This is a genomic window from Oceanisphaera ostreae (assembly GCF_042676125.1).
Classification (GTDB): domain Bacteria; phylum Pseudomonadota; class Gammaproteobacteria; order Enterobacterales; family Aeromonadaceae; genus Oceanimonas; species Oceanimonas ostreae.
The window spans coordinates 57672-114826 of sequence record NZ_JBHTJS010000063.1; the positions used below are offsets into that span (position 1 = coordinate 57672).

Genomic DNA, 57155 nt, shown 5'->3' on the forward strand with positions numbered 1-57155 from the left:
AATGCCGCCATCGGAATTTGTGACACCCACGGGCCTAAGAACACCACCATCATAAGCAGTACGACACCAGCAACCAAGGTTGACAGACGACCACGGCCACCGGATTTTACGTTAATCACCGACTGGCCAATCATGGCGCAACCGGCCATGCCGCCTAGCGCTCCTGTGGCTAAGTTAGCTAAACCTTGGCCTTTACATTCGCGGTTTTTATCACTTTTAGTGTCGGTTAAATCGTCAACGATGGTGGCGGTCATCATTGATTCAAGCAAGCCCACTATGGCCAACGACAACGAGTAGGGGAAAATAATCGCTAAGGTTTCAAAGTTAAGCGGCACATCAGGCCACAAGAATATCGGCAAGCTATCGGGTAACTCGCCCATATCACCGACGGTGCGAATATCAATACCGAAGAAGACGGCTAGCAGTGTGAGGCTGACAATGCACACCAAGGGGGAGGGCAACAGCTTACCAATGCGCGGAACCAGCGGCAGTAGGTAAATAATACCTAAGCCTGCAATCGTCATGGCGTACACATGCCAAGTAACATTAATCAGCTCGGGAAGTTGGGCCATAAAAATCAAGATAGCCAGCGCATTCACAAACCCGGTCACTACAGAGCGCGACACAAAGCGCATTAACTCGCCCAAGCGTAAGTACCCGGCAATAAGCTGTAATAGACCACATAATAAAGTGGCTGCCAGTAAATATTGTAGGCCATGATCTTTAACCAGCGTCACCATTAACAGTGCCATTGCACCGGTAGCGGCCGACACCATGCCCGGACGACCGCCAGCAAAAGCAATCACGACGGCCATGCTGAATGAGGCATATAAGCCAATCTTAGGGTCAACACCGGCAATAATAGAAAAGGCGATGGCTTCGGGGATCAAAGCGAGCGCAACGACCAAGCCTGCCAGCACGTCTCCTCGGATATTAAAAAACCAAGTCTGCTTGATATTCGATAGCATTGTGAATGTTCCAGGATTATAGAGTGGGTGTGGTGAGAGCGGACAAAAGCCGTCTACTCACATACAAGGTCACTGGGTGCGCCAAAGGCCATAAGGCTTGGCGTACCAGAGCGGTGATCGGTATGGCTTAAGGAGGCGTCTTGGTTTTATCCAATTATTCAAACATGTCATCAATAATATGAGCCAAATCGCGGCTATTATAAAGGGCGGCCATCAGTGTAACAAGGGTACATAGAGTGAAGACGCAAGCGGGCATGAGCCCCGTAAAAATGAGGCGCTATGCACCTCATTCATTACTTCTTATGCTTCACTTCTTATTTTACCTCTGAGTCTTTACTTCTGGAGCCTCAAGATTCGCTCCCCACCCAGATTCAATGACGTGATGGGCAAAACCGCTACCCGCTTCTTCATAGATATTGAAGATATCATCGGCTCCCATCGCACGCAGTTGGGCACCTTCATCGGGATAACAGATAATAGCGGCCACTCGACCTTTAAAATGGTTATAGCGAATTTGCTCTAAGGCATACAAGTTACCCGCATGATTAGGCATGGCTAAAAAGATGTATTCTAGCTGTTCACTAATGCTGGTTTTATCCCAAAAATCTGAGTCAGAGGCATCGCCTTCAATGGCGTTGATGTTTAGCTCTTTCAGTAATTCTATTTTTTTAACGTCACTGTCGATACCCAATAACTGGCCCGGATAACGGCTTTCTAGCTCCATATATGCCCCCTGACCAATGCGGCCCATGCCGATAATCAATACCTTAGCGTCGCCGAGCTTAATAGGCTGGTCTGCTGGGTGTAGATAGGTATTTTCTTTGGGCTGAAACCGCATCATTAAGCGTCGATAGAGGCTTTCGTTATTGCTATTGAGTGGCGCTGAAATCACAAAGGAGACCGCCAAAGCAATGGATACCACAATGGCCCAGTCGTTACTTAATAAGCCTTGCTTGGCGGCAAGTGCGGCAACAATAAGGCCAAACTCAGAATAGTTAGACAAACTAAACGTGGCGAGCAACGCGGTACGAATACGCAGTTTAGAACGACTGTATAACCAATAATAAATCAGACTCTTAAGTGGTAGCACCAACAGCAAAATGCCGGCTATCCACAACGCCTCGAGGGTCGGCATGCCGTTTAAGCCAATGCTTAAAAAAAACGCCACTAGAAACAGCTCTTTCATATTAAAGAAAGATTTAGCCAGTGCTGAGGCACTGTAATGAGAGGCCAACATCATGCCGATAAGTAGTGCGCCCAAATCGCCTTTTAACCCTACTAGCTCAAACCCGCCGTGGCCAATCACTAAGGCTAAAAAGATGGCAAACAAGGTTTGCAGTTCGCCGTGACCAATGCGCGACATTATTTTAAAGGCAAGCCAACGAATAAGTGGCAATAACACCAGTAAACTTAACGCCCACAGGCTGGGCACTTGCCCTTTAGAAATGGTTAAGAACGCCACCGCGAAGAGGTCTTGCATGACCAGCACCCCAATGGCAATACGGCCATAAAAGGTACTCATGTCGCTGCGCTCTTCTAATACTTTTACCGCAAACACGGTACTAGAAAAACTAAGTGCAAAGCCCATTAACACGGCTTGGCGCCACTCCAGTTCCATCGCGAGGCTAAAGCCGATAGTTTTTATGCCTAACAACACCAGAGTAAACAGCAAGGTAGAGAGCACGATGTGGCCAGAGGCAGTGCCCCAGACCTCTTTTTGTAGCAGTGTTTTAATGTCGAGCTTCAGACCAATGCTAAACAGCAACAGAGTGACCCCTAAACTGGCCAGCGTATCTAGGGCGGTATTGCTTTCATAACCCATGGCGTTAAGCACAAAGCCTGCCGCCAAAAAGCCAATTAACGGCGGCAGGTTAATCAAGTAAACAAGCAAGCCACAGCCAAAGGCGATAGCGATAAAAGAAGAATCCATTAAATCAACTTATTAGTTAGGGTGTTAGAGCAAAACAAAATTTAAACGCGAAAGGCCAACAGACTCTATGCATAGGGTCAAAATAAATCGATGTCGGCTGCCGAGGCGTAAACATGCTGAGGACGAAAGGGCATCTTATCAATATCCTTGATTTGACTGACGCCGGTCAGCACCAATATGGTTTCAAGGCCTGCTTGAAAACCCGCTAAAATATCGGTGTTCAAGTTATCACCCACAATGAGGGTGTTTTCAGAGTGCGCATCCATGTGATTAAGCGCCGCACGCACAATCCACGCGCTAGGCTTGCCCACGTAAAACGGTTTTTTGCCGGTCATGCGCTCAATTGGTGCGCATAACGCTCCACAGGCGGGGTGCATGTGCGGGCCGTGGGTGTCCGGATTGGTAGCAATAAATCGCGCCCCTTCGGCAACAAAACGCGCTGCCATTTGCATCATGCTCCAATTGTAGTTGCGGGTTTCACCTACCACCACAAAATCGGGATCAATATCGGTAATGGTAAAACCGGCTTTATACAGTTCGTGAATTAATGCCCCTTCGCCAATCACATAGGCTTTTTCGCCGCTTTGACGTTTTAAAAATTCGGCGGTGGCCATGGCTGAGGTATAAAAAAGCGACTCGGACACGTCAATGCCTGCCGAGGAAAAGCGGTTTTGTAAATCCCGAGGGGTTTGCGCCGGATTATTGGTTAAAAACAATAAGTTTATATCTTGCTCTAGAACGCGGCGCACAAAGGCATCTGCCCCAGGAATTAAGTCATTGTTATGCAATATGACGCCATCAATATCACAGATCAGATTTCTTTTACTCATTACAACTCCTTGAACCCGTCTCGAATAGTCCAGTCTTAATTATATATCCAGCGTTATGGCGCTCTGCCTAATGTGGTAATGATAAATGACAAGCCGATGACAAGGCCATTAACTTATCAGTTAGCCACGCATTTAAGCAGCGGGCCCAATTGCTGAGTACGGCGCGTAATGGTACGGGCTCGTCCTTGCACATAGGCCGAAGGATTACCTGCGTGGTACTGTCTAGGATTGGGTAATACCGCGGCGAGTAGGGCGGCTTGATGACGAGTTAAATTGGCCGCCGAGGTATTAAAATAAGCCTGTGCCGCGGCTTCGGCGCCATAGATGCCAGGGCCAAATTCGGCAATGTTTAAATACAGCGTCATAATGCGTTGCTTAGGCAAAATAAGCTCGAGCATAGGCGTATAAACCGCCTCTAATCCTTTGCGAACAAAACTGCGACTGGGCCACAAATAGAGGTTTTTGGCGGTTTGCATGGTAATTGTGCTACCACCTCTTAGTTTACCTTCGTCTTTAAACTCTCCCAACACGTCGGCGAAGGCGGCCCAGTCAAAGCCATTGTGTTGGCAAAATTTATTATCTTCTGCGGCAATCACCGCCGCTTTTAGGTGGGAAGAAAGGCGTGCCGAGGGCTGCCAATCTTTAGCCCAGCCTTCTCCCTCAAACAGACGGATCACCATCAGTGGTGTGGCGGGTACGGGCACATAGCGGTACAGCACGCTAAGCAGCAGTGGCACCACTATGATGAGAGCCAGCAGCCAAATAAAGCAGCGTTTTAAAAAAGAGAACATGTCACAGTCCTTGTTATGAATTAGCGGCAAAGCGTCGTGTCGGACGCTAAGCTGATGGCGCTGATTGTTAAGTACTTATTGTTAAATGCTTGTTGTTAGGTACTTACTATCTTATCTTTTAGGCGTATTCACTACGCTTTAGCCTGTAATGGCTATGGTGAGTGTTCAAGACACCTTTTGGAGAAATGCCATGTCCCCCTTTATTAGCGAGCTGCCTAAAGTCGAGTTGCACCTTCATATTGAAGGCACGCTAGAGCCGGAAATGGTGTTTGCTTTAGCCAAGCGCAATGGTATCACTCTCGATTATGCGGATGAAAGCGCCCTGCAGGCAGCTTATCAGTTTAGCGACCTGCAATCGTTTTTAAATGTCTACTATCAGGGCATGCAGGTATTACAAACCGAACAGGACTTTTTTGATCTCACGTGGGCATATTTAATGCGATCGCAGGCTGAGAACGTACGCCACGTAGAAATATTTTTTGACCCCCAAGCCCATACCGACCGTGGAGTAGCTTTTGCCGATGTTATTGGTGGCATCGGGCGGGCGCTAGCACAAGCAAGACAGCAGTGGGGACTAACCAGCCATTTAATAATGTCTTTCTTACGCCATTTATCCCAAGAGTCTGCTTTTGAAACCTTGCGCCAAGCCGAGCCCTTTCGACAACAGCTAGCGGGTATTGGCCTAGACTCGGCAGAAAAAGACAATCCGCCCACTAAGTTTCGTGAGGTGTATGCAGCCGCGGCGGCACAGGGTTATCGACTCGTCGCCCATGCAGGAGAAGAAGGTCCTGCCAGTTATATTCGTGATGCGCTAGATGTGCTTCAGGTCGAGCGTATCGACCATGGTGTTGCCGCCATTCATGACGCTCCCCTAATGGCTCGACTGGCCCAAGAGCGAATACCGCTTACGGTGTGCCCATTGTCTAATCTTAAACTAAGAGTGATTAATGACATGAGCGAGCACCCCATGCTGGCGCTATTGCATGCGGGCTTGTGTGTCACGGTTAACTCTGACGATCCGGCCTATTTTGGTGGCTATATGAATGCCAATTACGCCGCGCTGCAACAAGGGCTGGGCGCCAGCAACGACGAAATCTTGCAGCTGGCACTCAATAGCGTAGAAGCTTGCTGGTTGTCGGCGGCAGAAAAGGCCGTGCTCACGCACAGCATTAAAGCTCACGGAGCAAAGTATTAAGATCTGTGATAAATATAGCGCCCAGCACCAAGCGCCCAGCACCAAGCGCCTAGCGCGCAGCTAAAATAAGACACCGCTCTTATTGCTTTCGGCGCACTTGTGCGGCAAAAATATATTAAAGGTATCGCGCTCGGCGCCGATAACAAGTGTGTCGATTATTAGGAGAGCCGCCGTGCGTATTATTACTCTAATAGCAGGGCTGACCCTGTGTGCAGGTGCTTGGGCACAGCCCCGAGCCTACCTTGCCAATATGGATCAGTCACTGTGGCGGTTGACTTCAGACTCGGCCATAGAATGTCGGCTAGAGCATCCTATTCCTCGTTTTGGCACCGGTGCCTTTGTGAGTCGCGCTGCTAAAAATATCAATTTAGTGTTTGCGCTCAGCCCCTTGCGCGCCCAGCCGCGCACCCAATCGGCGGCGTTAGTCAGTGAGCCACCTCTGTGGCAACCGGGGCGAGCGGCCCATAAACTGTCGAAGGTCACCTTTTATCAACAGTTTGATGCCATGGTTGAGCAGCAATCGGCGTGGGTCATGCTAGAAGAGCTTAACGAAGGCCGTTGGCCCACTTTTTACTTTGACGACTGGTATCGCAATGGCCAGCTTACGAGTGTGGGGCTATCGTCGGTTAATTTTCGTGCCCGCTACGACGCATTTTTAGACTGCCAAGCCAATCTGTTGCCTTATAGTTTTGAAGACATTGCCTTTAGCGTGCTTAATTATGTCAATAACCAAGATGTGTTAACGGACCATTCCAGTCAGCGCTTGGCAATGATCAGCGAATACGTGAAAGCCGATCCTAATATAGATGAAGTGGTGATCAATACCTATACCGACAGCTTTGGTACCGCCTATCATAATAAGCAACTGTCAGAAGGGCGTGCGAAGGCGATTAAAGCCTATTTTATCGAGTTAGGTTTACCAGCAGGCAGTGTGAGTCTAGAAGGCCATGGTGAACGTCGACCTATAGCCGATAATCGCCACCCAGAAGGGCGTAATACCAACCGTCGCGTAGTCATTAGCCTGGGGGCTAAAACACACATCTAGGGTTGGATATAGCGCCCAGCATCTCTGCCGTGAAGGGTGAAGCGTAAAGAGTGAAGGGAACGACATGAAACAAAGACCACACCCAAGCCAGTGTGCATATACAGTCTCTGTTTCGCCAGTCACTGTGGCTGAGAGTTAGTCTCCGCCAATACCATTAACATTTTTCAGACCTAATTACTGTTCTTCCGTGGCAAAAGTAGGTTTTGGTTTTAAGATTCTGTCATCCTCTTCACTCTTCACCGGTTTATTTAGCGCTATTTTTATCCTTCTGTATTACAGGCATAATAGAAGTCTGTAACGCTTACGTATAAATATTCATTTTAGGGAACGAGATTAATGACCTGGTTAATGTATTTGGCGCTGGGAGCCTTTGCGGGCACCTTGGCGGGTTTATTTGGGGTAGGCGGCGGTTTAATTATTGTACCCGTACTTATTATCAGCTTTAAACTGCAGGGCATAGGTGGCGATCTCGTGACCCACATGGCGGTGGGCACCTCATTGGCCACCATTATGTTTACCTCGCTAAGCGCCATTCACACGCACCACGGTCGTAAAGCGATTGATTGGCGACTAGCGGGCATGATCTCGGTGGGCATAGTGGTTGGCGCTTGGCTAGGCGGATATACCGCCGATAAACTGTCCGGTCCCTTACTGCAACGCTTAATTGGCTTGTTCGCTTGGTTAATGGCGGCCCAAATGCTGTTTAGTTTAGCGCCGCAAGGGGCGGCTAAGTTACCAGGTAAGCCGGTGCAAGCTGCGGTGGGTGGCATTATTGGTTGGGCATCGGGTATTTTTGGCATAGGCGGCGGTTCGCTCACGGTGCCATTTTTAACGTGGTGTTCGGTGCCTATGCAAAGGGCCGTTGCGGTATCGGCCGTGTGCGGTTTTCCTATCGCGTTAGTGGGCGCACTAAGCTATGTCGTACACGGCATGGCCCATGAAGGATTACCCGCCCAAGCGTGGGGGTATGTCTATTTGCCTGCACTGTTAGGCATAAGCTTGGCCAGCATGCCTTTTGCCCGCTTTGGCGCCATTTTGGCACACAAGCTATCGGCACCGGCCCTCAAACGCGCCTTTGCAACCTTTCTCATCATCATTGGTGCCAAGTTCTTGTTCTTTCCCGGTTAAAGAGCGGCTTTTCAGCACGTAAGCCGCGAGCTTATAGATATAAAAAAACACCAAGCCAAAAGCTCGGTGTTTTTTTGTTTATCTTAATGCTTATAGACTTATAGCTTACCGCTGATAGCTTCCCGAAGGGGACCTATTTAATACGCATGCCTGGCTGAGCACCGACCTGGGGCTCTAAAATCCACAAGTCTTTACCACCGGGTCCGGCGGCTAATACCATACCCTCACTCAAACCAAAGCGCATTTTGCGCGGCGCCAAGTTGGCGACCATCACCGTGAGCTTACCTTCTAAGTCTTCGGGAGCGTAAGCCGACTTAATGCCAGCAAACACTTGGCGAGTTTCACCGCCTAAGTCGAGCTCAAGGCGCAGCAGTTTATCGGCCTTGGGCACGGCTTCGGCTTTGGTAATTAACGCCACGCGCAAATCGATTTTAGCAAAATCATCAAAGCTGATGGTCTCGCTAATGGGGTCATCTGCCAATGGTCCGGTAACGGGAGCAGTAACCAGCGCTTGTTCAACGGCTAAGTCTTCTTTAGAGGCTTCCACCATGGCGGCCACCTTATCAACATCCATGCGGCTAAATAGAGAACTAAAGGTGTTCACCGTATGATCCACCAACGGCTCATGAACGGAATCCCAGCTCAACGTTGTATTCAAGAATGCTTCGGCGCGTTCAGTTAGCTTCGGCATTACCGGCTTGAGATAGGTCATTAAGATGCGGAACAGGTTAATACCCACCGAGCAAATAGCCTGTAGCTCATCGTCTTGGCCGTCTTGCTTGGCCACTACCCATGGGGCTTTGTCATCCACATAACGGTTGGCTTTGTCGGCTAAGGCCATGATCTCGCGAATGGCACGACCAAATTCACGTTGCTCATAATACTGACCAATGCGCTCGCCCGCATCGGCAAACTCGGCACACAGCTCAGGCTCTGCACAGCTGGCGGACAACTGCCCGTTAAAGCGCTTGGCAATAAAGCCGGCGTTACGTGAAGCCAAGTTAACCAGTTTATTCACCACATCGCTGTTCACGCGGGCGACAAAGTCTTTTAGGTTTAAGTCTAAATCGTCAATGCGGCTAGACAGCTTGGCCGCGTAGTAATAGCGCAAGCACTCGGGATCCAAGTGGTTGAGATAGGTATCGGCCTTAATGAAGGTGCCCTTAGACTTGGACATCTTAGAACCATCAACAGTCACATAACCGTGCACGAAAATATTGGTGGGTTTGCGAAAGTTACTGCCCTCGAGCATAGCTGGCCAAAACAGGCTGTGGAAATAGACGATGTCTTTACCAATAAAGTGATAAAGCTCGGTGGTGCTGTCTTTATTCCAGTATTCGTCAAAACTAATGTCACCGCGTTTGTCGCAGTAGTTTTTAAACGAACCCATATAGCCAATAGGCGCATCCAGCCACACGTAAAAATATTTACCCGGTGCGTCAGGAATTTCAAAGCCAAAGTAGGGCGCATCACGGGTAATGTCCCACTGCTGCAAGCCAACCTCAAACCATTCTTCCAGTTTATTGGCCATTTCTTCTTGCAGTGCACCAGAGCGAGTCCAGGCTTTTAACATGCCACTAAATTGCGGCAGGTCGAAAAAGAAATGCTCACTGTCTTTCATAATCGGCGTGGCACCAGACACTGCCGAGCGCGGGTTAATTAGCTCGGCTGGGCTGTAAGTCGCCGAGCATACTTCGCAGTTATCACCGTACTGATCTTCAGCCTTGCAGCTGGGGCAGGTGCCTTTGACAAAGCGGTCGGGCAAAAACATATTTTGCTCGGGGTCATATAGCTGAGAGATAGTGCGGTTTTCAATAAAGCCGTTGTTTTTCAGACGACCATAAATCAGTTCGGCAAACTCACGATTTTCGCTGCTGTGCGTGGTGTGATAGTTGTCAAAACCGATATTAAAGCGCTCAAAGTCGGCCTCGTGCTCTTTTTGCACGGCGGCAATCATCTGCTCGGGATCGATACCCAGCTGTTTCGCTTTCAGCATGATGGGCGTGCCATGGGCATCGTCGGCGCAGATGAAGTGAACGGTATGGCCACGCATTCGTTGATAGCGAACCCAGATATCGGCCTGAATATGCTCCAACATATGACCAAGGTGGATAGAACCATTGGCATAGGGTAGGGCACAGGTGACAAGTATCTTACGCGGTTCGATAGCCATAATTTCCATTCTGTTAAGTTAATTTGATGGGACCCGACATGTTACCCGAGTTTTTTTCGGTTATACACACTTTGGCGGCTTTTTCACGGGCAAAGCCAATAAGCGGCGCTTTTGAGTGGTCGTGCATAAGATAATTATGTGAAATGAGGGGTGAAACACTTAATTAGTCGGCTTCATGGCTTAGCCCTAGTGTGTTATGCCTTACGCCATCGCAGGCTTTTTGGTAGAGTGTTGAATAGATCAATTCTGGGGTAAAAAAGCATGAGTAATGAACAGATTATGACGGCGTTAGGTCAGTTTGTGCCTGCGCATTGGGCTCGAGATCCAGTAAGCGCTGGATTTGTACGTGGCATTACACTCACCGATTCTGCTTTAGTGATTAAACTGGTGTTGCCGTTTGTTGATTATCAGCTTGAGGCGAGCTTGCGCCAACTGGACGAGCAGCTGTGTAAAGTAAGCGGTGCTCAAACAGTGCAATGGCAATTAAGCCACGATGTAGCGACCTTAGCACATGCTGGTGAATCCCAAAATGTGGGTGGCGTGCGCAACATTATTGCGGTGTCGTCTGGCAAGGGCGGCGTGGGCAAGTCGACCACGGCGGTTAACATCGCACTGGCCTTGCACCAACTTGGGGCGCGGGTGGGCATTTTAGATGCCGATGTATATGGGCCCTCCATTCCCATGATGTTAGGTGTTGCGCAGTCTAAGCCCGCCAGCGACGACGGCAAAACCATGGCGCCAGTGAGTGCCCATGGCATTGTTGCTAACAGCATCGGTTTTTTAGTGAAAGCCGGTGATGCAACCGTGTGGCGTGGCCCGATGGCCAGCAAGGCATTATCGCAAATATTGCGCGAAACCCGTTGGGGTGAACTGGACTATTTAATCGTCGACTTGCCACCAGGCACAGGTGATATTCAACTCACCATGGCTCAAGACGTGCCCACCACGGCGGCGATAGTAGTCACCACCCCACAAAACGTGGCGCTGGCCGATGCGGTTAAAGGCATTAGCATGTTCCGCAAGGTGAATATTCCCGTGATTGGCGTAATAGAGAACATGAGTTATCACCAGTGCGGACAGTGTGGTCATCAAGAGGCGTTATTTGGTGAAGGCGGTGGCTTGCGAGCATCGCAGGAGCATCAAGTACCGTTAATAGGGCAACTACCATTGGATGCCAGCATTGGTCGTCAAATGGATAACGGTACGCCTACCCTGGTTGCCGAGCCGGACGGGAACTTGTCTCAATTGTATTTAACCATGGCGGCACGTATTGCCAGTGGCTTGTATTTTAGTGGTAACTCCATTCCTACTCGCCTGTATACTCGAGCGGTTTAACCACAGTGCTGCAACGGCGTGTTGGTACTTGTTGTTCTTTAAACGGCAAGCACCGTCGCTGTTGCAGCAGATTTCATATTGAATGAGGAAGTTGTAATGCGTCTTTGTGACCGCGATATTAAGCGTTATTTGGCCGACGGTATTATTCAAATTAGCCCAGAGCCAGATCCCGAGCGGATAAGTGGTGTGACTGTAGATGTATTACTAGGCAACGAGTTTCGTGTATTTCAGGCTCATACTGCCCCTTATATCGACTTAAGTGGCCCTAAAGCGGAAGTGTCAGACGCCATTGAGCGGGTGATGAGTGACGAAATTTTTATTGCCGATGGTGAGGCTTTCTTTTTACATCCCGGCGAACTGGCACTGGCGGTAACGCTTGAATCTATTACCTTGCCCGATAATATTGTGGGTTGGCTGGATGGCCGATCTTCGTTGGCGCGATTAGGGCTCATGGTACACGCTACCGCACACCGTATTGATCCGGGTTGGTCGGGACGCATCGTACTGGAATTTTATAACGGCGGTAAACTGCCGCTGGCGCTACGTCCGCACATGGTCATTGGTGCGCTAAACTTTGAAACAATGTCCGGTTCGGCAGAGCGTCCTTATATGAGTCGTGCTAACGCCAAATATAAAGCACAGCAAGGTGCAGATGCGAGTCGTATTAATCAAGACTGATGCACTGTGCGCAACACGGGATAATAAACAATGAAAAAGCTACTTTACGGCATCGGTGCTTTGGTTGTGCTAATAGTATTAGCGCTAGTCATTTTAACTCAAGTAGTTGATACCGAACGCGTTAAGCGAGTATTAATAGAGCAAACCCGAGAAAAAACCGGCCGAGTATTGGTGATCAGTGGTGACTTAAGCTGGCGCTTTTTTCCGTCTATCGGTTTGACGGTGAAAGAGGCAGCATTGCTTAATCCGCCAGGATTTGCCAAAGGTAACACCTTATCAGTCGGTGAAATCAGCCTAGATGTGGCGTTAAAACCCTTGTTTGATAATCGGTTAGAAATTGGCGAGGCGATATTGGGTAATGCACGACTGCATTTAATTACCCGTGCCGATGGCGTGACCAATATTGATGATTTGCGCGAGCTGTCGGCAGCGGCCGCGACAGAAGAGCCCGCAACTGAAGAAGAAAATAGCACGCAGCCTGAACTGTCAACCGAAAATGACCCCCCGATGATCGTGAGTTTAGCTGGGGTGCGGGTCGTCGATGCAGAAGTGGTTATTCAAAACGACATTAACGGCAAGCTAACGCGCTTGAATCGTGTTAATTTTACCTTAGATGATTTTGCGCTGGATAACACAGTGCCGTTAAGCTTGTCGGGTAATCTGTTTACCGATGATATTCAGGCCAATATTAAAGCTACAGGGCAATTTTGGCTGGCGCCAGAACTTGACCGACTACAGCTGAATGAACTGGATCTGCTTATCGGTGCCACCGGTCGTGCTATTCCTGGTAATAAGCAGCTAAAACTGCAGGGTAACTTGGCTTATAACTTGGATAAAAAGCGGGCCGACTTTAGCGACATGACACTTGATGTGGGTGAGCTGGCAGTGACTGGTGAGTTATCGGTGGGCCACCAAACGATACCTAAGCTGACGTTTAACTTGCACACCGAGTTACTCGATATTGATGCTTTGCAGGCCGATTGGCGTGCGACCCCAGCCAAGTCGAACAGTGCAGAGGCAAAGCCTGCCGCTAATGGTGCGGTACCTGAAACCTTATCTGCAGCAGTGCCTTCTGCTGAACCTAATCTGTCAATGTTGCAGAATGTAAAAGTTGATGGCCAGTTGGCTGTCGATAAAGTTTTGGCCAGTGGCATTGAACTAGAACAACTTGATATTCATATTTTGGTTGATCAGGGTAAGGTGAAACTGGACTCGGTGCAGGCGCAATTATATGAAGGCAGCATGAAAGGCCAAGGGGAGCTTGATGTGACTCAGCATCCGGCTCTCTTTCGGGTACAACACACCCTGACGGGAGTAAACATCCGTGAATTGCTGAATGCCGCCGCCGAACTGGATTACCTAGAAGGTCGTGCCGACTTAGCGCTGAATCTCGCGGGCACTGGCCTTACTGCGAACACTATCAAACAAAGCGTGAAGGGCACGGCGGGAATAAAAGTTGCCGACGGTGCCTTGCACGGCGTGAATATTGCCGCACTTATTCGTCGTGCGCATGCCAAGGTAAAAGGCTTGCCGGTACCGGCTGAAGATGAGGTAGAAAAAACCGACTTTAGCGCGATGACCGGCGACTTCAATATTGCCAAAGGTAAGGTGAGCACCAATAACCTGCATATGGCATCGCCTTTATTACGTATAAACGGTGAAGGCGAAACCAATCTTCTCGATCAGTCGCTAGATGTATTGCTGAATACCGCAATTGTGGGCAGCTTAAAGGGCCAAGATGGTGAAGAGCTGAGTGAGCTGAAGAATATTATCTTACCGGTGCGTATTAGCGGTACCTATCAAGATCCTAAATACAACTTAGATTTACAGCAGCTGTTCGATGTCTATTTAAGTGAAAAAGCCGATAAAGAAATTGAGCGTGCAAAGCGCAAGCTGAATGAAAAACTCGGTGACAAGCTGGGCGATAAGCTCGGTGATAAGTTACCCGGTTTATTTGATAAGTTAGGGCTGTAGTTAATATAGCGCCAAGCAAAAAATAGACAGTTTTCTTTATAATATTATGCCGGACTTGCTCCGGTATATTTTTGGCTTGATCAGGCGGCTCCGAGTTCTAGGAAGAGGTAAGTAATACCGCATAGCATGTGTGGCTTGTCGACATTCCCGCGGACCCTTTCTTGTCATTCCCGCGAAGGCGGGAATCCAGAGCATGTAACGCAGAACTGTCAGCCTGCGGGGCCTGCAAAGAGACTGGAACCCCGCCTTCGCGAGGGTGACGATAAAGGTAAGCTAGCCACATCATCCATATAAGTTACGCAGGATTACTTAAGTAATGCCGCATAACCGGCGTGGTTCTGTCGTCATTCCCGAAGGAACGTCATCCTCGCGTAGGCGGGGACGGGAATCCAGGGTTTGTGGCGCAGAGCTGTCAGCCAGAGAGCTGACTGCAAAGGCACTGGACCCCCGCCTTCGCGAGGGTGACGATAAAGGTAATCCTGCTGTCTCTTTATTGCAGACGAGTAACTAACAGGGTGAGTGTCATTAGTCCGAAGCGTGTCGGTGGAGTAAACTCTTTGTTCGGCTTCTACGATGCAACATTGTACTTGAGTGATCATTCAATATAAATTGAGTGATTTACCAAAATGTATTATTGTGTCCTATTACAGCCTAAAGGAATTGGAGTTGTCCATGGCTCGTGCAACGAATCACACTCGACAAGTTTCTCTGGAACGCGCGTTACAGCTGTTCTGGAAAAAAGGTTTTCACAATACCTCGCTAAAAGATCTGGAAAAAGCGCTCGATATGCGACCAGGTAGTATCTATGCCACCTTCGGCAGTAAGGGCGCTCTGTTTGAGGAGGCCCTTGAATACTATGGCCACTTAGGGTTGGTCGCACTAGAGCAAACGTTACACGCACATGCCTCACCGCTAGCAGGATTAGCCGCCTATATGCGTAGGTTGGGTAGCATCAGCGATCAGGACTTACCTAGTCGTGCCTGCATGCTAGTTAAGAGTGTGCTGGAGCTGAGTGAGCGAGAGCAATCCGGTTGGCGTAAAGCGGAGGAATTGCTGGCGGGCATGGAAGAGTATTTTATTGCGCGTTTCATCGCGGCCCAAGAGGCTGGAGAGATCGAAAGCGGGCGTGACCCGATTCGACTTGGTCGACGGTTGCAAGCTGAGATCATGGGACTGCGCGCATTTGCCCAGCGCGACGTTAACAGTGCCGCCGTTCATGATCTGGCTGAAGATATGGCTCTGTCTTTGGAAGCACTGCGTATCACTCATTAGAAAGAGGAATAATAACCAGTATTAGAGTTTGGTTATTATTCCTCTTAGATATGCTTATCAATACTATCTATAATCTAATGCGTTACAGTAAATTTAATATCTTGATCACGTAATATATAAAGGGTGAAGCAGGCAGCTAACATAGGCCAAGCGGTAAAGAATAGTAAGTTATTAAAACCATCAAGATACTGATTGTACGACGACAGTGTAGATATACTGTGTAATACAAGAATTATTCCGTATGTGATGCGTTTTTTAATGCCTGCGAGAAAAGAAATTACTAGTATTGTCTGTATCGTACCTAATGTATATGTCAATATTTCACTTGAGTTATTGACACCATAAAACTTTTAAAAAATAAGTGCGCTGTGCTCTGGGTTAATGAATTTATCGAGAGTCCACATTATCATGACTATAAATACGCCCAGCCGTAAAAATAAAAGAGACCATTGTAGTCGTTGCTGTACATCGTTACTAATAGCGTTGTTCATGAGCTTCCTTTGTGGATGAAGTGAAAATACTTTAAAAAATGTCAAAGGTGTATCTTTGAGTTGAATTAGGTTTAACTAAGTGAGATAAGGTAAATGGATGTTCATGATTTAATGGTAGTGTTAGGTTGTAATTAAATATTTATTGTATGACTTTCAAGTCTCTCTCCTTAATTTTATTTGTAAGTGATCAATGAGCAATATGAAGTGCTGTTTTATTTATAATAAACCACACCATATTTTTATATGACAGTGTCGGCAGATGATTTAAAATTTATTATTCACCGTCTCTTAAATGGCATCGTCAGTAAATGCCATAGCGACGCATTCTGTTGCGCTTGTGGATACTCCATTAGGCCTATGTCTAATTCACTATCCGTTTTTATAGCCTTGGCTTTATAACTACCAAAAATTTTATCCCACCAAATAACACTAAATCCATAATTTGAATTGGTTTCACTGACTGTTTGGCTGTGGTGTATGCGATGTAATATTTGCGTCATTAATATCAGGCGCAATGGTTTTTCAATGGCATTCGGTAAGCGAATATTGGCATGATTGAATAACGCTAAACCATTGAGTGTAATTTCAAATATAAGTACTGCTATTGCAGGTACGCCGAGCATACTAACGGCCGCCAGTTTTATGAGGATGCTTAACATGATTTCAACAGGATGAAAGCGCAGTCCGGTACTGGTGTCAACGTGAGCATCTGCATGATGTACTTTGTGCAAGCGCCACAACATAGGGATCTTATGGAATAGTCTGTGTTGCCAATATATTAAAATATCGAGTAACAACAAACTAAGCATAATAATAATAACGCTTGGCAACGCTATGTGATTGAATAAGCCAATGCCGTGCTGCTGATTATAAAGTGCTACCGTCGTTAAACCTATGGGTATCGTTAAGCGTGCAATCACAGAAGAGGCAAACACCAACCCAAAGTTAGCAAACCAACGTGTGCTCGCTTTTATAGGAGATTTACGTGCGGGCTGTTGCCATTCAAGCAGCATCATTATCGCTAATATGCTAATAAAACAGCCAAGTCGCCATCCAATTTCGTTTGTCATCTTGCACCTCGAGAGTCTATATCAGTGGCTTGATAAGTATAGGCTGTGTGTTGCTTAAGCGTACGATACCCTCCCTGTATACGGGTAAAAATAGTAATAGCACACGCCATGGAAAATAAAGTAGCCAATAAAGCAAACTGCTGCGGCCAGATACACAGCACGATAAACAGCAGTATGGTCTCGGTGCCTTCGGTTAAACCATTTAAGAAGTAAAAGCTTTTATATTTAAATTGAGGTTTTTCTAGATGAAATTTTTCAGCTGCAATCGCGAAGGCTAAAAAGCTGGATCCTGTGCCAATAAAGGCGGCGAGTAGCAGTGCCCCCGCAATGGCATTTTGTTCTGGATCTGCAATAATAAATCCGAGCGGAATAGCCGCATAGAATAGAAAATCTAGGGTAATGTCTAAATATCCACCAGCGCTAGACTCGGTATTAGAGAAGCGTGCTAGTTGGCCGTCGAGTCCATCTAAAATACGATTAAAGACAATGGCGGCCAACGCACAGAGCCAAAGCTCGAATATTAACAACGGCACGGCCAATAAGCCGATTAAAAAGCCAAATACAGTGAGCTGATCGGCAGTAATACCATGGCGGTGCAGTAACCGAACCACAGGGGCTAACAAAGGTTTTATAATGGGAGTAATATATTTATCTAGCATATAAATCCCCAGGTGTACTTAGCGTGATAACTTTGCCATTCGCGGCCTGGGCATCGCTATGATCGTGTGTAACCATAATGGCAGGCAGTTGGTGGTGGCGAATTTGCTCAAACACTAATTTGCGAATATCAACGCGTAGCTGGGTGTCGAGTTTGCTGAACGGCTCGTCGAGTAAAATCGCTTTAGGCTCACTTAATAGCAATCGCAATAACGCCACTCGCGCTTGTTGCCCGCCAGAAAGATGGTCGGGGTGGCGATGAGTTAGGCCTACTAAACCAACTTGTTCAAGGGCATGCTCTATTTTATCAAGACGCTGCTGCTTGTTACCTTGAGGCATTGCAAAGGCAATGTTTCCGGCAACGGTTAAGTGTGAAAACAGCAGGGCATCTTGGTACAGTACGCCAATATGGCGTAAATGAGTGGGTAAGTGGCTCACATTTTTATCATTAAGCCACACTTCACCCTGCACATTAAAGCGACTGGCTAACGTGCCGGTGAGCCAATTTAGTAAGCTCGACTTACCACTACCCGAAGGCCCCATAATAGTAAGAATTTCACCACCGTTCACTTTTTCGTTTAAGTTGAGCAGCTGCTCACTGTCGCGAAACAGTTGTAAGTTTTTTATGCATAAAGAAGCTGACATTAAAAAGCCTTTCGCTCTGTAAATGTTAATAAAGTGCGTCTTAAAAACGTGCACCTTTAAAAAAGAACTTAGGTAACAGCCAAGCCAACATAAAGCCTGCCAACGGTAACGCCATTTGCATCATGGCATACACGGCACTGGTGCGACGACTGGCACCATTAGCAAGCGTCACCGCTTCTGTAGTAATGGTGGATATTCGTCCGCCACCCATTAGCAAAGTGGGTAGATATTGGCCAAAGCTAATAGCCAGGCCCAGTGCGGTGGCAATTAAGATAGGTGCAAATAACTGCGGTAATTTCACGCGTAAAAACACCTGATATGGCGTGGAGCCTAAACTTGCGGCTACATGAGCAAAGCGCACATCTAGCCGCCGGTAACTGCTGGCCAACGATAAAAATACATAGGGCAACACGAATAATAAATGCGCAAGTACCACATTAAAAAATACAGCTTGGTGATTTACTAATTGCTGCAGCCAGACTAAGCCAAATAAAAAAGCAACGCTGGGGACTAATAACGGCAAATAAATAACTGAACTCATAAAATAAGACAGTGGTTTTGCATTTAATTGCTCAGACTCTAAACACAATAAGGTGATGGTAACCGCCAGTACAGTTGTTACCGTGCCAATGGCCAGGGTGTTTAATAAGGGATTGCTCATCTGCACTAAGGCCTGTTGAAAGTGTGACACTACTAATTGCTCTGGCACCGCCGCCGGAAAACGCCAAAACCCGGCCACTGACCACATAACAAGCCCCATTAATGCCAGTAATATAAAGCCAATAACTAAGGTGGTGAGCACCATGGTTATTTTTTGCCAAATAAAACCAGCATAGTCGCGTTTGCCATTGGTCATTAAGTCGCGAAAGAGATACGTGATAGTCTTTTCACCGCTGAGCCATAATGCTAGCAAACCGCCGGTAATAATGAGTTGTAGTAATGCCCCCGCGGAGGCTTTTATACGCAGGTTTAAATCCGCATCGGTAAACCACTGCATAATGGCCACGGCGAGTGTAGCTGGGGTGTTGGGGCCTAATATAAGCGGCATTTCTACACTGGCACTGGCATAGGCTAGCACCGCTAGCACGGGTAAGCGTAACAATGGATAAAGATTGGGGAGTGTCACTTTAAAAAAGGCAGTCATGGGGTGGTACCCCAAATTAAGCGCAACTTTATGTTGTTGGCGTAACGCTTTGCCTAGCTCAGGCTGAGCCAAGGCACCGAGTGCCATTAATAAGAGAAAAGGCAGTTCTTTAAGTGTGAGGCCTAATATTATGCTGATGCCATATGAATCATGTGGGAACAGTCCATTAGGTGCCAGTTGCCAACCACTGAGCCAAGGAGATATCAATCGAGAAAGCATGCCAGAAGGAGCAATTAAAAACCCCACGGCAATGGCTGCGGCCGCATGAGGAATCACTAATATGGGGCTAAGTAGGCGTTGAATACGGTTAAGCCACACACTGTTAAAGAATGCAGCTAACATCATTAAGGTGATTATCAGCGCGAGTAGGGTGCTTACTAAGCCTGTGGTGACACTTAACGTAACCATTTTACTCAGGCCAGGGGTCTGCCACAGTGCATTAAACCCTTGTAACCCTATCGTCGTTTGCTGCAGTGCGGGAGCCCAGCCTATTGCGGGTAGCAACACGCAAGCTAAGCCGCCTAGCACCGGCAGCATCAGTAGTGCGAGCAGCAGATAGGGGCTAAGCTTCACCAGTTTAGTAAACATATCTTGGCTATCAAGAGCCAGTGTCTTAGCGTTCATCGTGTGACGCCATAACGTGTTTGCCAACCGAGCATAATGGCATTAACCCAACTTGGGTGAGGCTCACTTAATGTGCGTTTAATGCTGTTAAATGGCAGCGCGCTTGGGTGTGGTGTTTGACGCTTAAACAGCGCCTGTTGCTCAGGGGTTAACGTTGACTGAATAAGTACGCTGCTATCTCCCCACACACTGGCTTGTTGTTTGTGCGCTTGTGCGCGGGGACTGAGTAAAAAGTTAGCGATCAGCTGTGCACTTTGCGGATGACTAGCGTTATAAGGAATCGCTACAAAATGGGTATTACTCAAACTGCCATCCTGCATGGCGTAACTGCGAATGCTTCGAGGTAAATCAAAACGCTGCACTGCCGCAGGTACTTCAGGCGCTGAAAACGTAAAACCTAAACTTAGCTCGGTATCATCGACTAAGCGGCGCATTTGGGCGCCACTTTGCATAAAATGCTGGCCACTGCGCCAAAGTGTCGGGTGTAGTTTATTTAAAAACGTCCACAAGGGGTTGAGTACTTGTGCTGTATTTTGTGCAGAAGCGGGCAGGTTAAGCTGTGCTTGAGTCTGTTGATCACTGTCTTGGTGTAACATCACCAATGCGTATTTTAAAAAACTCATGCCTAAAAAATCAGGCGGCTTTGGGTAACTGAAACGCCCAGGAACTTGGGTGCTCCAGTTTAATAGCTCATCTAATGTGCTGGGTGGAGTGTGAGTGATGGCAAGGCTATCGTAATAAAAGGTCAGCACTGCTTGCCCCCAAGGAGCCTCCATCCCCTGAGTTGCAATGCCAAAGTCAAAGTTAACCGCCGGGTTATTCTCAGGGTCGGTGAGTGCAAAGTAGGGCAGCTTATTTGCCCATGCTGTTAGCAGTAACGAATGCTCGCTCATGGTGGCAAAATTAGCCCCGTTGATCCAAATTAAATCAACGCTACCTTGGCTATTATTACGCGCTGATTTCTCGGCTAAAACGCGGCTTACCGCCTCGCTGGTATCGCTGAGCTTCACATGCACTAAGTTAATGTTGTACTTCGTTTTAACCTGTTGTGCCGCCCACTGTATATAAGCATTAATCTGCGCATCACCACCCCAAGCATAAAAGTAGACATCGTTATTTTTACCCAAGGCTTCAATTTGCTGCCAGTGCATAGGCTGTGATGCCGCGACTTTATTAGCGGTGCTGGGCGCTGAATGTGCATGGCTGGCAAACGCGAGCGCAAGCAGAGTGCCGCCTAAGGCTCGTTTTAACGCGACGTTAAGCACGGTTAGCCTCTGCGCCAAGCATGGTACTTCTCAAGCCAGTTTAATACAGTTTGCGGGGCATGGTTACGTTTCCATTCACCGGCGACGTATTTGTTACCTTCAGCCCAAGTTGGATAGCTATGAATGGTGCCTAATATTTTGTTAAGCCCTAAATTGTATTTCATGGCCAGTACAAACTCCGCAATCAAGTCGCCGGCATGTTCTGCAACCACGGTCACGCCAAGTATTTTATCTTTGCCTTTGGGGGTAATTACTTTAATGAAGCCGTTGGTGGCGCTGTCGGTAATGGCACGATCTAGCTCTGCAAATTCAAAGCGAGTAACCTCAAAGTCGATACCTTTGGCTGTCGCTTCTTGCTCATTTATACCCACGCGCGCCACTTCTGGATCGATAAAGGTGGTCCACGGTATCACGCGATAATCGACTTTAAATTTCTTAAACTGACCAAATAAGCCATTGACTGCGGCGTACCACCCTTGGTGTGCGGCTACATGGGTAAACTGGTAGGGGCCAACAATATCGCCTGCTGCATAAATATTAGGGTAAAGCGTCTCTAGGTACTCGTTAGTCACCAAGGTGCGGTTAGTTTCAATGCCTAACGCTTCAAGACCATAACCGGTAAGACGCGCACTGCGGCCAACGGCACACAGTAGTTCATCGTACTCAATGTCGATTTCTTGGTCGTTGTGTTTAACCACAATGTATTTTATTCCGGCGCGAGTTTCGCAGCGCAGTGCTTGATGTGCCGTTAAAATGTTAACCCCGCTTTGTGTCAGCGCATCGTGTGCAAAGCGCGACACCTCAAGATCTTCTTTGTTCATGATGCGATCGCTCATTTCAATTTGCGTCACCTCTGAACCGAGCCGAGCAAAGCTTTGTGCCAGCTCACAACCAATAGGGCCGCCACCAAGTACCACCAGCTTTTTAGGGGCATCATCAAGCTGGGAAAATTTGTTCCATACGGTATCGCTGGTGACATAGCCGGTTTCTGCAATGCCTGGTAGCGGCGGTACAAAGGGCTGTGCGCCGGTGGCAATAACAATGGTACGAGCGGTGAGGGTCTGTGTACTACCCTGATTCAGCGTTATTTCAACTGTCCACGGGTCAACTAATTTACCGTAGCCTTTTAGTACTTCGACCCCTAAATTGGTATAGCGCTCTACGCTGTCATGGGGGGCTATATCGGCAATCACTTGGTGTACGCGGGCCATTACCTTTTTAAACGAAAACTGCGGGGTGGCGTTTTCAAGGCCATAATCTGCACCGTGGCGAATTTGCTCCGCCATCTTTGCACTTTTAATCACCGCTTTACTGGGTACGCAGCCGTAATTTAAGCAGTCGCCACCCATTTCACCGGCTTCAATGAGGGTGACTTTGGCTTTAACTGCCGCAGCGATATAGCTGGTGACCAAACCGCCGGCCCCCGCGCCAATAACAATCATATTGCGGTCGAATTTTTTAGGTTTGGTATAGTTTTTATATACACGCCGTTTTTTAAACATGTTTAACGCTCCCTTTGCCAACAGCGGAAATAACCCTAATAAAGCGAACGATAAAATTAAATTCAACGATAATATGCCTGATACACTCTCAATTTGCGCAAGTTGAGTGCCGGCATTAACAAATACAAAGGTACCTGCAAACATACCCACTTGGCTTACCCAGTAGAAGGTCCATGACTTGATTGAGGTAACAGCCATTAGCAGATTGATTAAAAAGAATGGAAATACCGGGACTAAGCGCAATGTGAATAAGTAAAAGCCGCCTTCTTTTTCAACACCGGCATCTATGGCGGCAAGCCGCTCCGGAAAGCGCAGTTTAATGGCGTCACGCAGCAGGTAGCGGGAGACTAAAAAAGCCAGTGTTGCGCCTATGCTGGATGCAAAAGACGCCACTAATACGCCTTGCCCTAAACCAAATAGGGCGCCGGCTGCCACGGTTAAAATAGCCGCCCCCGGTAAAGAGAGAGCCGTGACCAATACATACAGTAAGAAGAAGCCACCAATGACCAATAATGGAGATTGTTCTTTCCATTGGTTAAATTGCGTCATTGATTCTTTTAAGCCTTCGAGCGTTAGCAATTGGTGCAGCTCAAAGTGAAAAAACAGGGCAATAGCAATCGCTGCAACCAACAGTAAAAATAGTTTTTTAATCATATTAACTCTTTGTCAGTCAAGAGCGTTCTACTCGCCTTCAGCACTAGATTCTCACTTGAAAGTCTGATGCTGAATTGATAGTTCTGAACGCCTTACTTATTGACCGCTGATAAACATCATAGCGATTGAATTGAACTGTCTAATTCCAGCTCCGTAGCGGAGCTGCTTCATAATTTAGCATTGATTAGTGAGTTTGCGCATGCGGTTATCGAAATGATCGACACCGTCGGTGCCGTTATTTGCTGTGTTTAGTGTAACGGTAGCGGGAACACGTTTCACTGGCGCCGCTGTGCCATTCTCTCGCTTTAGCTTCGCCATTTTTTCTCTAAGATAGTCAACTCCATCCGTGCCATTACTGCCGGCATTTATATATACCTGTGCGGGGATATATTCGACTTCGAGTATACCTGTTTTTTCTGCGTGTAATTTTCTCATTTTGGCTTGATGCAGGTCGACACCATCGGTGCCATTGCTAGTGGTACTAAAGCGTACGCTAGCAGCCACGCCCTTCTCTGCGGTGGCTTGTGCAACTTGCGCAGAAAGCAGGGTGGTGGCGGCAAGCATAATAAGTGATGTAGTTTTTAACATGAGATTCTTCCTTAATGACAGGGTAACGTGGTTTTTAAGACCAATGTTAAATCAACAGAAACGCTACAATAACCAAATTTGAGTGGTCACTCAAGTTGTTATTGAGCGATCACTCAAATATTGTGTCGCCGCGTACTACCAAGTGCTTCGGTTAGCCCCTAGTTGAGTAGACCACATCGATACGTTCTAGCATTTATTGTGGAACTCAATACCAATGGCTATATCTGCAATGGAGATCTCTTTAGTGGGCAGATAATCAAGAAAAAGGCAGAGAGGCAGGCGAGGATAGCTGCAAAGCAAAATGTTGCAGTGGTGCCGCCAGGCAAAAGCTCCATCATTGAGGCCATAAACTGGCCAAGGAAAATTGCCATAGTTAGGTAGGACAGGTTACGGCCGCGATACTGTGAGTGACTAAGCTCAACGGTCATATGTGTCACGAGTGGTATGGATAGACCAAATGCGGTTCCGATGACGCCTGCGCCGAGCACGAAAGCAGCCAAACTATTTGCCAGATAGAAAACAGTATGACTCGCGGTATAGAGAGTAAAGGCGAGTGCTAGGGTATTGCGCTCGCCTAGTCGACGAGACACGCGTGGCATGACCATGGCTGCACCAACGGCGACCAGAGAGATGAAAGACAGAAAGTAGCCGGTTTCGGCCTCACTAAATGCCAGAGCATGTAAGCGAGTAGGCAAAATGACGAACGCGGTAAAAAATACGGTCATCGCTATTGTGGCTGCTAAATACACGACCTTTAGTGCAGTCGGTACGGCGGTATTGTGATCGTCCTCGGGTGTTTTTGCGTTGTTGGGAGGCGGCGACTTTGCGGGGACGCAGGTCAATAACATTAGCAGAAAAAACCAGCTTATTAGATAAAGCGCGAACGGCCAGCGCCACCCGAGAGTGGCCAGCAGGCCGCCAAGAAATAGAAAGATGACCCCACCCAGTTCGATTGACATACCTTGTTGAGTAATCATGCGCAGGCGAGCACGGCCGCTATACCACTCAGAAATCAGCACGGTACCGCCTGCCATCACTAACGCGGTGACGGCGCCCAATGCGATCCGATTGGTAAATACCGCTACGCTACCATGCAGAAAAACACCGGTAGTTCCAATGAAACCATAAAGAAATAGCCCGATAATTAAGCAGCGGTAGGCCCCAAAACGGTCAATCAGGCGGCCAGCGAAGGGGGCAAAAAAGATGGCGCCCAATGATGGCAATGTGATTAACCAGCTAGCAGTATCGGCGACGCCTAACGCTGCGGCAATGCTGATTAGCCCAGGTGCAAGCAAAGTACCCACCATGATGGTCAAACTGGCGATGCACAATAGGGTTAAGCCGCCAATTTTTGATAGCGTTTGCATGGGATATCCTATGAGTTATGTGTATGAAAGCTAGGGTAGGATAACGATGGCCAACCTATAATAAAAATAATCAATATTGATATCAGTTATGCTTAAAACACATTAATTATTGTTAGACGTCGCTATCGCTGTCTTCACACAACATGGGAGTTCTGATGGAATTATGTACCCTCCGCAGCTTCATAGCGGTGGCTAAGCTGAAAAGTTTTTCTGCCGCAGCTCGTGAGCTGCATATAGTTCAACCAGCCATCAGCCGACAGATTGCAAGTCTGGAGGAGGAACTCGGAGTCAGTCTATTCTGGCGAAATACCAGAGAGGTGAAGATCACGGCCGCTGGGGAAGTGCTACTGGTGGAAGCCCACGCCATGATCGCATTGGAAGGCCGCGCCAAGGAGTACACGCAGCGTGCAGCCAGAGGGCAAGCAGGTAATCTACGCATTGGCTACATCAGCTCTGCCTGCTCGGGGTTCATACCGACGTTGGTACGCGCGTATGCTCAGCGCTATCCGCACGTTGCTATTAGTTTGCAAGATCTGACTGTCGAACAACAGTTAGATGCCTTTGATAAAGAAGTATTGACGTAGGCTTCTCACGTCCGTTACCCGATACCTCCCGCCATGGGCTAGCTGCGGAGCCGTTTGTATTGTTTGAACGCAGTGAGGCCGCAGGACTATTCGACCAGATCATAGGTGCTTGCCAACGCGAGCATTTTTCGCCGCATATTGTAAGCCAGCCGGTGCTTATGCAAACGCTGCTTACTGAAGTCGCCTCTGGGCTAGGTGTTGCTGTCGCTCCCCGTTGTATCACCTCTCTTAATCGCACAGGCTGTGTATTTATTCCTATCAAGCGTCAAAAGCTGTTGATGCAAATCGAGCTACATTATCCTGATACTGAACCTCGCCCCACGGTGGCAGCGTTTGTTGAGCTCACCCGAAATTTAAAACACGAAATTCAGCAGTTGGTGTCGCGACAAATGGAGTAATGCTAGTGGGGGAGCATAACCCCCCCCCGCATCAATCCTGTCACATATTTATCGTGCATTTTTAAGCGTTACTTTTGGGGAACGTGCGCTTTTTGCCAAGTTATCAAACACATCATCAATCAGGTCATTGAGCTGTTCAACGTCGGTATTAGTGCGGGCATAGGCGCGCAATCCCATCAGCTGAACTTGCAGATAACGCGCTAGGCGGGCAGGGCTTCTTGTCGTATCTACTTCGTCTTGCTGTTGGGCTTTTACTAAAATAGAGGCAAACGCCGACTCCATTTCTTGCAGCAAATGTTTTGCTTCGGCGAGCAACTCCGCGTTGTCATCGGTTAGCTCCGAGATTGTTTTGACCAGCATGCACAGGTTGCTGGGTGCGCAGGTTTGGCCGCCAACCACGGCATTCTTAATAAATTGTTTCAGCCCCTCAAACGGAGACGCTGAGGCCGCAACACTGGCGATTAATCGCGCTTTGCTCATGGCGGTGTAGTGTTGCATCGCCTCTTTATATAGGCCCTCTTTACTACCAAAACTGGCGTAAATACTGCCGGGGCGCATGTCGATGGCCTGTTGGATATTGCGCATTGATGTGGCATGAAAGCCATTGGCCCAAAATAGGTTGGTGGCATTGTGAATAGCCTCCTGACGATCATATTTAGTACTTTTCAATGGGTGACCTCATCCTGAACGATTGTTCAATTCTAACTTGAACGATCGTTCAGGTCTAGTTATAGTGTCTCTACTAAACCACGATATAGCCGCATTATTGTGCGGTTTTGGAGAGTCCATGAGTACCTTTACCCTGCACACACTCGAGTCTGCACCAAGTGATAGCAAGCCGCTGCTAGAAAAATCACTGAAAGCGTTTGGCTCAATCCCAAATCTGCACGCGGTGATGGCTGAAGCGCCAACACTGCTAGAAGGCTATCGGTTGCTGCATGACCTATTTCAAAAGACCTCGTTTAATGCAGAAGAGCTTACTGTGGTGTGGCAAACCATTAATGTGGAGCACGAATGTCATTACTGTGTACCCGCTCATACGGGGATTGCGCACATGATGAAGGTGGATCCCGCATTAACCGAAGCCCTGCGTAATAGCACTGCCATGCCGACGGAAAAACTGCAGGCACTGCACGACACCACCTTAGCCATGGTGCGCAATCGCGGTCGGCTGACACAGGCAGAGCAGGATGCATTTTTTGCCGTCGGTTACGCTAACCAACAGCTGCTGGAAATCACCTTAGGCATGGCACAAAAAGTAATGAGCAATTACGTCAATCATTTTGCAGATACCCCCGTGGATAACGCGTTTGAACGCTTTATTTGGGAAAAAAATAGCTAAGTTCAAGAGTATTCGCAGAGTCCAAACCCTTGACGCTTTGGACTCACGTCATGCATTTGACCTAATTTGAGACGCTGATGATAAAATTCTATTTTCACACCACGCCTAACCCGATGAAGGTTGCCTTGTTTCTCGAAGAAACGGGAATGCCCTATGAATTAGTGCCCGTTGATCCCTTAAAAGGCGAACAGCACAGCGCTGAATACTTAGCGATTAACCCCAACGGGAAAGTGCCCGCCATTGAATACAATGGAGTAAGGGTGTTCGACTCCAACGCCATTTTGCTTTATTTATCAGAAAAAAGCGGCCAGTTGGGTAGTCGTCCCGAATTACGTGGCGAGTTACTGTCTTGGATGATGTTTGTTGCCACTGGCTTAGGGCCCTTTTCTGGTCAGGCGGTCCATTTTCGCCATGCGGCTCCCGAGCAAATCCCCTATGCCATCAATCGTTATTTGCGTGAAGCCCAACGTCACTATGAAGTACTAAACACGCACTTGAACAATCGTGATTACATAGTGGGTGAAGATTACAGTATTGCCGACATCGCGGCCTGGTGCTGGGTGAGCAGAGTTTCTCGGGTGTTGGGGGAACATGCCTTAAGTGAATACCCAAGTATCCAGCGCTGGTTTGAACACATTGCACATCGCCCAGCGGTGACTCGAGCCCAACAAATCGGTCAAAATGTCGATTTTAAACAAGAGCTTGATGACACGGCGCTGCGCGCTATGTACCCACAAAACTATGCGAGCCCGCAAGCTAACAACAATGTATCTGAGTAGATTTTCTCTTTAAAAAATGAGTGTATTAACACAATCTGTGAGTGATGATGACGGAGACTTCAGCATGAGTAGGGTGATTAACCGTGGTTTACTGCACTTTAGGCGGCTAAGCGTTAATCTGGTCACTTATCCCAAAGGGCATAGTGTGATGAAACATCATGATCCGATGGGCAGTGGTAGCTACTACAAGTTAAACGTTGTTATGATAAAAGCGCAAGAGGGCGGCGTTTTCGAAACAGAGCGTGTGATCTTTTCTCTTTTTAATCGGGTTATTTTGTTCCGGCCCGATCTATATGAACACAGTGTTTCCACCATAACCCGTGGTAAACGTGTGTTATTGAGCATCGCGCTGCATGCGCCATGGAACACGGCAGCTAAAAAGTCATAAGCTTTTAGACATCGCATTCTGCATCCTCTGTAAGCGATTGAAAAAACGTGTGTCTATGAGTGTTGATGTATAGGATTGAAGAAATGGCTAAGGATTTGAAAAATAACGATAATTTAAAGGTGATAATCGTCTGTTTAGGCAATATTTGCCGTTCGCCGACGGCAGAGGCGGTATTACGCCAGCGTGCGGCAAGTGCGGGCGTGGCACTTACTGTTGACTCGGCGGGTACTTATGGCGGCCACGCGGGATCTAAACCGGATGCACGCTCGCGCGCAGCAGGAGAGCGACGCGGTTATGATTTTAGCGGCATTCATTCTCGCCAAGTTAAGGCCGATGATTTTGCTAAGTTCGACCTCATTCTTGCCGCAGACCACAGTAATCTAGCGGATCTACAGGCACTGTGCCCAGCAGAGCATCAGCATAAAATTAAACTGTTGTTAAGCCTTGGTGATCACGCAGTTCAAGAAGTGCCAGATCCTTACTACGGCGGCGAACAGGGCTTCGAGCAGGTACTAGATTTAATCGAGTCAGCTTGCGATGGACTGCTGGCGCAATATCGTTAATATAAACGATGGGCAGTGAGACGTAAGGAGTGAGGTGTAAACCAAAAGCGAGATCCACATCTTTTGTTCGGTTTATGCCGTTTCACCGGGCTTACCTCGGTAAATGGCTTTTTTGTCTTGTGTAACGGCATCACCACTCTTCTTAAACCTCTACTGGCCCATCATTTTTAAAGAAATATATGGAACAACTATAAAAACCAAAGTTGCAATTTTGTAATTACTCAAAAAGCTAAAATACATAGCGTCGAGCTTTTTTCCCTCCACTCTAAATATCCTGCTATGAATGGAAGATATTGTTCCCTTCATAAATGCAATGACTATGGTGGCCAAGAGAATATAAGCAATATTAATTATCGAAGCCCAACCTAAAAATTCTGTTAATTGTGAGAGCGTTATCATAATTGGTTCCTAGTGACTTTAGTTAATACACATCTTCTCGATAGCGGCCTGCTGTTTTTAAGGTTTGCACATTCAGCTCAAGCGGCGCTAATAGTTGATCCAGTGCCTCTGCCACACTAGTAGCCATATTGCGGCCACCACATACCAGCACTTGAGCACCCGCGGCTATCAGTGCTTGTAACGGTTCGCTATTAGCCGTGATTCTGTGCTGCACATAACTGCGATCACCCACCCGAGAAAAAGCCGCATGCAGTTGGGTTAAGCGGCCATCAGCTAAATAGCCTTGTAGCTCTGTCTCATATAAGAAGTCCGCTTGTGGATCTCGCCCGCCCCAATATAAGTGGATAGGGCGATGCTGCTGATTATTACGAATAAAGCCTACCAGTGGCCCGATTCCGGTACCGGCGCCTACTAAGATCAAGGGTGTGTCGCCAAGCAGTGGCCTAAAAGTAGGATGAGGCTGAATAAAGACGTCTATTGGCTCACCCAATTGTAAGTGGTGCAAAAAGCTCGAACACTCGCCGCCCGCGTGTTTACGCACACAAATTTCCAGTACACCATCGCTGGAGGCACAGGCCAGCGAATAGAGCCGTGCCACCGTGCTGTGCGGTGCATAAATGCCCACTAAGTCGCCGGCGGCAAAGTGTGGCAAGCGAGCTGAGCGGCTTAAACGTGACCAAGACTTGCGTGAGTTTGGCATTGCTGCAAAGCGCAGTACGCTGGTGGGCGTGTCGCTATTAACGTCATAATCCACGCGATCCACCAGTTGCAGCCGTGTGGTCGGTACTCGCACCCCTTTATGCTCCAGCACTAGCTCATGGCCCAGTGCCTCACCTAGGCGCGTGCCCCAACGGGCAAATGTCTGTGCGGATTGCCGGTCAATTGTTTCTAGTGCTAACAATGATTCGCCACCGCGCGCCAGTAGTGCCGTGTCTACTTCTTCGGCAAAGCGACAAAAATGGCAGAATTGTTGGTCACCAAAGCCTAATACCGCAAAGCGTGCAATCGGCAGTTGGTTAATCGCCCTTAAGCGACTTAAAAAATGGTCAGCCGATGCTGGCGCATCACCGTCGCCATAGGTAGCGGTAAGCACTAATAGCTGCTTCGCCTGTGGGTAATGGGCGGCCACGCTATTCATAGGCGCGGTATGTACTGCATGGCCCGCAGCAGTTAACGCATCATGCAGCGTGCGGGCAAAGCCCCATGTGCTGTTGGCTTCGCTACCCACCAAAATTACCGTATCCGCCGCCTTGGCTTGGCTGTTATTTAGTAACTTGGGCATGGCTTTTCGCCTTTGCCACCAGGTTTGCAGGCCGGTGACGGCCAGCACGGGCACCGCTAAGGCGCTTAAGCCCAGCCAAAGGCCTAACCACCAAAGTCCTTCTCCTGTATGCAGCTTGGTGATCAAGGCATAAACGCCATGAGGTTTATCATGAGCTTGGTAAGCCAGCTGTTCACCGCTATAAGGATTTACAAAGCTAGCACCTTGGTGAGTGCGCAGCGAATAAACATCAGTCGGATCATTAGGGTAGGGATAAATCAGCTCTTCTAGCTCGCTTACCGGTGTGGCTTGCAGGGCGGCTAAGCTGGCAATGGGCGCGATTGGGGTTTGTGGCGTAAGCGGTAACGAAATTTGCGGCGGCTCGGGATCCGCCTGTATGCCCTCGGGCACGAGTTCAAAGGTGACTGTCGACAAATATAAACCGGTGGGTGCAGATAATAACAAGCCCAGTAATGCGACTCGGGCTAGCTCCGCGTGCCATCTTTTACTGCCGCTGCCTGCTAAGGGGCGCAGCAAACGATGAATACCACCTTGTTGGCGTGCTAAAAGCAGGGTGCCAGAAACCGACAACACCAGCATCATAAATGCGCCAGCGCCTGCTGCTAGTCGACCTGGAGTGTCTAGTAAAAAGGAGCGATGCAAATTTTTCAGCCAGCGAAAAAAAGCGGAAGCTTGATAGGGCGCGAGTGCTTGGCCGGTGGCTGGGCTCACCCAATACACTTTTGCCTCATTGGCTTGCTGATAATAAACCAAGATGCCACCTGAAGGGCGGCGTTCAATTTGTTCTACTTGGGGGTAGTGTTGGGCAATACGATTGGCCAACTCAGCCACGTTTAATTGTTGGCTGGCAGCTAGCTCTGCGCTGCTGCGTTCAATTGCTGGAGCTAAAGACAGTAGAGCGCCACTCAAGGTTAATACCAGCAGTAATAGGGAGGCCAGCCAAGCTGAGATGGAGTGAAACTTTCTAAGCATGGCGAGCCTCCTAGGATTACATGCGGCCTGAACTTTTAAACCTTAATAGTTCGGCGTGAGCTTATTGCAGTTGGTAACTAAAAGACTTTACATAGCCTTTTCCTGAGGTGACTTGGCCAGCGTTGGCGCGAGTAAAAGGCGCTATTACTTCGGCTCTGTGTTCACGCAGGTCTTCCACTGCGGTATCGATACGCAACTGATAACCTGCATCCAGCCACTTATCGGCAACCTCCACTGTGGTGGCGAGCGTGTTACCACTGGCGAGGCTAGCACCGGTTTTACCATCGTATGTCGCAGCCTTTAGACCACTGCCCCGCGCCCAATCACGTAAGTGTTTGTAATATTTAGACTTGCCGCCGGCGACCCACAAGGTGTCTTGATATTTGCCGTTGGCATCGGTGAGATAAATAGCCACATAAGCGCCGTCGCCGTTATAACCGTTCAACTCAGTGGTGAGGGTGACGGGCTTTGCCTGCGCCAAACTGGGTAGGGTAAGCAAAGCGGTGAGTGCGAGTATTGTTGCTGTTTTCTTCATGGTCAGGCCCTTCTATAATAAGTGATGAGGCTCTATAAAGAGCAAGCAGGCAGCCAATATCATTACTGTATTTGTAGTGGCACACTTAAAGTGCCAGCGAGGCATTTGCTAAAGCTTAGGATTTAGCGGGCGTCGCAGTAGGCTGCATAGGCTCAGTAGCGGCGGGTGCTGTAGTAGCAGGCTGCTCAGGCTTAGCTGACAACACGGGCACTGGTAACATCGGATAGGCAGACAAGTCTGAGTTATCGTCAAAGTCCACTTCAAAGCTGCGAATGCGCAGTGTGCCTGGCGCAAACTTGGCCTCGATTTTATTACCTGCCTTATCCAAGCCTTTCACTTCATAACAGCCGTCATCAACTTTGATGCGTTTTACCTGCCAGTCTTTGGCTTCTACCATTTGGCGTAAGGTTTCTTGTGGTTGCCAATCGGCCACCGCATCATGGCAATCATCGCCCGCATAGGCGCTAGTGGCGCCAAGTGCTAAGGCTAGGGTGCTGGCAGTCAATAGAATGTGTTTCATGGGGGGACTCCTCTGTGGTGAGCTTTAATCATGACGCACTTTGCTGACAGCTAGCTGAACGACAAAAACAATTGACCGGCAAAAGTAACAACTTGGCAAAAATATCAGGCGGCTGGAAATTAACAGCTGGCCTTATATTGGCGCCACTTAATTGAGCTCAGCTTGTTTAACTGATGATTCAGCTGATTGTCAGCTAAGGCGGTTACTCTCAACAGTAAAATCGACCAAGAAAAAACCAATTCGAGGAGCGGCAGATGCGGATATTACTGATTGAAGATACCGTTGCGCTGGGCGAGGCTATTCGTGAGCAAATTGCCGATGACGGCCATGCGGTGGACTGGGTGACGCTATTAAAGGAGGCGCGCGCCTGCGTCTTGACCACGCGGTACGATCTGATCTTGCTGGACTTGATGTTACCCGATGGCCGTGGCTTGGATTTTTTGCAGCAGCAACGCGGTGCAGGCAATAGCACGCCGGTAATTATTTTAACCGCCCTCGACCAAATTACCGATCGCATTAATGGCTTAAATGCCGGCGCCGATGACTACCTAGTAAAGCCTTTCGATTTAAATGAACTCTCGGCGCGTTTGGCCGCCGTGGCGCGGCGTTATCATGGCAATCCTAATCCTGTGCTTAATATATGTGGGCTGGAAGTGGATTTAGTGAGTCATTCCGTGCATAAAAACGGCCAGATGTTGGATCTTACGTCCCGCGAATGGGCGGTGTTTGAAGCGCTGTTGCAACGTCCCGGCACCTTATTATCTAAGGCGCAGTTAGAAGACTATTTATATGAATTTGGTGCCGAAATCGAAAGTAATACCATTGAGGTGTATGTCAGCCGGCTGCGTAAACGGCTGGGCCGCGAAGTGATAGAAACCGTGCGCGGCATGGGTTATCGCTTAGCCTTATCATGAAAAGACGACACTCATAAATAAGGCTGACAAAAACATGCAGCGTTGGATGAACAGCTTACAAGGACGACTGGGTATAGGGCTGACGCTGGGCGTCACCGTGCTGTGGCTGATCGCGGCCTTAGCCTCAGGGCTTGTGCTGCGCACCGAGTTGGATGAAGCTTTTGACAGCGGCTTAGAAGAAACCGCGCAGCGCATTTTGCCGTTAGCCGTTACCGAAATTTTAAATCGGGATCCCTTAACGCCACCCCAGCAGATTGCCGCCTTGCGCTCCAAGCTCGCCGTGAACACACATCAAGAGCTGATTAGTTACGTGGTGCGCGGGGCAGATGGCACCCTATTGCTGCGCTCTCACGATGTGGACTTAACCTTATTTGCGCCGCTACCTAATCCCGGCTTTAGCACGCAAACCGAGCATCGGCTTTACGGCGAGTCTGCGGTAAGCGGCTCTATCTTTATTGAAGTAGCCGAGCCGCTGATCCATCGGCAGCAGGCGATGCGCAGTGCGATGTGGCCGCTACTCATGCCGCTCTTGTTTTTGATCCCAGTGAGTTTATTTGGCAGTTGGTTATGGGTGCGCGTGAGTCTACGCAGTGTCTTGGCCTATAAAGCCGCTCTCGCCACTCGCGGTGCCGGAGATTTGTCACCGATAACGGTGGCCGCTCTGCCAAGCGAAATAGCACCCGTCAGCGAGGCGGTTAATCAGCTACTACAACGGCTGCGCCGAGCGCTGGAGTCGGAGCGTAGTTTTACCGCTAATAGCGCCCATGAACTGCGCACGCCTTTAGCCAGTGCCTTGGCACAAGTTCAACGCTTGCAGCGCGCGACTACAGACTCAGCGCTGCAAGATCGCGCACGCCAAATTGAAGCCTCTTTACAGCAATTAAGTCGACTGTCAGAAAAACTGCTGCAGTTAGCTAAGGCTGAAGGAGGCGCCTTAGTGGCGGCCACGGCCTATGATGTTGTGCCCGTATTGCGCTATTTAATGACGGAACTGAGCCGACTAACCGCTGAATCTAAGCTACAGCTTAAGGTGCCCGATACGGCGGTGCTAATCATGATGGACATGGATGCCTTTGGCATCTTGCTGCGCAACTTAGTGGAAAATGCCCATAAATACGGTGCGTCTGAGGGCATGATTAACGTTAGCCTATCTAGAGCGGGCGTCTTGAGTGTGAGCAACACCTGCAACGTGCTGGCACCGGAAGTCTTGTCCGGTTTAACCGGCCGCTTTGTGCGCGGCCAGAGTGATGCAAAGAGTGTTAGAGAAGGCACTAAAGAGAATGCTGAACTGAATAATCAACAGAGCGTGAAACAAGGTGCGGGTTTAGGATTGGCCATAGTGCAGGCCATAGCTCTGGGTGCCGGCGGCAACCTAACGCTACATTCTCCCGCAACTGATCAAACGGACGGCTTTGAGGTCAGGGTTCAACTGCCTCTAGCATAATTAGAACGCACTCTAGGGGCAGAGCAACGAGTATGTCATCATATGGTCATATTGTTGCTAGCGGACAGGGAAGGTTAGCTAGGTATAACAGCGTAAAACCATTCAACTTGAGTACCGCTTGTGATTATATCTAACTTAATTAAACCCGCTGTTTTGACTATCTGTCTATTGGCTGGCTCCGCTTATATCGGCAGCAGTTATGCTGCAACGACACCACTGACAAGCAGTACCACCCAACAAAATCTTGCCGCAGGTAGCGCATTATTGGTGGATTTAAAAACCAATGAAATTCTCTACGCTAACAACGAAAACTTTGTTGCCCCTATTGCCTCTGTGACCAAATTAATGACGGCTATGGTTGCCATTGATGCGCAGCAGTCTCTCGAAGAAAAACTGCCAATTGTAATTAACGATACCACGGAGATGCAGGGCGTATTTTCGCGGGTGCGCCTTGGCAGCGAGCTTAGTCGCCATGATTTATTGCTGATCACTTTAATGTCCTCGGAAAATCGTGCTGCCGCCAGTTTAGCGCACCATTACCGTGGCGGGCATGCGGCTTTTATTCAAGCCATGAATGACAAAGCGCACGCTCTGGGAATGCATCACAGTGATTTTGTTGAACCGACGGGTTTATCGGAAAAAAATGTGTCCAGTGCCCATGATTTAGTTTTGCTGATCAAAGCTGCACGCGACTATCCGCTGATCCGCATGTTCAGCACTATGGATGAGAAAACCGTCGCCTTTACTAAACCTAATTACACCCTTAGTTTTCGTAATACTAACGCCTTGGTACGCAACGACAATTGGAATATTGCGCTGAGTAAAACCGGTTTCACCAATAGTGCAGGGCATTGCTTGGTGATGAGCACCGAAATGAATCAACGCCCCGTAGCGTTTGTGGTGCTGGATGCTTTTGGCAAATACACTCATATGGCCGATGCCAATCGTCTAAAAAGATGGTTAGAAACCGGCACAGTAACGCCAGTACCGGCAGCGGCGCTCGACTACAAAAAAGCTAAGCAGCAGGAGCGCGAAAAACAGGCATTAGCCCGAGAGTAAGGCGTTTGATTGCGTCTGGCTGGTAAATAATAATGCCTCTACCCCGCTTATGGCGGCCCTGCAAGCGCAGCTCCTCGGCGTAGCGTTCAGTTACGGCACATATATCCGCTATGACCAAACCGCGACCACTTAGCCACAGGAGGCGGACTAAAAACGTTGCTTAGCCGCCTTGCTCGCTGCTTTATTTAGGTTGGTATTCGCTGTTATCTATGATCACCTTGAGTGCCTGCTCTTTTGCGGCATTGCCAAATACTTCGTAGGCGCGCATAAAGTCGCTAAAGGCGAAACGGTGGGTGATGAGCTCGGCGGGTCTTAATTTACCCGACTGTACGTTTTTTAGCAGCATGTCGGTAGTATTAGTATTCACTAAGCCGGTAGTGAGGGTGATGTTTTTAATCCACAGCTCTTGCAGCTGTAAATCGACACTGGTGCCATGTACGCCTATATTGGCGATATGCCCACCCGGGCGTACTACGCTTTGGCAGATATCGAATGTGGCCGGTATCCCAACCGCTTCCATCACCACGTCAATGCCGTCTGTGGTCATGGCCATGAGTTCGGTCACGGCATCTTGAGTCGCGCTATTGATGGTGTGAGTGGCGCCAAAGGTTTTAGCCATGGCAAGGCGTGAGTCGTCTACGTCCACCATGATCAGCTGAGCCGGTGAAAAAAACTGCGCGGTTAATAAGGCTGCCATCCCAATGGGGCCCGCGCCAATAATGGCGACCGTATCACCCGGTTGTACAGCACCATAGAGCACACCAATTTCAAACCCAGTGGGTAGGATATCGCTGAGCATCACTAGCGCTTCTTCGTCGGCGCCATCGGGTACATGGTGTAAGCTGTTATCTGCATGGGGGGTGCGTACATACTCAGCCTGAGTACCATCGATCAGGTGGCCTAAAATCCAGCCGCCATCTTCGCAATGAGCGTAGAGCTGCTTTTTGCAGTAATTACACTTACCGCAGGCACTGACACAAGAGATCAGTACTCGGTCACCTTTTTTGAAGCGGGTAACGGCGCTGCCCACTTCTGCTACTACGCCCACTCCCTCATGGCCTAAAATTCGACCTTGCGTCACTGCTGGCACATCCCCTTTCAGAATATGCAGGTCTGTGCCACAAATCGTGGTTTTAACGATTTTTACGATAGCATCGGTTGGCTGCAGAATTTTGGGGGCCGCGACAGTCTCTAAAGATTTCACACCTTGGCCACCGTAGACTACGGCTTGCATTTTTTCTGGCATCGTCATGACAAGTTCCTCATTTACATCCATGTTTAAATCTAGCCTTAGGGTTATCGTTCTATAACCCCTCTACTATAGAGCGGCTGGCTCGGTGAACCTTAGTTAATAACCTTTAATAAGCAATAGGATTAGTAATATTTTTTTATCATGTTTAATAAAATCAAAGGTTTGTCTTTTTTATTATTACTAACCCATGATATTTTTAGTAATAAGCCTTAGCGATAGCGTGCTCGATCCTTTGTAGTGGCGACGATTTAGAGGCTACAATATTTTGCCTGCAAGGTTATAACCTTGTAATTCTAAATTTACGATTCACATTACATGTGCCAGTAAAGCCTCTGTTATAACTAAGTTATAACTCGCTTCCAATAAAACTGGCAGCTTGGGGGCTCAAAAGGGCCATTGAGTACGCTCAGGCATTGCCGTCGTTTTAGGCCCACCTCACGTTACCTATCTAATGCGGCGTGCCCCTCACCTCACAAATAGAATGGTACTTTGCAGAGACTCTAGGCATCCCGCAATAACTAATGCGGGATGGTATGGAATGGGTGAGGAAAGTATTTTTTACTGTGAGAACGATCCCTAGCTAATACAAGTTTCGTAATTATAGCGACATGTCTAGCCGCTCTGCTGCACGGGTAAAACTGCCTTCGGTCACCACGGCAACAAAGGCACGCATGGCATCGATACGGTCCATGAAAGATCCTGACGAGAATGAGAGTTATATTATCAACAGTTTATTGATAATTAAGCAATGTTATCGGTATTAATCTTTTCAAATAGAGATAGTAAATTGTGTCTCATACCTGAGTAGCTACTTTCAGGAACACTCAAACATTACTTTTATTCGAGGCAAGCTCATGAAAAATAAATTGGCACAGACATTGTTCAGCAGTACCGGCGGTTATGCGGCACTGGTACTGCGGGTACCGGTTGGGCTGATCCTGATGGCCCACGGCGCTCAGAAACTCTTTGGCTGGTTTGGTGGCTATGGTCTTGAAGGCACCGGTCAGTGGCTTACGAGTATCGGACTGGAACCGGGCTACCTGATGGCCCTGATGGCTGGCGGTGCCGAGTTTTTCGGCGGTCTGGCGCTGGTGCTGGGACTGCTGACTCGTCCGGCGGCACTGGTTTCGGCCTTTACTATGCTGGTGGCCATTTTTACCGTGCATATTGGTAATGGCCTATTCATGTCCAACAACGGCTACGAGTATGCCTTGGTCCTGTTTGCGGCTACGCTGGCCCTCGCTATTCAGGGTGCAGGACGGTTCGCGCTAGACGAGCTGCTGCTGGAACATTTCGGTGGTGCGGGGAACGGTCAGCGTACTGACGCGTGATAATCCTGGCGTGAGCACGACACGACAGTCGCGGTTGAACTGGTGCGCTCTCATTAGTGGAGCGCTTCTGTAAGGTATAGGAATATGAATTATGTTGGTTAACGGTGTTTGGAAAGAGAATTGGCAGCCGGTACAGGCAAAAGACGACAGGGCCCAGTGAAATATAACCAGATCACTGGCACCAACCTTTAACCGACACTAAAGGAGTAACAGCCATGAACGCAAAACCGGATGTTCTATTCATCTCTCATGGCGGCGGTCCTATGCCGCTGCTCGGGGATCCGGGCCACCACGAATTGGTGGTTCGGCTCAGGGAGATCGCAGGCATACTGCGCAAGCCTTCCGCAATACTGGTTATCAGTGCCCACTGGGAAGAAACAGTACCGACCATCACCTCGGGGGCCAACCCGTCTCTTATTTACGATTACTTCGGTTTTCCTCCTGAGTCCTACGAAATCAAATATCCATGTCCCGGTGAGCCTATTCTGGCGGGGCAGGTCTACGATGTGCTGGAAAAGGCAGGGGTTTCTGCGCGGCTCGATGATCGGCGGGGCTTTGATCACGGCCTGTTTGTACCACTCAAACTGATGTACCCGCAGGCGGATATTCCGTGTGTACAGTTGTCATTAGTCAACAGTCTGGATGCGACTACGCACCTCGCGATCGGCCGAGCCTTACAAGCTCTGGATTACGAGAATCTGCTGGTGATTGGTTCCGGTTTTTCCTTCCATAATATGCGAGCGTTCTTTGCGCCAAATACCCCGGAAATTCAGGCCGGTAACGAGGCTTTCGAAGACTGGCTTGAGGATACCTGCACCAATGCGGGTATGGAGGAGTCGGAGCGGGCGGAGCGACTGGCGCACTGGGATCGCGCACCCTATGCCAGATTCTGTCACCCTCGGGAAGAGCACCTTCTGCCTCTGCACGTCTGTTATGGGTTGGCGGAAAAGCCCAGTGATACCCATATTTCAGTAAGAGTACTGGGGAAAAAGTCGGGAATGTTATATTGGGGGGCGGAATCTCTGGCTGATTTGTCCACTGAAGTACCGAACGAAAATGATCACAAATAATCGTGCGGACTCTCAGGTGTCAACAGACCTAACAATCTGTAAATAGCCAGAATTAGGGCGATAAAAGGCATAGGGGATGGTCTGTGAGCTAATCAGTCGAGCGGATCGAACACCTTACTCTTGCTATGCTAAATACGCTTAATTGGCTGGTTGAATGTTGGCCTTCGGATTGGCAAGTACCGAAGGACTCCGAGCTCCTTCGGTTTTCTTTATCTCTGATTGGTGTATTAGGCCCGCTGACTGGCGACCCATTGGGTATAGCCCGTCAGGTATTTCTGCAGAAAATTGCGGGTACTCTCATCAACCAAGCGGCCTTCCTCATCAAAAGCGGTATGCGCACAAGCCAGGGCAAAATCTGGAGCTAGATACACTGGCGTGAGGGTTGCCGCAAGAATATCGCGCAGATGAACCTGAGCTCGGGCCCCGCCAAGAGTACTCATCGAACTGCTCATCACGCCGGTGGGTTTGCCACGCATCACCGAATCAAACGCCGGCCGTGAGACCCAGTCGATGGCATTTTTCAGTACACCAGGGACACTGTAATTGTACTCCGGGGTGGCGAAAAGCATACCGTCAGCCTCGGCGATGGCATCTAGCAAAGCCTGCACCGGTGCCGGTTTGGTGTCACCATCCAGGTCGCCGTTGTAGAGGGGGATATCCGCAAGATCGAACAACTCGATTGATGTACCTTCATCGACAAACTCTGCAACTGTTTTCAGCAGTTGGGTATTGAGAGACTCTTTGCGCAAACTGCCACTGATGGCTAATATTTTCATCATATTATTCTCCTGTAGATAAAATCTGATTTTTTAATGGGTTTAGTCTTATTATAGGCACTTATAGCATTCGTTTTAGCGTATCGTCACGTTGAACAAAGTGGTGGATCAAAGCCATGCTAATGTGACCGATAATCAGTACGGTCAACGCCCAAGCCAGCGGTGAATGCAGGCTGCCGAGCGTTGCGGCCCAAGCGATTTCTTCACCTTTAGCAAAGACTTCCAAGTCGAATGCAGTCATGCCATATCCTCCGCCTAGCATCACCATCATCCCAGTGAGTGGCATTAGTAACATACCTGCAAAGAGCAGACCATGTCCGGCTTTAACCAGCTTGGCGGTGGCGGGTTCTTGGGCGGGGCGCTGATGACGCTGAGTCATTACCCACGCCAGACGCATCACGATCAGTATCAGCAGTAAGGTACCGATGGACACATGCCAAGGTACTAAGGTTTCACCTACCCAGTGTTCGCCCTCGGCGATACGATCACCAAATTTGAATAGCTGCCAACCGATCAATACTGCCATCAACCAGTGAAAGGTTTTACTGACGCTGCCATAGCGTTCTTTTGAGTCATTCTTCATGTTCTGCTCCTGTTTTGAGTCGTCGTGATTGCAGCTTGCTGTTTCTGTTCGCCAGCAAGCCTTTTCTTGCCTACCGTTTTAAATGGATTGTGAATATTTTGCCGACGTTAAAGGTTAAGACTCAGCCAAATTGGAAGGCCGAAATCTGTGTCTTGAGTACCTGTTGCGAATAGATTTTTTTGCCTCTGTCTTCCCCTGCGGCACCGGCTGCGACCATCAGCGGTATAAGATGCTCTTCATCGCTTGGCGGATGACATTGCACCGCATGGGGGGAGTGAGACCAGTCACGCAGACCGGCAAGTCTTTGTTCTGGCTGAGCTGCAATGGTCTGCGTCAACCACTCATCAAAAACCTGCGACGGCTGGGTAAAATTTGCATCGCCATAGCCCTGCATATTGTGAAAGCTCATGCCACTACCCACGATCAATACCCCTTCACCACGTAACGGCGCCAGTGCCTTGCCCGCTGCAAGATGTGCCTCAGGGTCGAGATCATGACGTAACGACAGTTGTACTACGGGAATCTCTGCGTCGGGGAACATCAGTTTCAAAGGAATGAACATGCCATGGTCAAACCCCCTCGACGGATCTTGCTGATTGGTTAAACCGGCTTCAGAGAGCAATATGGCGACCCGCTCAGCTAATCTTGGTGCCCCCAGTGCCGGATAAGCCAGCTCATAAGTGTGCTCAGGAAAGCCGTAATAATCGTAAATCAATGCCGGCTGCGCACCGCTGGTGATGCTGAAGGCTGGCGCTTGCCAGTGCGCACTCATCATCACAATCGCTTTGGGACGTTCCGGTAAGCGTGCAGCAATACTTTTAAGAAAACCCGCCATACCGTCCCAGGTGTCAGACGGTTTCCAGTCCATAAAGAAGCATGGCCCTGCACCGTGGGGGATAAACAGTACCGGTTGTGTCACTGAGTTATTGGATACGATCTGGGTTGTCGTTCTTATCTCATTCATTGTTTTTGTCATCCGGTGTAGGAATGTGTAAGTACTATATCCACCCTCTACAGGTAAGAGAACATGCTAATATCAGGTAACTTTTCTTACTCATGGTGCGAAATAAGTGTTAGATCGTTTTACGGGAATGCGGGTTTTTGTTCAGGCGGTTGCTCAAGGGAGCCTTTCTGCAGCGGGCCGTTTTTTGGATATATCACCCGCCATGGCGACCAAGCATGTGGATGCGCTGGAAGCGAGACTGGGCGTCAAACTGATGCATCGCACGACGCGTCAGCTGACCCTGACAGACTCTGGATCCGAATACCTGGAAGCCTGCCAGCGCATTCTGCAGGAGCTCGACGAGGCCGAAGCGGAAGTAACCGCACAACGAGTTGAGGCGGTGGGGCGATTACGTATGAATGTACCTTTATCTTTCGGAACGCGCTTTATCGCGCCGCTGTTACCGGCGTTTAGCTGTCGATATCCACTAGTTGAAATAGAGCTGGGGCTAAGCGATTCGCAGCAGGACTTAATACAAGAAGGGTGGGATCTAATAGTCCGAGTAGGGCACCTCACCGATAGCTCACTTAAATCTAGGCGATTAGGGAATTGTCAGACGCGAGTGTGCGCGTCACCGCAATACCTAGAGAGGCATGGCACCCCTCGGCGTGTTGCTGATCTTTCCGGACATAACTGTCTCAGCTATACTCTTTCTCGACAGCAGAATAAAGGCAGCTGGTCTTTTGGCCGCGAAGGTGACATTCAGGTACCTGTTAAGGGCAACCTCAAGGCCGATAACGGAGATGCACTGCTGGCCGCAGCGTTAGAGGGGCAGGGCGTTATCTATCAGCCAGACTTTATCGTTTCTGATGCGCTGGCTCGTAATGAGCTAGTGGCTCTGGAACTCGACCATCCTCCTATCGACCCTGGTGGTGTGCATGTCCTCTTTCCCCCAGATCGGCGTCTACCAGCAAAAGTAAGAGCGATGATCGATTATCTTGTGGAAGTATTTTCAGAATCATCATAAGTGGTTAATGTGCTGTTCAAGAGTACGAAAGGCAGGGTGACCGCATGAGTGTTTCTTTGCACGCCACGTTGGTTTGGAGTCGCCTCCGCATTTCAAAGTCTCAGCAACGGCTAAAAATCAACTAATACCAATCTGGAAAACTAACTGGTCAGATTTTTATGTCTTCTGTAGGGTCTATTTCAATCGACCAAAACCATAGCACGGCCTAAAGTGGCTTTGGCGCTGGGCGCTATCTTTTAATCAATATCGTCCATAAAAAAAGGCTCCCGAAGGAGCCTTTTTAGTGCCGTGATAATGAGTTAATTAATCACTGCTGGGTTTCGTCATTGGTGCAGACGAGGTACTTTTAGCCGCGGTGCTACCTGCATAACGACCACTGGTCACTACGGTATCACGCAACAACGGTGGGTACTCAGGCTTAACGTAAGGGGCCTGTTCAACAACTGTTGGCTTAGTCATAGGCGCTGACGTTTGCTTAGCTCGCTGGTATAAACCAGACGCATTTGCTGTTGTAGCGGCTTTTGGCGCAGCAGTAACAGTAGGCGCGGGCTTTTGCTCAGGCTTCTGTTCTGCAACCGGTGCTGCTACTGGCTCGGGCTTTTGCTCAGCTTGTTTTTCAACAACAGGCGTAGCAACTGGCTCAGGCTTTTGCTCAGCTTGTTTTTCAACAACAGGCGCAGCTACTGGCTCAGGCTTCTGCTCTGCTTGTTTTTCAACAACAGGCGCAGCTACAGGCTCAGGCTTCTGCTCGGCTTGTTTTTCAACAACAGGCGCAGCTACTGGCTCAGGCTTCTGCTCTGCTTGTTTTTCAACAACAGGCTCAGGCTTTTGCTCGGCTTGTTTTTCAACAACAGGCGCAGCTACTGGCTCAGGCTTTTGCTCAACTTGTTTTTCAGCTTGTTTTTCAACAACAGGCGCAGCTACTGGCTTAGGCTTTTGCTCTGCTTTCTGCTCGACAACCGGTGCTGCAACTTGCTTTTCGGCTACCGGCTCAGCAGGTGCAGTGGCTTGTGCTTTAGCGGCTTGCTTAGCTTGTTCAGCCTTGATCTTAGCGGCTTGAGCCTGTGCTTCTTGAGCTGCCAGCTCTTCCGCTGATGCTACCCACTTATCTTCACCTTGGCTGGCAATTAACGCCGCTATGCTGTCTTCACGACGACGACGACGGCTGTCTTCATTAATGCGCTTGCGCTTAGGCATGGTGCTGCGCTTATGCTGAGACTGCTTTTCTTCGGCTGGAGCAGCTTCAACTGCAGCGGGCTCTGGCTGTTGGATAACGGCATCAAGCGGTTTGCCATCGCTGCCCATGCGCACTTGTTTGCGCATTTGGCGACGTTGGCGACGCTCGGCAACGTTTTGCTCTTTCTGCTCGCCCTGCTGAGCTTCAGGTGCTGACTGCGGTGTGGCAACAGCTGGCTCGGCTACAACTTGCTCAGCTACAACAGGTTTTTGCTGCTCTGATTGCTGAGCGCCTTGCTGTGGCTGAGGGCTCTCACGGCGTGGCTTGCGACGCTCGCGTCGAGGACGCTCGTTTCTAGTTTCAGTGTCGCTCACTGCCGCCTGAGATTGCTCTTCGGCTGCGAGTGGGGCTTTATTACTGCGCTCTTCGTCACGAGGTTTACGATTGCCTTGGCGGTCATTGCGATCGCGACGCTCGTTATTGCGCTCACTGTCGCTACCTTGCGCACGACCGTTAGAGCGGCCATTGTTACGGCTGCCACTGCGGTTGTTATTGCGTTCATTACTGTTATTACGCTCATTACTGCGTGCCGGACGTACATTTTTCTCCGGTGCTGGTGCGGGGGCAGGCGTTACAGCTTGCTGAGGCTCAGCAGTGCCTTTAAACCAACCGGCTAATGCACAGAATACGCGGTTTAACAAACCAGGTGCCTTGTTGTCTGGTGCGGCGGGGGCAGTAGCTGCAGCAACAGTGGCTTTAGTTTCTGTGGCAACTGGTGCCGGCGTAGGGGCGGTAAAGCCCTGTAAAGCAGGTTGCTCACTGCGTGATGACGACTGACTGTCACGCGGCGTGTAAACGGGTTTGTCGACTTGAGTTTTTAAGTGAAAACTACTCACATTTTCTTCATCGCCACTGCGAACACGAGCCACTTCGAAGTGTGGCGTTTCTAGCTGTTCGTTAGGAATGATGTAAATGCTAACCGTGTAGCGCTGCTCCAGATCGGCAATGGACTTGCGTTTCTCGTTCAGCAAATAAGCGGCAACGTCGACCGGCACCTGGCCGTGAATTTGGCCGGTGTTGTCTTTAAGAGCTTCTTCTTCAATAAGGCGCAAAATGGCCAAGGCCAAAGACTCGTTATCGCGAATGGTACCTTGACCTAAGCAGCGCGGGCACACATGAGTGCTGGACTCGCCAAGAGAAGGGCGCAGGCGCTGGCGAGACATTTCCAGCAAACCAAAGCGCGAGATACGACCTAGTTGAATGCGAGCACGATCTTGGCGTACTGCATCGCGTAGGCGGTTTTCTACTTCACGCTGGTGGCGAACGGGGGTCATGTCGATAAAGTCGATCACCACTAAACCACCCAAGTCACGCAGGCGTAACTGGCGAGCAATTTCTTCGGCAGCTTCTAGGTTGGTCTGTAGCGCCGTCTCTTCAATGTCGCCGCCTTTGGTGGCGCGTGAGGAGTTAATATCAATACTGGTTAATGCTTCGGTAGGGTCGATAACGATGCTACCGCCAGAAGGCAGGCGCACTTCACGTTGAAAAGCCGACTCAATTTGGCTTTCAATTTGAAAGTGGCTGAACATAGGCACATCGCCTTCGTATAGCTTAACGCGGCTAACAAAGTCGGGGCGTACTAGCTCAATGTGCTTTTGCGCACGTTCAAAAACCACCGGGTTATCAATTAAAATCTCACCAATGTCGCGACGCAAGTAATCGCGAATAGCGCGCACGATGACGTTACTTTCTTGGTGGATTAAGAAGGGGGCAGGGCCGCCTTCGGCCGATTCTTGAATAGCGGACCAATGGGTTTGCAGCACGTGCAAATCCCACTCTAGCTCTTCAGCTGATTTGCCCACACCGGCGGTGCGTACAATCAAGCCCATGCCGTCGGGCAGTTTAAGCTGAGAAAGCGCTTGTTTTAACTCGGTACGCTCATCACCTTCAATGCGACGAGAAATGCCGCCCGCACGGGGATTGTTGGGCATCAATACCAAGTAAGAACCCGCCAAACTGATAAAGGTAGTAAGGGCGGCACCTTTGTTGCCACGCTCTTCTTTATCTATTTGGACGATGACTTCCTGACCTTCTTTGACCACTTCCTTGATGTTGGGACGGCCTTGATAGCTATAACCTGCAGGGAAATAGTTACGGGCAATCTCTTTTAGCGGTAAAAAACCGTGGCGATCGGCACCATAATCGACAAAGGCAGCTTCAAGACTTGGCTCTACGCGCGTAATTTTACCTTTATAGATATTGGCTTTTTTTTGCTCGTGGCCTGGGCTTTCAATGTCTAGATCGTAGAGTTTTTGCCCGTCTACTAGGGCAACACGCAACTCTTCTTCTTGAGTTGCGTTGATTAGCATTCTTTTCATTAATGACTCTTTTTATAAAGTTTTTACTGTATTCAACAGTGTTGGTATTTCCCTGGCCCAACCATGTTATTCCGACGGACACCGGCCTCGAGTCTGTGAGCGTAATGGGTGCAGCCTCCCGGCTGGGTACGCATGAGGCGCTTATTCAGGTGTCTTTCACGTTAAGGGGGAGAGAGAGCCCAAAGGTCGCGAATAAAACGGATAACCAGGGGTATTCAGGGTGTGCCTCCCCATTTAGGGCAAGCACGAAAATCTAGGTTATTATCACACTTTAACGGTAACCTTAGCAAGACGCCTTTTTTACATCAAATCACATAATTCAATGATAGAAGACTGACCGATGACAACAGAACTACAACACAGTGTGCGATTGCTTACCATAGAGGCTGAGTATGAAGGGCAGCGCATCGATAATTACTTACGAACTCAGCTTAAAGGCGTTCCCAAAAGCCTCATTTATCGGATCTTGCGCAAAGGCGAGGTCAGGGTAAACAAAAAACGCATTAAGCCTGAATATAAACTGGTGGCGGGTGATGTGGTAAGAGTACCGCCGGTGCGGGTTGCCGAGCGTGACCATACGATCCCCGAGAATAAGCTAAATGAAGTGCAGTCACTTGAAGCCGCTATCGTCTATGAAGATGATGCATTAATTGTCATCAATAAACCGGCGGGCATTGCGGTGCATGGCGGCAGCGGCTTGAGCTTTGGCTTAATTGAAGGCTTGCGTGCTCTGCGCCCCACTGCGCGATTTTTAGAATTAGTACATCGCTTAGACCGAGATACCTCGGGATTACTATTAATTGCCAAAAAGCGCAGCATGTTACGCAACCTACACGAGCAGTTGCGTGAGAAAACCATGGATAAATATTATCTGGCCTTGGTGTGTGGTCGGTGGCAGCCTCAGCAAAGATCCGTTAAAGCCCCGTTAAGAAAATTTGAACTGCCCTCGGGTGAGCGCACGGTGAAGGTCGATAAAGAAGGCAAGCCGTCGGAAACGCGGTTTAAAGTGATTCAAAATTTTGCGCAAGCCACGTTGGTGGAATGTAGCCCGGTGACTGGTCGTACCCACCAAATTCGGGTGCATACCTTGCATGCGGATCATCCTATTGCCGGTGACAACCGATACGGTGATCCGATCTTTGACGAGCAAATGCGCCGCTTAGGGCTAAAGCGATTGTTTTTGCATGCTTGCCGATTACGGTTTTACCACCCAGGTAAAGAAGAGCACATGGTGGTAGAAGCGCCCTTAGAGTCGTCGTTGACAAAGTTGCTCAATAGAATGGAGCAAGCATGAAGTATCAACTGATTATTTTTGATTGGGACGGCACGGTAATGGACTCGGTTGCACGCATTGTGTCTAGCATGCAGGCCTGCGCGCTAGACTGTAATTTGACGGTACCCACGGCGACGGCAGTGCGCGACATTATTGGCTTAAGTTTATATAAAGCGTTGCCGATTTTGTTTGATGGCCTTACCGAACAAGATGAAGTGGCGTTATTGGCCGCTTATCGTCGGCATTATCTGGAGCTAAACACCACGCCGTCGCCCTTGTTTGCGGGGGCGGGCGAGCTGATAAAAAGTCTGCACCAAGACGGTTATCAGTTGGCCGTCGCCACGGGCAAGCAGCGTGTTGGGCTAGACCGCGTGTTGGCGCAAACACAACTCGGCAGTTACTTTCACGCCTTGCGTGGCGCCGATCAAGCGTTGTCTAAGCCAGACCCATTAATGCTTGAGCAAATTTTAGCGGAGCTGCAACTCAGCCCCGCAGATGCCGTAATGGTCGGTGATTCAAGCTACGATTTGGCCATGGCGAAAGCGATAGGCATGGACCGCATTGGTGTCACTTATGGTGTACACGATGCCACCACGCTAAGCCAACATACGCCGATTGCTTTAATAGATGACATTCGCCACTTGCGGGATTGGCTGTAAAGCAGCCACAAGCTGTCAGCGATCAGCCGCTAGCCAAGAAATACCCAAGGCGGCGAGCTACCCGATAGCTCGGCGCTGTTTTTCTTACAGCTTAAAGCTGATCGCTTACGGCTGTCAGTTAAGGCACTTGGATATCAAATTCGCTGAGCAGTTCGATCAGTGCAATTAGCGGTAAACCGACCAGGCAGTTAGGGTCACGGCCATCCATGCGCTCAAATAAGCTAATGCCTAAGCCTTCGCATTTAAAGGCGCCGGCGCAGTCTAGGGCGGGTTCCTGTGCCAGGTAACGCTCAACTTGCGCCTCGCTTAAGGTGCGAAATACCACCGAAAACGGTTCCACTAATGAGCGCATGTCATCGTTGGCTGCATCATAAACCGCGAGGCCGGTATAAAAGGTAAGCGTTTGACCACTGGCCGCCAATAGTTGGGCTTTAGCGTTAGCTAAGGTGCCCGGTTTGCCGAGTATGGTGCCTTGATTTACGCAGACTTGGTCTGAGCCAATAATCAGCCCGTTGGGGTAATGCTGGGCCACGGCACGGGCTTTTTGTTCTGCTAGGCGTAATACCAGCTCGGGAGCCGTTTCAAAGGGCAGGGCAGCTTCGTCAATGTTTGGGCTCATGCAACTAAAGTCGAGCCGGAGTTTGTGCAATAGCTGCTGTCTATAAATAGACGAAGAAGCGAGAATAAGTTGCGACATGGCGTTGGTATCAGTGATGAGTAAGGTGGCCAGTTTAACAGCTTATTAGTTACCGTGAGAGAAAATGCCGCCCTACGCCCTACGTAAAAACCAAACCGATGTTTTTCTTTAACGTATAGCGTACCGCGTTAAACGTACGGCTTTCTTTTATCGTTTAGCGTGTTTTTTCTTTGACTCCGCTCGGCTCTCTCTATAATATGCGCGCCTTATGGAAAAGGTAAAGTTGCCCAACAAGGTAGACCCCGCTCGCTGCGCGCAAAATCGTCTGAAATATAAAGGCGAGTATGCCGCTGCTTTAATGCCCAGACTTGCGGAGTCAGCCCAAGGTATCCATGGTGATATCGACGTGTCTCTAGACTTTGGTATTGACGCCCAAGGGCTACGCTTGATGACGGGCCACGCCCAAGTTCAAGTGTCGCTCCAATGCCAAAGATGTAACGAGCTGTTTGATACCACTATAGAATCCGAATTTACATACACGCCTCTACGTGCAAATGCAGAGGCGCCAGAACTGCCTGAAGACTACGACACTGTTGAAGTGGATGAGGCTGGCGAAATCAACTTGGTCGAATTGGTTGAGGATGAACTTATTCTTACCTTGCCCCAGATACCGACTCACGAAAGTGATGAATGTTCTGGTGGGCAGTTTGATCGAAGTTTTGGTAAGCTACCTACCGTGGAAGAGCGTCCGAATCCTTTTGCGATTTTGGAAGAATTAAAACGTAAGTAACTGATTTAGGAGTGATGTCAAATGGCTGTACAAAAGAGTAAAGTATCTCGTGCCGTTCGTGGTAGCCGCCGCGGACATGATTCATTGACGACTGCACAGTTGTCAGTAGACAAAACTACTGGTGAATTACATCGCCGTCACCACGTGACTGCTGATGGCTTTTACCGTGGTGTAAAGGTTATTCATAAGTAAGAATAACCTTTGTCGCAGCTGACCGTTGCGTTAGATATGATGGGGGGCGATTATGGCCCCTCAGTTACAGTGCCTGCCGCCGTGCAGGCACTGTCGCTTCTGCCTGATCTCAATTTGCTACTATTTGGTCTAAAAGACGAGCTAGCCCCTTGGTTAAGCCGCTCTCAATTAGACAAACACCCGCGTGTGCAGGTGCAATATTGCAGTCAGCAGGTGGGCAATGATGATAAAGCCGCTTATGCCCTGCGCCATCTAACCGACTCTTCTATGCGCAATGCGCTTGATGCTTTGGCATCAGGGCGTGCTCGTGCTTGCGTCAGTGGCGGCAACACCGGTGCCTTAATGGCCATCGCGATGAAAACCCTGCAAACCCTACCTGGTGTAGATAGACCCGCGCTTATTACCCGATTACCACAAATAGGTGGCGGTTATGCCTTGCTGCTTGATGTGGGGGCCAACATTAGCTGCAGCGCCGAGCAATTAGTGCAGTTTGCCATTATGGGTGAACAAACGGCGCTGCACACCTTAGGCATTGCCCGCCCGCGCATTGCTTTGCTGAATGTGGGGGCTGAGGCCAGTAAAGGTAATGAGGCGGTTCGCGAAGCGGGGCGGCGATTAAGTCAGCATGGTGAGTTACACTATGGCGGCTATATTGAAGGCAATGAGTTATTTTTAGGTCGAGCCGACGTTATTGTGTGTGATGGTTTTGTTGGTAACGTCGCGCTTAAGACCAGCGAAGGAGTGGCAAAGCTACTGCTTGGCCAACGTAAGAAAAGTGGTTTTTTAAGCAAGTTTCTGACGTTTTGTTTAAAAAAACGCCTCTCTCATCTGAACCCCGACCAGTATAACGGTGCAAGTTTGGTAGGATTGCGCGCCAGCGTGGTCAAAAGCCATGGCAGTGCTGGCTCAGCAGCCTTCTTAAATGCGATCTTACAGGCGATTTCCGAAATCGAACATGACCTGCCTGCAAGCATCGCGCATCGTTTTGATACTGCCCCACAGGACAGTCACGCAAGATAACGCCTATGAATAGTAGAATATTAGGAACCGGCAGCTACCTGCCAGAAGCGGTACGTACCAATGCCGACCTAGAAAAAATGGTAGATACTAGCGACAGCTGGATAGTGGAACGCACCGGTATTCGCGAACGCCGCATTGCCGGTGCCGACGAAACCATCGCCACCATGTCGCACCTTGCTGCAGTGCGTGCCCTTGAAGCCGCCGGCATTTCGGCATCGGATCTCGACATGATAGTGCTGGCCACCACCAGCGGCGAGAATGCCTTTCCGGCCGCTGCCTGTGAAGTGCAGGCGCTGCTAGAAGTGCCCGGCATCCCCGCCTTCGACTTATCAGCGGCTTGCGCCGGCTTTAGCTACGCCTTGAGCGTGGCGGATCAATTTATTAAAAGCGGTGCCGCCCGTCATATCTTAGTGATTGGTGCCGATGCCTTATCAAGCATGTGCAATCCAGAAGACCGTGGCACTGTGATCTTATTTGGTGACGGCGCCGGTGCAGTCGTGTTGGGTGCAAGCGAAGAGCCGGGTATTTTGTCGACCCATTTGCATGCAGATGGCCGATACGCCGAGATGCTCAAGCTGCCTCATCGCAAGCGCGGCATTAGCGGCAATGAAATGGATGCTTATATGAGCATGAAAGGCAACGATGTATTCAAGGTTGCCGTGTCTCGTTTAAGCGAAATTGTGATCCAGACCTTAGAAGCCAACAATATTGATAAGTCCGAGCTGGACTGGTTGGTACCCCATCAGGCAAATTACCGTATTATTAATGCCACCGCGCGTAAATTGGGGATGTCGCTAGACAACGTCATTCTTACGCTGGACCGACACGGTAATACGTCGGCGGCCAGTGTGCCCATCGCCTTCGATGAAGGAGTGCGTGACGGCCGTATTCAGCGAGGCCATTTGGTGTTGCTGGAAGCATTTGGCGGTGGTTTTGCGTGGGGCTCTGCTCTCGTGCGTTTTTAAAAAAGGACAGACAATGACATTTGCCATTACCTTCCCCGGTCAGGGATCTCAAGCCGTTGGCATGCTAGCCGGCTTATTAGCCGAGCATGACAGTGTAAAAGAGACCTTTGCCGAAGCCTCTGAGGCATTAGGTTACGATCTTGCGGAATTGGTCATTAACGGCCCAGCCGAAGAGTTAAATAAAACCTGGCGTACTCAGCCTGCTTTGTTGACTGCATCCGTGGCCATTTGGCGTTTATGGCAGCAGCAGGGTGGCGCTCAGCCTAGTGTGATGGCAGGGCACAGCTTGGGTGAATACTCGGCGCTGGTGTGCGCAGGTGTATTAACGCTAAGTGATGCGGTTAAATTAGTAGAGCTACGTGGCGAACTAATGCAAGAAGCGGTACCCGAAGGGACCGGTGCTATGTCTGCCATTATTGGCTTAGACAACGACACTATTATTGCTAATTGTGCAAAGGCACAAGTAGACGAAAACGATGTGGTATCTGCCGCTAACTTCAACTCGCCAGGCCAAGTGGTTATTGCCGGCACTAAAGCCGCAGTAGAGCGAGCTAATGTGTTGATGAAAGAAAGTGGTGCCAAGCGTGCCTTGCCGCTGCCTGTTAGCGTGCCATCGCACTGTGCGCTGATGCGCTCGGCTGCTGAACATCTGGAACGCACCTTGGCCGACATGGTATTTAATGAGCCTAATGTGCCGGTGATTAATAACGTAGACGTTAAGCAAGAAACCAGTGCCGCAGCAATTAAAGACGCCCTAGTACGCCAGCTTTACTACTCAGTACGCTGGTCCGAAACCGTTGAAGCCATGGTTGGGTTGGGCGTAACGCTTTCTCTTGAAATGGGTCCAGGCAAGGTGTTATCTGGCTTGGCCAAGCGTATCGACAAGCGCGTTGAAGGTCTGGCCGTCAATGACGACGCCACCTTGCAACAGGCTTTGGCCGCAGTGCAGGCTTAATTATTATTGCTATAACTGAAGGAGTCTCTATGAGTTTTTCCGGTAAAGTAGTACTGGTCACCGGTGCAAGCCGAGGCATTGGCCGTGCTACTGCTGAGCTGTTTGCTAGCCGTGGCGCCACTGTAGTGGGCACGGCAACCAGTGAAAAGGGCGCAGACGCCATTAGCGCATATTTGGGTGAGCATGGTACCGGTTTGGTATTGAACGTCACCGAAGCGGCCTCATTAGAGCAGTTGCTAAAGACCATTAAAGAGCGTTATGGCGATATTGATGTGCTGGTGAATAACGCCGGTATTACCCGTGACAACCTCTTAATGCGTATGAAAGAGGATGAATGGCAGGATATTATTGATACCAACCTTACCTCGGTATTCCGTGTGTCTAAGGCGGTATTACGTGCCATGATGAAAAAGCGTCATGGTCGTATTGTGACCATTGGCTCGGTAGTTGGCACCATGGGCAATTCGGGCCAAGCAAACTATGCGGCCGCTAAAGCAGGTTTAATTGGCTTTAGTAAGTCACTCGGACGAGAAGTTGCGTCACGTGGCATTACCGTGAATGTGGTGTCACCTGGGTTCATTGAAACTGACATGACACACGCATTGAATGAAGAGCAAAGGGCCGGTATCTTGTCACAAGTACCGGCACAACGTTTGGGTAACCCCAACGAAATTGCTTCTGCTGTGGCTTTTTTAGCCTCAGATGAAGCAAGTTATATCACAGGTGAAACGCTGCACGTAAATGGTGGCATGTACATGGTGTGATGAAAATCTCCGCAGTTGTGGACTGTTTGGTGGAAAATGCCGCATTTTTGGTGTTTTTTCTGGTTTGACCAGAGGTAAATAGTCTTGCAAACCACGGTTATTTTAATACACTACCGCAACGACACGCACTAGCGTATTTCTAAAGGATAATACTGGTCATGAGCAATATTGAAGAACGTGTAAAAAAAATCATCATTGAGCAACTGGGCGTTAAAGAAGAAGAAGTTAAATCTGAAGCTTCTTTCGTTGATGACCTGGGCGCAGATTCCCTGGATACCGTTGAGTTAGTAATGGCTCTGGAAGAAGAATTCGATACTGAGATTCCTGACGAAGAAGCTGAAAAAATCACTACCGTTAAAGCGGCTGTTGATTACATCAACTCCAACCAGGAATAATAACCTGTGCCGAAGTGGCATTTCGTCACTTCGGCTCTTTCCCCGTTATAAACCCCATTCGGAGACGTTCCTGTGCCCAAACGCAGAGTCGTGGTGACTGGTCTCGGTATGCTCTCTCCTGTCGGTAACTCGGTTAATGCCAGTTGGCAGGCCCTGTTAGCAGGCCAAAGTGGCATCAGCAACATAGAGCACTTTGATACTACCGAATACAGCACCAAATTCGCAGGCCTGGTCAAGGACTTCGATCCCGAAGATCATGGTATCGCTAAAAAAGAAGCCCGTAAGATGGATTTATTCATCCAGTACGGCGTAGCAGCCGGTTTACAGGCAATGGCCGATTCCGGTCTAGAGATCAATGACACGAATGCAGATCGCGTTGGTGTTTCTATTGGCTCGGGTATTGGTGGTCTTGGCTTAATTGAGCATAACCACACTAACCTGCTAGCCAGTGGCCCGCGTAAATTGAGCCCGTTTTTTGTACCTTCCACCATTATTAATATGGTGTCTGGGCATTTATCGATTATGAGTGGCTTACGCGGCCCTAATATTGCAGTCACCACTGCGTGTACTACCGGTACACACAGCATTGGGTTGGCTGCGCGCATGATTGCTTACGGTGACGCCGACGCTATGTTAGCGGGTGGCACTGAAAAAGCCTCTACCACTATGGGTATGGGTGGTTTTGCGGCTGCTCGTGCACTGTCTACCCGCAACGATGATCCGCAAAAAGCCAGTCGCCCTTGGGACAAAAACCGTGACGGTTTTGTGCTGGGTGACGGTGCGGGTGTGATGATGCTGGAAGAGTATGAGCATGCTAAAGCACGTGGTGCTACTATTTATGCAGAGCTAGTTGGCTTTGGCATGAGTGGCGATGCGCATCATATGACGGCTCCGCCTGCCGATGGCAGTGGTGCTGCCAAAGCGATGGTGAATGCCATTAAAGATGCAGACATTGCTCCGGCCCTTATCGGTTACGTTAATGCACACGGCACCTCTACCCCGTTGGGTGATGTGGCCGAGTTGCGTGGATTGAAGCTGGTATTTGGTGAGCATGCGCAGCAGTTAATGGTGAGCTCCACCAAATCAATGACCGGTCACCTATTAGGTGCCGCCGGTGCCATAGAAGCTATCTTTAGCGTATTGGCATTGCGTGACCAAATAGCACCGCCCACGATCAATCTGGATGAACCAGATGACGAGTGTGATTTAGATTTGGTACCTCATACTGCTAAAAAAGGTCAATTTGAGTATGCCTTGTCCAATTCCTTTGGTTTTGGCGGCACTAATGGCTCATTGATTTTCAAACGCATATAATGGCCTCTTGGCCAATCCTAAGCCCGGCCTAGTGCCGGGCTTTTTTATGGGGCTAAGATGCAGACTTTTATAACGAATCACTCTGTTACTAGACCAGCGACCGATGCTGAGTCATTAACCGCGCTAAGCCGAGCTTGGCAGTTGGGGGATGGCCATTTTAGTACCTTGCACGCCTGTGGTGGGCGGTTGCTTAATTGGCATTACCACCTAGCGCGACTAAAGAACGCCTGCACCCGACTACAGATGCCGATGCCAGACTGGCAGGCGGTGCATGCCGCGGCTCTTGAGATGGTGGCCCTTAATAATGGCGCGGCCATTGAACCCGACGGAGATCAAGTGTTGCGTATCACGCTGGTGCGCGGCATAGGTGGTCGCGGATACAGTATGGCGGGCTGTGGTGCTACCACTGTCGTGTTAAACTGTGCGCCGTTTCCGGCTCATTATTATCAATGGCGCAAGCAGGGCATTGCATTGGGTGTCTGTAAGGGGCGGCTGGGCCACAGTCCATTATTAGCGGGCTTAAAAACCGTGAATCGACTAGAGCAGGTACTCTTAAAAGCCGAGCTAGATGGGCATCAGTGGCCTGAGGCGCTGGTGTTAGACACCCACTGCAAGGTAATAGAAGCGGTTACCGCCAATCTTTTTTGGCGAGAAGGCGAGCGTATTTTTACCCCCGATCTATCGAGTGCCGGCGTGTGCGGGACTATGCGAGCGTGGTGCCAAGATTATTTAGGCCCGCGGCTCACTGTTTGCAGCACAGATCTTGAGCGATTGTTGGCCGCCGATGAACTATGGCTGACCAATGCGCTGATGGGCGTGGTACCGGTGACGGCCATTGGCAAGCACAATATGCAGTGCGACTTTACTACCACAAAGGAATTACAGCAGGCTTATGAAGACACTCATTAAATGGCTAGTACGGTTATTTTTATTGGCGGTGCTGGTGATTGGCGGCGTTGCGACGTACGGTTTTCAGCAGTGGAAAGCCGTAGAAAACATGACCATAGCGCAAGGTGATTCGCCGTTGTTTGTGGTGGCTCGTGGTGAGGCTACGTTTCATTTAATTAATCGCCTGAGTGAGAAGCCGGTGCCTGAGCTAACGCGCAAAGTGTGGCTGCGTTTTCATCCCGAATTGGCTGCGGTGCGCCA

At 49.2% G+C, this 57155-nt stretch carries 57 protein-coding genes (2 of these 57 cut by a window edge); 31 read left to right on the forward strand and 26 right to left on the reverse strand.

Features of this window, described 5'->3' with window-relative positions; all coding sequences use genetic code 11:
• From ACFQ1C_RS15750 to mtgA, 4 genes are all read right to left on the reverse strand, one after another.
• A protein-coding gene (locus tag ACFQ1C_RS15750) for a SulP family inorganic anion transporter (RefSeq protein ID WP_379559627.1) crosses the window boundary here: on the reverse strand, positions 1-968 show its 5' portion. It extends 523 nt beyond the left edge of the window; the window shows 968 of its 1491 coding nt (coding positions 1-968); the start codon lies at positions 966-968; its stop codon lies off the left edge, out of view.
• A gap of 319 nt (positions 969-1287) precedes the next feature.
• A complete protein-coding gene (locus ACFQ1C_RS15755) occupies positions 1288-2898 on the reverse strand; it encodes a cation:proton antiporter domain-containing protein (RefSeq protein WP_379559628.1) in 1611 nt (536 codons plus the stop codon).
• A gap of 77 nt (positions 2899-2975) precedes the next feature.
• Entirely contained in the window at positions 2976-3728 is a 753-nt protein-coding gene (locus ACFQ1C_RS15760) for an HAD-IIA family hydrolase (protein ID WP_379559629.1), read from the reverse strand.
• A gap of 116 nt (positions 3729-3844) precedes the next feature.
• Positions 3845-4519: a monofunctional biosynthetic peptidoglycan transglycosylase gene (mtgA, locus tag ACFQ1C_RS15765; protein ID WP_379559630.1), complete on the reverse strand. Its 675-nt coding sequence runs from the start codon at positions 4517-4519 to the stop codon at positions 3845-3847.
• A 190-nt stretch (positions 4520-4709) separates the two neighbouring features.
• Here mtgA and ACFQ1C_RS15770 point away from each other — a divergent pair, with 190 nt between their 5' ends.
• The 3 genes from ACFQ1C_RS15770 to ACFQ1C_RS15780 all read left to right on the forward strand — a co-directional run bounded on the left by ACFQ1C_RS15770 (position 4710) and on the right by ACFQ1C_RS15780 (position 7887).
• A complete protein-coding gene (locus ACFQ1C_RS15770; protein WP_379559631.1) occupies positions 4710-5714 on the forward strand; it encodes an adenosine deaminase in 1005 nt (334 codons plus the stop codon).
• Positions 5715-5886: 172 nt separating this feature from the next.
• Positions 5887-6759 (forward strand): flagellar protein MotY, encoded by an 873-nt coding sequence (locus ACFQ1C_RS15775; RefSeq protein WP_379559632.1) that lies wholly within the window; start codon positions 5887-5889, stop codon positions 6757-6759.
• 336 nt (positions 6760-7095) lie between these two features.
• Entirely contained in the window at positions 7096-7887 is a 792-nt protein-coding gene (locus tag ACFQ1C_RS15780) for a sulfite exporter TauE/SafE family protein (RefSeq protein ID WP_379559633.1), read from the forward strand.
• Positions 7888-8020: 133 nt separating this feature from the next.
• Here ACFQ1C_RS15780 and metG read toward each other — a convergent pair whose 3' ends face one another.
• Complete coding sequence (gene metG / locus ACFQ1C_RS15785; protein ID WP_379559634.1) at positions 8021-10060, reverse strand: methionine--tRNA ligase; 2040 nt, start codon at positions 10058-10060, stop codon at positions 8021-8023.
• A 261-nt stretch (positions 10061-10321) separates the two neighbouring features.
• On the opposite strand from metG, the gene apbC reads away from it, so the two are divergent.
• The 4 genes from apbC (at position 10322) to ACFQ1C_RS15805 (ending at position 15319) form a co-directional block, all read left to right on the forward strand.
• Positions 10322-11395 carry an iron-sulfur cluster carrier protein ApbC gene (gene apbC / locus ACFQ1C_RS15790; RefSeq protein ID WP_379559635.1) on the forward strand — a complete coding sequence of 358 codons (1074 nt, stop codon included), beginning with the start codon at positions 10322-10324 and terminating at the stop codon, positions 11393-11395.
• A gap of 96 nt (positions 11396-11491) precedes the next feature.
• Positions 11492-12073 carry a dCTP deaminase gene (dcd, locus tag ACFQ1C_RS15795; protein WP_379559636.1) on the forward strand — a complete coding sequence of 194 codons (582 nt, stop codon included), beginning with the start codon at positions 11492-11494 and terminating at the stop codon, positions 12071-12073.
• A gap of 30 nt (positions 12074-12103) precedes the next feature.
• Positions 12104-14047: an AsmA family protein gene (locus tag ACFQ1C_RS15800; RefSeq protein ID WP_379559637.1), complete on the forward strand. Its 1944-nt coding sequence runs from the start codon at positions 12104-12106 to the stop codon at positions 14045-14047.
• A 672-nt stretch (positions 14048-14719) separates the two neighbouring features.
• Positions 14720-15319 (forward strand): TetR/AcrR family transcriptional regulator, encoded by a 600-nt coding sequence (locus ACFQ1C_RS15805; protein ID WP_379559638.1) that lies wholly within the window; start codon positions 14720-14722, stop codon positions 15317-15319.
• Positions 15320-15669: 350 nt separating this feature from the next.
• Here the strand turns inward: ACFQ1C_RS15805 and ACFQ1C_RS15810 are convergent, their stop codons facing one another.
• The 9 genes from ACFQ1C_RS15810 to ACFQ1C_RS15850 form a co-directional block, all read right to left on the reverse strand.
• Complete coding sequence (locus tag ACFQ1C_RS15810) at positions 15670-15810, reverse strand: hypothetical protein (RefSeq protein WP_379559639.1); 141 nt, start codon at positions 15808-15810, stop codon at positions 15670-15672.
• A gap of 278 nt (positions 15811-16088) precedes the next feature.
• Entirely contained in the window at positions 16089-16880 is a 792-nt protein-coding gene (locus ACFQ1C_RS15815) for a sterol desaturase family protein (protein WP_379559640.1), read from the reverse strand.
• On the reverse strand, positions 16877-17539 hold the full coding sequence (locus ACFQ1C_RS15820; protein ID WP_379559641.1) for a CDP-alcohol phosphatidyltransferase family protein: 663 nt from the start codon (positions 17537-17539) through the stop codon (positions 16877-16879). The genes ACFQ1C_RS15815 and ACFQ1C_RS15820 overlap by 4 nt, the downstream gene beginning before the upstream one ends.
• Positions 17529-18182 carry an ATP-binding cassette domain-containing protein gene (locus tag ACFQ1C_RS15825; RefSeq protein WP_379559642.1) on the reverse strand — a complete coding sequence of 218 codons (654 nt, stop codon included), beginning with the start codon at positions 18180-18182 and terminating at the stop codon, positions 17529-17531. The genes ACFQ1C_RS15820 and ACFQ1C_RS15825 overlap by 11 nt, the downstream gene beginning before the upstream one ends.
• A 40-nt stretch (positions 18183-18222) precedes the next feature.
• Entirely contained in the window at positions 18223-19950 is a 1728-nt protein-coding gene (locus ACFQ1C_RS15830; protein ID WP_379559643.1) for an ABC transporter permease, read from the reverse strand.
• Entirely contained in the window at positions 19947-21233 is a 1287-nt protein-coding gene (locus tag ACFQ1C_RS15835) for an ABC transporter substrate-binding protein (RefSeq protein WP_379559644.1), read from the reverse strand. The genes ACFQ1C_RS15830 and ACFQ1C_RS15835 overlap by 4 nt, the downstream gene beginning before the upstream one ends.
• Positions 21218-23371 (reverse strand): FAD-dependent oxidoreductase, encoded by a 2154-nt coding sequence (locus ACFQ1C_RS15840; RefSeq protein ID WP_379559645.1) that lies wholly within the window; start codon positions 23369-23371, stop codon positions 21218-21220. The genes ACFQ1C_RS15835 and ACFQ1C_RS15840 overlap by 16 nt, the downstream gene beginning before the upstream one ends.
• Positions 23372-23545: 174 nt before the next feature.
• A complete protein-coding gene (locus ACFQ1C_RS15845) occupies positions 23546-23959 on the reverse strand; it encodes a hypothetical protein (protein ID WP_379559646.1) in 414 nt (137 codons plus the stop codon).
• Between the two features lie 218 nt (positions 23960-24177).
• The gene (locus tag ACFQ1C_RS15850) at positions 24178-25326 is read right to left on the reverse strand and encodes an MFS transporter (protein ID WP_379559647.1); all 1149 of its coding nucleotides are present in this window, start codon (positions 25324-25326) and stop codon (positions 24178-24180) included.
• A 155-nt stretch (positions 25327-25481) separates the two neighbouring features.
• Here ACFQ1C_RS15850 and ACFQ1C_RS15855 point away from each other — a divergent pair, with 155 nt between their 5' ends.
• Together ACFQ1C_RS15855 and ACFQ1C_RS15860 are read left to right on the forward strand one after the other, a co-directional pair.
• On the forward strand, positions 25482-25910 hold the full coding sequence (locus tag ACFQ1C_RS15855; protein ID WP_379559648.1) for a LysR family transcriptional regulator: 429 nt from the start codon (positions 25482-25484) through the stop codon (positions 25908-25910).
• On the forward strand, positions 25901-26308 hold the full coding sequence (locus ACFQ1C_RS15860) for a LysR family substrate-binding domain-containing protein (RefSeq protein ID WP_379559700.1): 408 nt from the start codon (positions 25901-25903) through the stop codon (positions 26306-26308). Before ACFQ1C_RS15855 ends, ACFQ1C_RS15860 begins: the two co-directional genes overlap by 10 nt.
• Before the next feature lie 48 nt (positions 26309-26356).
• Here the strand turns inward: ACFQ1C_RS15860 and ACFQ1C_RS15865 are convergent, their stop codons facing one another.
• Positions 26357-26977 (reverse strand): TetR/AcrR family transcriptional regulator, encoded by a 621-nt coding sequence (locus ACFQ1C_RS15865; RefSeq protein ID WP_379559649.1) that lies wholly within the window; start codon positions 26975-26977, stop codon positions 26357-26359.
• 118 nt (positions 26978-27095) lie between these two features.
• Here ACFQ1C_RS15865 and ACFQ1C_RS15870 point away from each other — a divergent pair, with 118 nt between their 5' ends.
• The 4 genes from ACFQ1C_RS15870 (at position 27096) to ACFQ1C_RS15885 (ending at position 29380) form a co-directional block, all read left to right on the forward strand.
• Positions 27096-27650, forward strand: a complete 555-nt coding sequence (locus tag ACFQ1C_RS15870) for a carboxymuconolactone decarboxylase family protein (RefSeq protein WP_379559650.1) — start codon at positions 27096-27098, stop codon at positions 27648-27650.
• 77 nt (positions 27651-27727) lie between these two features.
• Positions 27728-28429, forward strand: a complete 702-nt coding sequence (locus ACFQ1C_RS15875) for a glutathione S-transferase family protein (protein WP_379559651.1) — start codon at positions 27728-27730, stop codon at positions 28427-28429.
• Positions 28430-28577: 148 nt separating this feature from the next.
• Positions 28578-28817, forward strand: a complete 240-nt coding sequence (locus tag ACFQ1C_RS15880; RefSeq protein ID WP_379559652.1) for a hypothetical protein — start codon at positions 28578-28580, stop codon at positions 28815-28817.
• Positions 28818-28900: 83 nt separating this feature from the next.
• Positions 28901-29380 (forward strand): low molecular weight protein-tyrosine-phosphatase, encoded by a 480-nt coding sequence (locus tag ACFQ1C_RS15885; RefSeq protein ID WP_379559653.1) that lies wholly within the window; start codon positions 28901-28903, stop codon positions 29378-29380.
• A gap of 150 nt (positions 29381-29530) precedes the next feature.
• On the opposite strand, the gene ACFQ1C_RS15890 is transcribed toward ACFQ1C_RS15885, so the two are convergent.
• The 4 genes from ACFQ1C_RS15890 to ACFQ1C_RS15905 form a co-directional block, all read right to left on the reverse strand.
• The gene (locus tag ACFQ1C_RS15890; protein ID WP_379559654.1) at positions 29531-29779 is read right to left on the reverse strand and encodes a DUF6868 family protein; all 249 of its coding nucleotides are present in this window, start codon (positions 29777-29779) and stop codon (positions 29531-29533) included.
• A gap of 22 nt (positions 29780-29801) precedes the next feature.
• Positions 29802-32033 (reverse strand): PepSY domain-containing protein, encoded by a 2232-nt coding sequence (locus tag ACFQ1C_RS15895; protein WP_379559655.1) that lies wholly within the window; start codon positions 32031-32033, stop codon positions 29802-29804.
• A gap of 61 nt (positions 32034-32094) precedes the next feature.
• A complete protein-coding gene (locus ACFQ1C_RS15900) occupies positions 32095-32568 on the reverse strand; it encodes a DUF2271 domain-containing protein (protein ID WP_379559656.1) in 474 nt (157 codons plus the stop codon).
• A gap of 115 nt (positions 32569-32683) precedes the next feature.
• Positions 32684-33088, reverse strand: a complete 405-nt coding sequence (locus ACFQ1C_RS15905; RefSeq protein WP_379559657.1) for a PepSY domain-containing protein — start codon at positions 33086-33088, stop codon at positions 32684-32686.
• A gap of 254 nt (positions 33089-33342) precedes the next feature.
• Between ACFQ1C_RS15905 and ACFQ1C_RS15910 the strand changes: the two genes are divergently transcribed.
• From ACFQ1C_RS15910 to pbpG, 3 genes are all read left to right on the forward strand, one after another.
• Entirely contained in the window at positions 33343-34002 is a 660-nt protein-coding gene (locus tag ACFQ1C_RS15910) for a response regulator (protein WP_379559658.1), read from the forward strand.
• Positions 34003-34036: 34 nt separating this feature from the next.
• On the forward strand, positions 34037-35446 hold the full coding sequence (locus tag ACFQ1C_RS15915) for a histidine kinase dimerization/phospho-acceptor domain-containing protein (RefSeq protein ID WP_379559659.1): 1410 nt from the start codon (positions 34037-34039) through the stop codon (positions 35444-35446).
• A gap of 120 nt (positions 35447-35566) precedes the next feature.
• A complete protein-coding gene (gene pbpG, locus ACFQ1C_RS15920) occupies positions 35567-36505 on the forward strand; it encodes a D-alanyl-D-alanine endopeptidase (protein WP_379559660.1) in 939 nt (312 codons plus the stop codon).
• Between the two features lie 181 nt (positions 36506-36686).
• Here the strand turns inward: pbpG and ACFQ1C_RS15925 are convergent, their stop codons facing one another.
• Together ACFQ1C_RS15925 and ACFQ1C_RS15930 are read right to left on the reverse strand one after the other, a co-directional pair.
• A complete protein-coding gene (locus ACFQ1C_RS15925) occupies positions 36687-37757 on the reverse strand; it encodes a zinc-dependent alcohol dehydrogenase family protein (protein ID WP_379559661.1) in 1071 nt (356 codons plus the stop codon).
• A 598-nt stretch (positions 37758-38355) separates the two neighbouring features.
• Positions 38356-38448: a helix-turn-helix domain-containing protein gene (locus tag ACFQ1C_RS15930; protein ID WP_379559662.1), complete on the reverse strand. Its 93-nt coding sequence runs from the start codon at positions 38446-38448 to the stop codon at positions 38356-38358.
• Between the two features lie 163 nt (positions 38449-38611).
• Here ACFQ1C_RS15930 and ACFQ1C_RS15935 point away from each other — a divergent pair, with 163 nt between their 5' ends.
• Positions 38612-39088, forward strand: coding sequence for a DoxX family protein (locus ACFQ1C_RS15935; RefSeq protein WP_379559663.1), 477 nt, complete (start codon positions 38612-38614; stop codon positions 39086-39088).
• Between the two features lie 215 nt (positions 39089-39303).
• Positions 39304-40158, forward strand: a complete 855-nt coding sequence (locus ACFQ1C_RS15940) for a DODA-type extradiol aromatic ring-opening family dioxygenase (RefSeq protein ID WP_379559664.1) — start codon at positions 39304-39306, stop codon at positions 40156-40158.
• Positions 40159-40385: 227 nt separating this feature from the next.
• On the opposite strand, the gene ACFQ1C_RS15945 is transcribed toward ACFQ1C_RS15940, so the two are convergent.
• From ACFQ1C_RS15945 to ACFQ1C_RS15955, 3 genes are all read right to left on the reverse strand, one after another.
• Positions 40386-40937, reverse strand: coding sequence for an NADPH-dependent FMN reductase (locus tag ACFQ1C_RS15945; RefSeq protein WP_379559665.1), 552 nt, complete (start codon positions 40935-40937; stop codon positions 40386-40388).
• 58 nt (positions 40938-40995) lie between these two features.
• Positions 40996-41517, reverse strand: coding sequence for a cytochrome b (locus ACFQ1C_RS15950; RefSeq protein WP_379559666.1), 522 nt, complete (start codon positions 41515-41517; stop codon positions 40996-40998).
• Positions 41518-41638: 121 nt separating this feature from the next.
• Positions 41639-42493, reverse strand: coding sequence for a DODA-type extradiol aromatic ring-opening family dioxygenase (locus tag ACFQ1C_RS15955; RefSeq protein WP_449290072.1), 855 nt, complete (start codon positions 42491-42493; stop codon positions 41639-41641).
• 94 nt (positions 42494-42587) lie between these two features.
• On the opposite strand from ACFQ1C_RS15955, the gene ACFQ1C_RS15960 reads away from it, so the two are divergent.
• Entirely contained in the window at positions 42588-43487 is a 900-nt protein-coding gene (locus ACFQ1C_RS15960; RefSeq protein WP_379559668.1) for a LysR family transcriptional regulator, read from the forward strand.
• Between the two features lie 303 nt (positions 43488-43790).
• Here ACFQ1C_RS15960 and rne read toward each other — a convergent pair whose 3' ends face one another.
• The gene (rne, locus tag ACFQ1C_RS15965; protein WP_379559669.1) at positions 43791-47042 is read right to left on the reverse strand and encodes a ribonuclease E; all 3252 of its coding nucleotides are present in this window, start codon (positions 47040-47042) and stop codon (positions 43791-43793) included.
• Positions 47043-47382: 340 nt separating this feature from the next.
• On the opposite strand from rne, the gene rluC reads away from it, so the two are divergent.
• Entirely contained in the window at positions 47383-48336 is a 954-nt protein-coding gene (rluC, locus tag ACFQ1C_RS15970; protein ID WP_379559670.1) for a 23S rRNA pseudouridine(955/2504/2580) synthase RluC, read from the forward strand.
• The gene (locus tag ACFQ1C_RS15975) at positions 48333-48974 is read left to right on the forward strand and encodes an HAD family hydrolase (protein ID WP_379559671.1); all 642 of its coding nucleotides are present in this window, start codon (positions 48333-48335) and stop codon (positions 48972-48974) included. Before rluC ends, ACFQ1C_RS15975 begins: the two co-directional genes overlap by 4 nt.
• A gap of 118 nt (positions 48975-49092) precedes the next feature.
• On the opposite strand, the gene ACFQ1C_RS15980 is transcribed toward ACFQ1C_RS15975, so the two are convergent.
• Positions 49093-49671 carry a Maf family protein gene (locus ACFQ1C_RS15980; RefSeq protein WP_379559672.1) on the reverse strand — a complete coding sequence of 193 codons (579 nt, stop codon included), beginning with the start codon at positions 49669-49671 and terminating at the stop codon, positions 49093-49095.
• Between the two features lie 208 nt (positions 49672-49879).
• Here ACFQ1C_RS15980 and yceD point away from each other — a divergent pair, with 208 nt between their 5' ends.
• From yceD to mltG, 10 genes are all read left to right on the forward strand, one after another.
• The gene (gene yceD, locus ACFQ1C_RS15985) at positions 49880-50401 is read left to right on the forward strand and encodes a 23S rRNA accumulation protein YceD (protein WP_379559673.1); all 522 of its coding nucleotides are present in this window, start codon (positions 49880-49882) and stop codon (positions 50399-50401) included.
• Between the two features lie 21 nt (positions 50402-50422).
• Positions 50423-50593, forward strand: coding sequence for a 50S ribosomal protein L32 (gene rpmF / locus ACFQ1C_RS15990; RefSeq protein ID WP_379559674.1), 171 nt, complete (start codon positions 50423-50425; stop codon positions 50591-50593).
• Positions 50594-50602: 9 nt separating this feature from the next.
• Complete coding sequence (gene plsX, locus ACFQ1C_RS15995; RefSeq protein WP_379559675.1) at positions 50603-51613, forward strand: phosphate acyltransferase PlsX; 1011 nt, start codon at positions 50603-50605, stop codon at positions 51611-51613.
• 5 nt (positions 51614-51618) lie between these two features.
• Positions 51619-52578 carry a beta-ketoacyl-ACP synthase III gene (locus tag ACFQ1C_RS16000; RefSeq protein ID WP_379559676.1) on the forward strand — a complete coding sequence of 320 codons (960 nt, stop codon included), beginning with the start codon at positions 51619-51621 and terminating at the stop codon, positions 52576-52578.
• 13 nt (positions 52579-52591) lie between these two features.
• The gene (gene fabD, locus ACFQ1C_RS16005; protein ID WP_379559677.1) at positions 52592-53533 is read left to right on the forward strand and encodes an ACP S-malonyltransferase; all 942 of its coding nucleotides are present in this window, start codon (positions 52592-52594) and stop codon (positions 53531-53533) included.
• 29 nt (positions 53534-53562) lie between these two features.
• The gene (gene fabG / locus ACFQ1C_RS16010; protein ID WP_379559678.1) at positions 53563-54297 is read left to right on the forward strand and encodes a 3-oxoacyl-ACP reductase FabG; all 735 of its coding nucleotides are present in this window, start codon (positions 53563-53565) and stop codon (positions 54295-54297) included.
• Between the two features lie 158 nt (positions 54298-54455).
• Complete coding sequence (gene acpP / locus ACFQ1C_RS16015) at positions 54456-54692, forward strand: acyl carrier protein (protein ID WP_379559679.1); 237 nt, start codon at positions 54456-54458, stop codon at positions 54690-54692.
• Between the two features lie 72 nt (positions 54693-54764).
• Positions 54765-56006, forward strand: coding sequence for a beta-ketoacyl-ACP synthase II (gene fabF / locus ACFQ1C_RS16020; RefSeq protein WP_379559680.1), 1242 nt, complete (start codon positions 54765-54767; stop codon positions 56004-56006).
• Positions 56007-56063: 57 nt separating this feature from the next.
• Positions 56064-56915: an aminodeoxychorismate lyase gene (pabC, locus tag ACFQ1C_RS16025; protein ID WP_379559681.1), complete on the forward strand. Its 852-nt coding sequence runs from the start codon at positions 56064-56066 to the stop codon at positions 56913-56915.
• On the forward strand, positions 56899-57155 hold the 5' portion of the coding sequence (gene mltG / locus ACFQ1C_RS16030) for an endolytic transglycosylase MltG (RefSeq protein WP_379559682.1). The gene runs 754 nt beyond the window's last position; the window shows 257 of its 1011 coding nt (coding positions 1-257); it begins with the start codon at positions 56899-56901; the stop codon falls past the right edge of the window. Before pabC ends, mltG begins: the two co-directional genes overlap by 17 nt.

What these genes read in the sequence shown, in the direction of transcription:
- ACFQ1C_RS15755 (WP_379559628.1), bottom strand. Translation starts at nt 2,898, where the DNA reads ATGGATTCTTCTTTTATCGCTATCGCCTTTGGCTGTGGCTTGCTTGTT.
- ACFQ1C_RS15760 (WP_379559629.1), bottom strand. Translation starts at nt 3,728, where the DNA reads ATGAGTAAAAGAAATCTGATCTGTGATATTGATGGCGTCATATTGCAT.
- mtgA (WP_379559630.1), bottom strand. Translation starts at nt 4,519, where the DNA reads ATGTTCTCTTTTTTAAAACGCTGCTTTATTTGGCTGCTGGCTCTCATC.
- ACFQ1C_RS15770 (WP_379559631.1), top strand. Translation starts at nt 4,710, where the DNA reads ATGTCCCCCTTTATTAGCGAGCTGCCTAAAGTCGAGTTGCACCTTCAT.
- ACFQ1C_RS15780 (WP_379559633.1), top strand. Translation starts at nt 7,096, where the DNA reads ATGACCTGGTTAATGTATTTGGCGCTGGGAGCCTTTGCGGGCACCTTG.
- metG (WP_379559634.1), bottom strand. Translation starts at nt 10,060, where the DNA reads ATGGCTATCGAACCGCGTAAGATACTTGTCACCTGTGCCCTACCCTAT.
- apbC (WP_379559635.1), top strand. Translation starts at nt 10,322, where the DNA reads ATGAGTAATGAACAGATTATGACGGCGTTAGGTCAGTTTGTGCCTGCG.
- dcd (WP_379559636.1), top strand. Translation starts at nt 11,492, where the DNA reads ATGCGTCTTTGTGACCGCGATATTAAGCGTTATTTGGCCGACGGTATT.
- ACFQ1C_RS15800 (WP_379559637.1), top strand. Translation starts at nt 12,104, where the DNA reads ATGAAAAAGCTACTTTACGGCATCGGTGCTTTGGTTGTGCTAATAGTA.
- ACFQ1C_RS15805 (WP_379559638.1), top strand. Translation starts at nt 14,720, where the DNA reads ATGGCTCGTGCAACGAATCACACTCGACAAGTTTCTCTGGAACGCGCG.
- ACFQ1C_RS15810 (WP_379559639.1), bottom strand. Translation starts at nt 15,810, where the DNA reads ATGAACAACGCTATTAGTAACGATGTACAGCAACGACTACAATGGTCT.
- ACFQ1C_RS15815 (WP_379559640.1), bottom strand. Translation starts at nt 16,880, where the DNA reads ATGACAAACGAAATTGGATGGCGACTTGGCTGTTTTATTAGCATATTA.
- ACFQ1C_RS15820 (WP_379559641.1), bottom strand. Translation starts at nt 17,539, where the DNA reads ATGCTAGATAAATATATTACTCCCATTATAAAACCTTTGTTAGCCCCT.
- ACFQ1C_RS15825 (WP_379559642.1), bottom strand. Translation starts at nt 18,182, where the DNA reads ATGTCAGCTTCTTTATGCATAAAAAACTTACAACTGTTTCGCGACAGT.
- ACFQ1C_RS15830 (WP_379559643.1), bottom strand. Translation starts at nt 19,950, where the DNA reads ATGAACGCTAAGACACTGGCTCTTGATAGCCAAGATATGTTTACTAAA.
- ACFQ1C_RS15840 (WP_379559645.1), bottom strand. Translation starts at nt 23,371, where the DNA reads ATGATTAAAAAACTATTTTTACTGTTGGTTGCAGCGATTGCTATTGCC.
- ACFQ1C_RS15845 (WP_379559646.1), bottom strand. Translation starts at nt 23,959, where the DNA reads ATGTTAAAAACTACATCACTTATTATGCTTGCCGCCACCACCCTGCTT.
- ACFQ1C_RS15850 (WP_379559647.1), bottom strand. Translation starts at nt 25,326, where the DNA reads ATGCAAACGCTATCAAAAATTGGCGGCTTAACCCTATTGTGCATCGCC.
- ACFQ1C_RS15855 (WP_379559648.1), top strand. Translation starts at nt 25,482, where the DNA reads ATGGAATTATGTACCCTCCGCAGCTTCATAGCGGTGGCTAAGCTGAAA.
- ACFQ1C_RS15870 (WP_379559650.1), top strand. Translation starts at nt 27,096, where the DNA reads ATGAGTACCTTTACCCTGCACACACTCGAGTCTGCACCAAGTGATAGC.
- ACFQ1C_RS15875 (WP_379559651.1), top strand. Translation starts at nt 27,728, where the DNA reads ATGATAAAATTCTATTTTCACACCACGCCTAACCCGATGAAGGTTGCC.
- ACFQ1C_RS15880 (WP_379559652.1), top strand. Translation starts at nt 28,578, where the DNA reads ATGAAACATCATGATCCGATGGGCAGTGGTAGCTACTACAAGTTAAAC.
- ACFQ1C_RS15885 (WP_379559653.1), top strand. Translation starts at nt 28,901, where the DNA reads ATGGCTAAGGATTTGAAAAATAACGATAATTTAAAGGTGATAATCGTC.
- ACFQ1C_RS15890 (WP_379559654.1), bottom strand. Translation starts at nt 29,779, where the DNA reads ATGATAACGCTCTCACAATTAACAGAATTTTTAGGTTGGGCTTCGATA.
- ACFQ1C_RS15895 (WP_379559655.1), bottom strand. Translation starts at nt 32,033, where the DNA reads ATGCTTAGAAAGTTTCACTCCATCTCAGCTTGGCTGGCCTCCCTATTA.
- ACFQ1C_RS15900 (WP_379559656.1), bottom strand. Translation starts at nt 32,568, where the DNA reads ATGAAGAAAACAGCAACAATACTCGCACTCACCGCTTTGCTTACCCTA.
- ACFQ1C_RS15905 (WP_379559657.1), bottom strand. Translation starts at nt 33,088, where the DNA reads ATGAAACACATTCTATTGACTGCCAGCACCCTAGCCTTAGCACTTGGC.
- ACFQ1C_RS15910 (WP_379559658.1), top strand. Translation starts at nt 33,343, where the DNA reads ATGCGGATATTACTGATTGAAGATACCGTTGCGCTGGGCGAGGCTATT.
- ACFQ1C_RS15915 (WP_379559659.1), top strand. Translation starts at nt 34,037, where the DNA reads ATGCAGCGTTGGATGAACAGCTTACAAGGACGACTGGGTATAGGGCTG.
- ACFQ1C_RS15925 (WP_379559661.1), bottom strand. Translation starts at nt 37,757, where the DNA reads ATGACGATGCCAGAAAAAATGCAAGCCGTAGTCTACGGTGGCCAAGGT.
- ACFQ1C_RS15930 (WP_379559662.1), bottom strand. Translation starts at nt 38,448, where the DNA reads ATGGACCGTATCGATGCCATGCGTGCCTTTGTTGCCGTGGTGACCGAA.
- ACFQ1C_RS15935 (WP_379559663.1), top strand. Translation starts at nt 38,612, where the DNA reads ATGAAAAATAAATTGGCACAGACATTGTTCAGCAGTACCGGCGGTTAT.
- ACFQ1C_RS15940 (WP_379559664.1), top strand. Translation starts at nt 39,304, where the DNA reads ATGAACGCAAAACCGGATGTTCTATTCATCTCTCATGGCGGCGGTCCT.
- ACFQ1C_RS15945 (WP_379559665.1), bottom strand. Translation starts at nt 40,937, where the DNA reads ATGATGAAAATATTAGCCATCAGTGGCAGTTTGCGCAAAGAGTCTCTC.
- ACFQ1C_RS15950 (WP_379559666.1), bottom strand. Translation starts at nt 41,517, where the DNA reads ATGAAGAATGACTCAAAAGAACGCTATGGCAGCGTCAGTAAAACCTTT.
- ACFQ1C_RS15955 (WP_449290072.1), bottom strand. Translation starts at nt 42,493, where the DNA reads ATGACAAAAACAATGAATGAGATAAGAACGACAACCCAGATCGTATCC.
- rne (WP_379559669.1), bottom strand. Translation starts at nt 47,042, where the DNA reads ATGAAAAGAATGCTAATCAACGCAACTCAAGAAGAAGAGTTGCGTGTT.
- rluC (WP_379559670.1), top strand. Translation starts at nt 47,383, where the DNA reads ATGACAACAGAACTACAACACAGTGTGCGATTGCTTACCATAGAGGCT.
- ACFQ1C_RS15975 (WP_379559671.1), top strand. Translation starts at nt 48,333, where the DNA reads ATGAAGTATCAACTGATTATTTTTGATTGGGACGGCACGGTAATGGAC.
- ACFQ1C_RS15980 (WP_379559672.1), bottom strand. Translation starts at nt 49,671, where the DNA reads ATGTCGCAACTTATTCTCGCTTCTTCGTCTATTTATAGACAGCAGCTA.
- yceD (WP_379559673.1), top strand. Translation starts at nt 49,880, where the DNA reads ATGGAAAAGGTAAAGTTGCCCAACAAGGTAGACCCCGCTCGCTGCGCG.
- rpmF (WP_379559674.1), top strand. Translation starts at nt 50,423, where the DNA reads ATGGCTGTACAAAAGAGTAAAGTATCTCGTGCCGTTCGTGGTAGCCGC.
- ACFQ1C_RS16000 (WP_379559676.1), top strand. Translation starts at nt 51,619, where the DNA reads ATGAATAGTAGAATATTAGGAACCGGCAGCTACCTGCCAGAAGCGGTA.
- fabD (WP_379559677.1), top strand. Translation starts at nt 52,592, where the DNA reads ATGACATTTGCCATTACCTTCCCCGGTCAGGGATCTCAAGCCGTTGGC.
- fabG (WP_379559678.1), top strand. Translation starts at nt 53,563, where the DNA reads ATGAGTTTTTCCGGTAAAGTAGTACTGGTCACCGGTGCAAGCCGAGGC.
- acpP (WP_379559679.1), top strand. Translation starts at nt 54,456, where the DNA reads ATGAGCAATATTGAAGAACGTGTAAAAAAAATCATCATTGAGCAACTG.
- pabC (WP_379559681.1), top strand. Translation starts at nt 56,064, where the DNA reads ATGCAGACTTTTATAACGAATCACTCTGTTACTAGACCAGCGACCGAT.